The organism is Streptomyces sp. 5-10 (genome assembly GCF_014712245.1).
Classification (GTDB): domain Bacteria; phylum Actinomycetota; class Actinomycetes; order Streptomycetales; family Streptomycetaceae; genus Streptomyces; species Streptomyces violaceusniger.
In genome coordinates, this window is the sequence record NZ_JACVYG010000008.1 from 1 (window position 1) to 57,671 (window position 57,671).

45 protein-coding genes and 1 pseudogene (1 of these 46 running past the window's edge) are annotated in these 57,671 nt (G+C 70.5%); 27 read left to right on the plus strand and 19 right to left on the minus strand.

Annotated features, from left to right (window positions below; translation table 11 throughout):
* Positions 1–52: 52 nt before the first annotated feature.
* Both IEJ02_RS12490 and IEJ02_RS12495 read left to right on the plus strand, forming a co-directional pair.
* Positions 53–637 (plus strand): AMP-binding protein, encoded by a 585-nt coding sequence (locus tag IEJ02_RS12490; RefSeq protein WP_498067032.1) that lies wholly within the window; start codon positions 53–55, stop codon positions 635–637.
* 2 nt (positions 638–639) lie between these two features.
* On the plus strand, positions 640–10,974 hold the full coding sequence (locus tag IEJ02_RS12495) for a non-ribosomal peptide synthetase (RefSeq protein ID WP_369075647.1): 10,335 nt from the start codon (positions 640–642) through the stop codon (positions 10,972–10,974).
* Between the two features lie 5 nt (positions 10,975–10,979).
* Here the strand turns inward: IEJ02_RS12495 and IEJ02_RS12500 are convergent, their stop codons facing one another.
* Together IEJ02_RS12500 and IEJ02_RS12505 are read right to left on the minus strand one after the other, a co-directional pair.
* Entirely contained in the window at positions 10,980–11,969 is a 990-nt protein-coding gene (locus tag IEJ02_RS12500; protein ID WP_191064904.1) for a S66 peptidase family protein, read from the minus strand.
* Between the two features lie 63 nt (positions 11,970–12,032).
* A complete protein-coding gene (locus tag IEJ02_RS12505) occupies positions 12,033–12,479 on the minus strand; it encodes an anthrone oxygenase family protein (protein ID WP_191065069.1) in 447 nt (148 codons plus the stop codon).
* Between the two features lie 93 nt (positions 12,480–12,572).
* Between IEJ02_RS12505 and IEJ02_RS12510 the strand changes: the two genes are divergently transcribed.
* Positions 12,573–13,151, plus strand: coding sequence for a TetR/AcrR family transcriptional regulator (locus tag IEJ02_RS12510; RefSeq protein WP_191064905.1), 579 nt, complete (start codon positions 12,573–12,575; stop codon positions 13,149–13,151).
* A gap of 210 nt (positions 13,152–13,361) precedes the next feature.
* On the opposite strand, the pseudogene IEJ02_RS50755 reads toward IEJ02_RS12510, so the two are convergent.
* The 3 genes and pseudogenes from IEJ02_RS50755 to IEJ02_RS12525 form a co-directional block, all read right to left on the minus strand.
* Positions 13,362–13,550, minus strand: a pseudogene (locus tag IEJ02_RS50755) (beta-ketoacyl synthase N-terminal-like domain-containing protein); the annotation flags it as partial.
* A 326-nt stretch (positions 13,551–13,876) separates the two neighbouring features.
* A complete protein-coding gene (locus IEJ02_RS12520) occupies positions 13,877–16,693 on the minus strand; it encodes a helix-turn-helix transcriptional regulator (protein WP_191064906.1) in 2,817 nt (938 codons plus the stop codon).
* 1,057 nt (positions 16,694–17,750) lie between these two features.
* Positions 17,751–18,296 (minus strand): TetR/AcrR family transcriptional regulator, encoded by a 546-nt coding sequence (locus IEJ02_RS12525; RefSeq protein WP_137976943.1) that lies wholly within the window; start codon positions 18,294–18,296, stop codon positions 17,751–17,753.
* Positions 18,297–18,396: 100 nt separating this feature from the next.
* Between IEJ02_RS12525 and IEJ02_RS12530 the strand changes: the two genes are divergently transcribed.
* Positions 18,397–19,302 (plus strand): NmrA family NAD(P)-binding protein, encoded by a 906-nt coding sequence (locus IEJ02_RS12530; RefSeq protein ID WP_191064907.1) that lies wholly within the window; start codon positions 18,397–18,399, stop codon positions 19,300–19,302.
* A gap of 79 nt (positions 19,303–19,381) precedes the next feature.
* Here IEJ02_RS12530 and IEJ02_RS12535 read toward each other — a convergent pair whose 3' ends face one another.
* Entirely contained in the window at positions 19,382–19,738 is a 357-nt protein-coding gene (locus IEJ02_RS12535; RefSeq protein WP_191064908.1) for a putative quinol monooxygenase, read from the minus strand.
* Positions 19,739–19,969: 231 nt separating this feature from the next.
* Between IEJ02_RS12535 and IEJ02_RS12540 the strand changes: the two genes are divergently transcribed.
* The 10 genes from IEJ02_RS12540 (at position 19,970) to IEJ02_RS12585 (ending at position 28,446) form a co-directional block, all read left to right on the plus strand.
* Positions 19,970–20,713, plus strand: coding sequence for an SDR family oxidoreductase (locus IEJ02_RS12540; RefSeq protein ID WP_191064909.1), 744 nt, complete (start codon positions 19,970–19,972; stop codon positions 20,711–20,713).
* 45 nt (positions 20,714–20,758) lie between these two features.
* Complete coding sequence (locus tag IEJ02_RS12545) at positions 20,759–21,205, plus strand: GlcG/HbpS family heme-binding protein (protein ID WP_191064910.1); 447 nt, start codon at positions 20,759–20,761, stop codon at positions 21,203–21,205.
* A gap of 28 nt (positions 21,206–21,233) precedes the next feature.
* Positions 21,234–21,986, plus strand: a complete 753-nt coding sequence (locus IEJ02_RS12550; RefSeq protein ID WP_191064911.1) for an SDR family NAD(P)-dependent oxidoreductase — start codon at positions 21,234–21,236, stop codon at positions 21,984–21,986.
* 120 nt (positions 21,987–22,106) lie between these two features.
* A complete protein-coding gene (locus tag IEJ02_RS12555) occupies positions 22,107–22,793 on the plus strand; it encodes a GntR family transcriptional regulator (protein ID WP_223863724.1) in 687 nt (228 codons plus the stop codon).
* Between the two features lie 319 nt (positions 22,794–23,112).
* Positions 23,113–23,829, plus strand: coding sequence for a GntR family transcriptional regulator (locus tag IEJ02_RS12560; RefSeq protein WP_191064912.1), 717 nt, complete (start codon positions 23,113–23,115; stop codon positions 23,827–23,829).
* Positions 23,830–23,930: 101 nt separating this feature from the next.
* Entirely contained in the window at positions 23,931–25,265 is a 1,335-nt protein-coding gene (locus IEJ02_RS12565; protein ID WP_191064913.1) for an MFS transporter, read from the plus strand.
* 53 nt (positions 25,266–25,318) lie between these two features.
* A complete protein-coding gene (locus tag IEJ02_RS12570; RefSeq protein WP_223863725.1) occupies positions 25,319–26,698 on the plus strand; it encodes an acyclic terpene utilization AtuA family protein in 1,380 nt (459 codons plus the stop codon).
* Between the two features lie 4 nt (positions 26,699–26,702).
* Positions 26,703–27,017, plus strand: a complete 315-nt coding sequence (locus tag IEJ02_RS12575) for a DUF4387 domain-containing protein (RefSeq protein ID WP_191064914.1) — start codon at positions 26,703–26,705, stop codon at positions 27,015–27,017.
* A 67-nt stretch (positions 27,018–27,084) separates the two neighbouring features.
* Positions 27,085–27,732, plus strand: a complete 648-nt coding sequence (locus tag IEJ02_RS12580) for a hypothetical protein (RefSeq protein ID WP_191064915.1) — start codon at positions 27,085–27,087, stop codon at positions 27,730–27,732.
* 96 nt (positions 27,733–27,828) lie between these two features.
* Positions 27,829–28,446: a TetR/AcrR family transcriptional regulator gene (locus IEJ02_RS12585; RefSeq protein ID WP_191064916.1), complete on the plus strand. Its 618-nt coding sequence runs from the start codon at positions 27,829–27,831 to the stop codon at positions 28,444–28,446.
* A 15-nt stretch (positions 28,447–28,461) separates the two neighbouring features.
* Here the strand turns inward: IEJ02_RS12585 and IEJ02_RS12590 are convergent, their stop codons facing one another.
* Positions 28,462–29,571, minus strand: coding sequence for a methyltransferase (locus IEJ02_RS12590; protein WP_191064917.1), 1,110 nt, complete (start codon positions 29,569–29,571; stop codon positions 28,462–28,464).
* 240 nt (positions 29,572–29,811) lie between these two features.
* On the opposite strand from IEJ02_RS12590, the gene IEJ02_RS12595 reads away from it, so the two are divergent.
* Complete coding sequence (locus IEJ02_RS12595; protein WP_275558956.1) at positions 29,812–30,597, plus strand: ABC transporter permease; 786 nt, start codon at positions 29,812–29,814, stop codon at positions 30,595–30,597.
* 190 nt (positions 30,598–30,787) lie between these two features.
* Here IEJ02_RS12595 and IEJ02_RS12600 read toward each other — a convergent pair whose 3' ends face one another.
* Both IEJ02_RS12600 and IEJ02_RS12605 read right to left on the minus strand, forming a co-directional pair.
* Positions 30,788–32,239: a sensor histidine kinase gene (locus IEJ02_RS12600; RefSeq protein WP_191064919.1), complete on the minus strand. Its 1,452-nt coding sequence runs from the start codon at positions 32,237–32,239 to the stop codon at positions 30,788–30,790.
* Positions 32,240–32,917 (minus strand): response regulator transcription factor, encoded by a 678-nt coding sequence (locus tag IEJ02_RS12605; protein WP_191064920.1) that lies wholly within the window; start codon positions 32,915–32,917, stop codon positions 32,240–32,242.
* 237 nt (positions 32,918–33,154) lie between these two features.
* Between IEJ02_RS12605 and IEJ02_RS12610 the strand changes: the two genes are divergently transcribed.
* Genes IEJ02_RS12610 through IEJ02_RS12620 form a run of 3 tightly spaced genes read left to right on the plus strand, consistent with a single transcriptional unit; the run spans position 33,155 to position 36,498 of the window.
* Positions 33,155–34,429 (plus strand): AbrB family transcriptional regulator, encoded by a 1,275-nt coding sequence (locus IEJ02_RS12610; RefSeq protein ID WP_191064921.1) that lies wholly within the window; start codon positions 33,155–33,157, stop codon positions 34,427–34,429.
* Positions 34,430–34,447: 18 nt separating this feature from the next.
* Positions 34,448–35,110 carry a response regulator transcription factor gene (locus tag IEJ02_RS12615; RefSeq protein WP_191064922.1) on the plus strand — a complete coding sequence of 221 codons (663 nt, stop codon included), beginning with the start codon at positions 34,448–34,450 and terminating at the stop codon, positions 35,108–35,110.
* Positions 35,107–36,498 carry a sensor histidine kinase gene (locus tag IEJ02_RS12620; protein WP_191064923.1) on the plus strand — a complete coding sequence of 464 codons (1,392 nt, stop codon included), beginning with the start codon at positions 35,107–35,109 and terminating at the stop codon, positions 36,496–36,498. The genes IEJ02_RS12615 and IEJ02_RS12620 overlap by 4 nt, the downstream gene beginning before the upstream one ends.
* Before the next feature lie 177 nt (positions 36,499–36,675).
* Here IEJ02_RS12620 and IEJ02_RS12625 read toward each other — a convergent pair whose 3' ends face one another.
* From IEJ02_RS12625 to IEJ02_RS12645, 5 genes are all read right to left on the minus strand, one after another.
* Entirely contained in the window at positions 36,676–37,536 is an 861-nt protein-coding gene (locus tag IEJ02_RS12625; protein WP_191064924.1) for a COG4705 family protein, read from the minus strand.
* A gap of 68 nt (positions 37,537–37,604) precedes the next feature.
* Positions 37,605–41,576 carry a Pls/PosA family non-ribosomal peptide synthetase gene (locus tag IEJ02_RS12630; protein WP_223863726.1) on the minus strand — a complete coding sequence of 1,324 codons (3,972 nt, stop codon included), beginning with the start codon at positions 41,574–41,576 and terminating at the stop codon, positions 37,605–37,607.
* A gap of 228 nt (positions 41,577–41,804) precedes the next feature.
* The gene (locus tag IEJ02_RS12635; RefSeq protein WP_191064925.1) at positions 41,805–42,851 is read right to left on the minus strand and encodes an aspartate kinase; all 1,047 of its coding nucleotides are present in this window, start codon (positions 42,849–42,851) and stop codon (positions 41,805–41,807) included.
* A 43-nt stretch (positions 42,852–42,894) separates the two neighbouring features.
* Positions 42,895–44,259, minus strand: a complete 1,365-nt coding sequence (locus IEJ02_RS12640) for an aspartate aminotransferase family protein (RefSeq protein WP_191064926.1) — start codon at positions 44,257–44,259, stop codon at positions 42,895–42,897.
* Between the two features lie 211 nt (positions 44,260–44,470).
* Complete coding sequence (locus IEJ02_RS12645) at positions 44,471–45,775, minus strand: sensor histidine kinase (protein ID WP_223863727.1); 1,305 nt, start codon at positions 45,773–45,775, stop codon at positions 44,471–44,473.
* A 160-nt stretch (positions 45,776–45,935) separates the two neighbouring features.
* Here IEJ02_RS12645 and IEJ02_RS12650 point away from each other — a divergent pair, with 160 nt between their 5' ends.
* Positions 45,936–46,685, plus strand: a complete 750-nt coding sequence (locus IEJ02_RS12650; protein WP_191064927.1) for a response regulator transcription factor — start codon at positions 45,936–45,938, stop codon at positions 46,683–46,685.
* 123 nt (positions 46,686–46,808) lie between these two features.
* Here the strand turns inward: IEJ02_RS12650 and IEJ02_RS12655 are convergent, their stop codons facing one another.
* The gene (locus IEJ02_RS12655; protein WP_191064928.1) at positions 46,809–47,702 is read right to left on the minus strand and encodes an NAD-dependent protein deacetylase; all 894 of its coding nucleotides are present in this window, start codon (positions 47,700–47,702) and stop codon (positions 46,809–46,811) included.
* Positions 47,703–47,901: 199 nt separating this feature from the next.
* Between IEJ02_RS12655 and nthB the strand changes: the two genes are divergently transcribed.
* The 4 genes from nthB to IEJ02_RS12675 all read left to right on the plus strand — a co-directional run bounded on the left by nthB (position 47,902) and on the right by IEJ02_RS12675 (position 50,860).
* A complete protein-coding gene (nthB, locus tag IEJ02_RS12660; RefSeq protein ID WP_191064929.1) occupies positions 47,902–48,573 on the plus strand; it encodes a nitrile hydratase subunit beta in 672 nt (223 codons plus the stop codon).
* Complete coding sequence (gene nthA / locus IEJ02_RS12665) at positions 48,570–49,172, plus strand: nitrile hydratase subunit alpha (protein ID WP_191064930.1); 603 nt, start codon at positions 48,570–48,572, stop codon at positions 49,170–49,172. Before nthB ends, nthA begins: the two co-directional genes overlap by 4 nt.
* A complete protein-coding gene (locus IEJ02_RS12670) occupies positions 49,169–49,525 on the plus strand; it encodes a nitrile hydratase accessory protein (protein WP_191064931.1) in 357 nt (118 codons plus the stop codon). Before nthA ends, IEJ02_RS12670 begins: the two co-directional genes overlap by 4 nt.
* Before the next feature lie 219 nt (positions 49,526–49,744).
* The gene (locus IEJ02_RS12675; protein WP_191064932.1) at positions 49,745–50,860 is read left to right on the plus strand and encodes a M24 family metallopeptidase; all 1,116 of its coding nucleotides are present in this window, start codon (positions 49,745–49,747) and stop codon (positions 50,858–50,860) included.
* 173 nt (positions 50,861–51,033) lie between these two features.
* On the opposite strand, the gene IEJ02_RS12680 is transcribed toward IEJ02_RS12675, so the two are convergent.
* Complete coding sequence (locus IEJ02_RS12680; protein ID WP_191064933.1) at positions 51,034–52,113, minus strand: NAD/NADP octopine/nopaline dehydrogenase family protein; 1,080 nt, start codon at positions 52,111–52,113, stop codon at positions 51,034–51,036.
* Between the two features lie 85 nt (positions 52,114–52,198).
* The gene (locus tag IEJ02_RS12685; protein ID WP_263407938.1) at positions 52,199–53,734 is read right to left on the minus strand and encodes an AbgT family transporter; all 1,536 of its coding nucleotides are present in this window, start codon (positions 53,732–53,734) and stop codon (positions 52,199–52,201) included.
* 310 nt (positions 53,735–54,044) lie between these two features.
* Here IEJ02_RS12685 and IEJ02_RS12690 point away from each other — a divergent pair, with 310 nt between their 5' ends.
* From IEJ02_RS12690 to IEJ02_RS12705, 4 genes are all read left to right on the plus strand, one after another.
* Entirely contained in the window at positions 54,045–54,698 is a 654-nt protein-coding gene (locus IEJ02_RS12690) for a GntR family transcriptional regulator (protein ID WP_191064935.1), read from the plus strand.
* A 129-nt stretch (positions 54,699–54,827) separates the two neighbouring features.
* Positions 54,828–55,007, plus strand: coding sequence for a ribbon-helix-helix domain-containing protein (locus IEJ02_RS12695; RefSeq protein WP_191064936.1), 180 nt, complete (start codon positions 54,828–54,830; stop codon positions 55,005–55,007).
* Between the two features lies 1 nt (position 55,008).
* Entirely contained in the window at positions 55,009–55,353 is a 345-nt protein-coding gene (locus IEJ02_RS12700) for a VOC family protein (RefSeq protein ID WP_191064937.1), read from the plus strand.
* 21 nt (positions 55,354–55,374) lie between these two features.
* Entirely contained in the window at positions 55,375–56,232 is an 858-nt protein-coding gene (locus IEJ02_RS12705) for a class I SAM-dependent methyltransferase (protein ID WP_191064938.1), read from the plus strand.
* 271 nt (positions 56,233–56,503) lie between these two features.
* Here IEJ02_RS12705 and IEJ02_RS12710 read toward each other — a convergent pair whose 3' ends face one another.
* Together IEJ02_RS12710 and IEJ02_RS12715 are read right to left on the minus strand one after the other, a co-directional pair.
* A complete protein-coding gene (locus IEJ02_RS12710) occupies positions 56,504–57,106 on the minus strand; it encodes a TetR family transcriptional regulator C-terminal domain-containing protein (RefSeq protein ID WP_191064939.1) in 603 nt (200 codons plus the stop codon).
* A 100-nt stretch (positions 57,107–57,206) separates the two neighbouring features.
* Positions 57,207–57,671, minus strand: partial view of a helix-turn-helix domain-containing protein gene (locus tag IEJ02_RS12715; RefSeq protein ID WP_191064940.1) — the 3' portion only. The gene runs 255 nt beyond the window's last position; 465 of the gene's 720 nt are visible here — the last part of the coding sequence; the start codon falls outside the window, past its right edge; the stop codon is at positions 57,207–57,209.

Genomic DNA, 57,671 nt, shown 5'->3' on the forward strand with positions numbered 1-57,671 from the left:
TTTGGCGTATGTGTTGTATACGTCGGGGTCGACGGGTGTTCCTAAGGGTGTGATGGTGGAGCATCGGAATGTGGTGCGGTTGTTCTGGGCGACTGATCGGTGGTTTGGTTTTGGGTCGGATGATGTGTGGTCGTTGTGTCATTCGTATGCGTTTGATTTTTCGGTGTGGGAGATGTGGGGGGCGTTGTTTTATGGTGGGCGGTTGGTTGTTGTGCCGGGTGATGTGGTGCGGTCGCCGGGGGATCTTTATGCGTTGGTGTGTCGGGAGGGTGTGACGGTGTTGAGTCAGACGCCGGGGGCTTTTCGGCGGCTGGTGGAGGTGCAGGGGGGTAGTGGTGAGGGGCATTGTCTGCGGTATGTCGTCTTTGGTGGGGAGGCGTTGGAGGTTGGGGGGTTGCGGTCGTGGTATGAGCGGGAGGTGAATGCGGGCACGTTGTTGGTGAATATGTATGGGATCACTGAGACGACGGTTCATGCGACGTATTACCCGTTGAGTGGGGCGGATGTGGAGTCGGGTGCGGGGTGGGGTGGGGGGAGTCCGATTGGGCGGCGGCTTCCTGATCTGCGGACTTATATTNGGTGCGGTGGTTGGGGGATGGGTCGATTGAGTTTGTGGGGCGTAATGATTTTCAGGTGAAGGTGCGGGGTTTCCGTATTGAGTTGGGTGAGGTTGAGGCGCGGTTGTTGGAGGTGCCGGGGGTGCGTGAGGCGGTGGTGCTGGCCCGTGAGGATGTCGCGGGGGATAAGCGGCTGGTGGCGTATCTGACGGGTGAGTCCGTTGCGGTGGAGGAGGTGCGGGCGTTTGTGGGGGTGCGGTTGCCGGAGTACATGGTGCCGGCGGCGTTTGTGTGGCTGGATGTGTTGCCGTTGACGGCGAATGGGAAGGTGGACCGGCGTGCGCTGCCGGAGCCGGAGGGTGGGGCTTACGCGTCTCGGATGTATGAGCCCCCGGTGGGGGAGAGGGAGACGTTGCTGGCCGAGGTGTGGGCGCGGGTCCTTGGGGTGGAGCGGGTTGGCCGTCGTGACAATTTCTTTGAGTTGGGTGGGCATTCGCTGCTGGCGGTGACGCTGGTGGAGCAGATCCGTCTCCTGGGCGTGGAAACGGATGTGCGTACGTTGTTCGAGGCGCCGGTGCTGGCGGATTTCGCGGTGGCGATGGGTGCTGGTTCTGGGGCGGTGGTGGTTCCGCCGAATGTGATTCGTGACGACAGTGCGGTGATTACGCCGGATATGGTGCCGCTGGTTGCGCTGTCTCAGGATGAGATTGATCAGGTGGTGGCCGCGGTTCCTGGTGGTGTGGGGAATGTGCAGGANGCGCTGTCTCAGGATGAGATTGATCGGGTGGTGGCGGCGGTTCCGGGCGGCGTGGCGAATGTGCAGGATATTTATCCGTTGGGGCCGTTGCAGGAAGGTATTTTCTTTCATCACCTGATGTCGCGGGAGGGTGATGCGTATTTGCTGTCGAGTCTGTTGGGTGTGGACAGTCGTGAGCGGGTTGATGGTTTGGTGGCGGCGTTGCAGGTGGTGGTGGATCGGCATGATGTTTTGCGTACGTCAGTGGTGTGGGAGGGTTTGTCGCGGCCGGTGCAGGTGGTGTGGCGGGATGCGCCGCTGACGGTGGAGGAAATCACCGTCAGCAGTGTTGAGGAGTTGTTGGAGCGTTTTGATCCGCGGCGGTATCGGCTGGATTTGCGGCAGGCGCCGTTGCTGCGGTTGTGCGTGGCCTTCGATGCGGTGGCTGAGCGTTGGCTGGTGTTGATCCTTTTGCATCATCTGGTGGGTGATCACACGGCGTTGGAGGTGGTGGGCGAGGAGGTTCAGGCGGTGATGGCCGGCGAGGCTGGGCGGTTGCCGGAGCCGGTGCCGTACCGCAATGTGGTGGCGCAGGCGGTGCTGGGTGTCAGCGCTGATGAGCATGAGGCGTTCTTCCGCGAGATGCTCGCGGGCGTGGATGAGCCCACCGCTCCGTTCGGGTTGATGGACGTCCAAGGTGACGGCTCCGAGATCACCGATGCCCGTATCGAGCTCAGCCCCGACCTGGCTGGGCAGATGCGTTTTGTGGCGCGGCGGCTCGGGGTGAGCGTGGCGAGTCTGTGCCACCAGGCGTGGGCGCAGGTCTTGGCGCGGTTGACCGACCGGGATGATGTGGTGTTCGGCACCGTTCTGTTCGGCCGGATGCACGGCGGTGCCGGTGCGGACCGAGGCATGGGCTTGTTCATCAATACGCTGCCGATGCGTGTGGGTATCGGTGACGACGCGGTACAAGCTGGGGTGCTCCACATCCATGAGGCGTTGACCCGGCTGATGCGCCACGAGCATGCGCCGCTGGCGCTGGCGCAGCGATGCAGCGCTGTCCACCCGTCGATGCCGCTCTTCACCAGTGTGCTCAATTACCGCCACACCTCCGCTCCCACCCCTGCGGACGCCCAGCCTCCTGCGGACACCCAGCCTCCTGCGGACACCCAGCCTCCTGCGGACGCCCCGCCCCTCGCGGACACCCCGTCCCCCGCGGCCGCGGCCGGGGCGGTCATGGGCGGATTCGAGCCGCTCAATGACGTCGAGCGCACCAACTACCCCGTGATGCTGTCGGTGGATGACCTGGCCGAGGGCTTCGTGCTCACCGCGCACGTCGATGCGTCGGTCGACGGGCAGGCGGTGTGTGCGTTGATGCGGACCGCGTTGCAGGAGTTGGTGGCGGCTTTGCGGTCGGCGCCGATGACACCGTCGCGTGAGCTTGACGTCCTGCCCGATGCCCAGCGCGAGCTGGTGCTTCGCACGTGGAACGCCACAGAAGCGCCCTTCGACGCTGAGGCGTGTGTGCATGAACTGTTCGAGCGGCAGGTGGCGCGCACTCCCGACGCTGTCGCTGTGGAGGACGGGGCTCGGTCCCGGTCACTCACCTATGTCGAGCTGAACGTGCGCGCCAACCGGATCGCGCACCGGTTACGGGCGCTGGGCGTGGGGCCGGGCAGCCGCGTGGCGGTGTGTGCCGAGCGGACCGTGGAGATGGTCGCCGGACTGCTCGGGATCCTCAAGGCCGGCGCCGCGTACATACCGCTGGATCCGGCGTACCCCGAGCGTCTGGGCTTCGTGCTGGACGACAGCGAGCCGGCCGTCGTGCTGACCCATGGGCCGAAGACCGTCCGCCTGATGCGTGACCTTATGCGTGATCTGATCGGGAACGCGCCCGGGCGGCCCATAGTGGTGGATCTGGGCGAGGACTTCGGTGATCAGCTGGACATCGACCTCGACCGGGCGAAGACCGGTCTGAAGTCCTCCGATCTGGCGTACCTGGTCTACACCTCGGGCTCCACGGGCACGCCGAAGGGGGTGATGATCGCCCATCGGAGTGCGGTCAACTGCATCGACTGGGCGGCATCGGCCTACAGCCGAGAAGAGTTGGACCGGACGCTGTTCTCAACGTCGATCAACTTCGATCCCGCGGTGTTCCAGGTGTTCGTTCCCTTGGCCGTCGGCGCGACGGTGGTTCTGGCGGACGATGTCCTGAGCCTGGCGTCCCGGCCGGTCGACGTGTCGCTGATCGACACGGTGCCGTCCGCGCTGAGCATGCTGGCCGAGGGTGGCCACCTTCCGTCGACGGTCACAACGATCAATGTTGGTGGTGAGGCGCTCAAGCAGGACGTCGTGGACCGCGTTTTCGCGGACACCGGTGTGCAGAGGATCTGCAACCTGTACGGGCCGTCGGAGACCACGATCAACTCGACGGGCGCGATGATGCGGCGCGAGGAAGGATTCGTGTCGCACATCGGCAGGCCCTTGGCGAACACGCGGGTCTACATCCTGGATCGGTACGGTCGACCGGTTCCGATAGGTGTGGTGGGAGAAATCTTCATCGGTGGGGCAGGCGTCGCGTGCGGCTACCTCAACCGCCCCGAGCTGACTGATGAACGCTTCGTCCCCGATCCGTTCGGCACGGACCCTGAAGCGCGGATATATCGGACGGGGGATCTCGGCCGGTGGCTGGCGGATGGGTCGATTGAGTTTGTGGGGCGTAATGACTTCCAGGTGAAGGTGCGGGGTTTCCGTATCGAACTCGGCGAGGTCGAGGCCCGGCTGTTGGAGGTGCCGGGGGTGCGTGAGGCGGTGGTGCTGGCCCGCGAGGATGTCCCGGGGGACAAGCGGCTGGTGGCGTATCTGACCGGGGAGCCCATTGCGGTGGAGGAGGTGCGGGCGTGTGTGGGGGCGCGGTTGCCGGAGTACATGGTGCCGGCGGCGTTTGTGTGGCTGGATGTGTTGCCGCTGACGGCGAACGGGAAGGTGGACCGGCGGGCGCTCCCGGAGCCCGAGGGCGCGGCCTACGCGTCCCGCGCCTACGAACCCCCGGTCGGGGAGACGGAGACGCTGCTGGCCGAGGTCTGGGCGCGGGTCCTTGGCGTTGAGCGGGTCGGCCGCCATGACAATTTCTTCGAGCTGGGCGGGCATTCGCTGCTGGCGGTCACGCTCGTGGAGCGGTTGCGGACGCTCGGGTTCGAGACCGATGTGCGCACACTGTTCGAGGCGCCGACGCTGGCGGAATTCGCGGTGGCGATCAGCGTGCCAGTCGAATCCGTCGCGGTACCGCCCAATGTGATTCGCCCCGACAGTGCGGCGATCACACCGGATATGGTGCCGCTGGTCGCGCTGACCCAGCAGGAGATCGACCGGGTTGTCGCCGGCGTGCCGGGCGGCGTGGCGAACGTCCAGGACATCTACCCGCTCACGCCGCTCCAGGAAGGCATTCTCTTCCACCACCTGATGGCGCGGGAGGGCGACACGTACCTGCTGTCGGCCCTGCTGGGGATGGAAGACCGGGACCGCGTCGATCGTTTCGTCGCCGCCCTCCAGGTAGTGGTCGACCGGCACGACATCCTCCGGACCTCGACGGCGTGGGACGGGCTGCCGCGCCCGGTGCAGATCGTCTGGCGCCGCGCGCCGCTCGTGGTGGAGGAAGTGGCCGTCGACGGGGCCGACCAGTTGGTGGAGCGTTTCGATCCGCGGCGCTATCGGCTGGATCTGCGGCAGGCACCGTTGCTGCGGCTGTGCGTGGCCTTCGACGCGGCGCACGGCCGGTGGTTGGTGCTCGTCCTGTTCCACCACTTCGTCGACGACAACACCTCCCTGCGCCATCTCATCGACGAGGTCCAAGCCGTGATGGCCGGCCACGAGGATCAGCTACCCGAGCCGGTGCCGTACCGCAACGTGGTGGCGCAGGCGGCTCTGGGCGTCAGCGAGGAGGAGCACGAGGCGTTCTTCCGCGAGCTGCTCGGTGACGTGGACGAGCCCACCGCGCCGTTCGGGCTGATGGATGTCCAGGGCGACGGTTCCGGCATCGCGGAAGCCCGGGTCGAGTTGCCCGCCGGCCTGGCGCGCGAGGTGCGTGGTGCGGCGCGGCGGCTGGGGATGAGCGCGGCCAGTCTGTTCCACCACGCGTGGGCCCAGGTTCTGGCCCGGGTCACCGGTCGGGACGACGTGGTGTTCGGCACGGTTCTCTTCGGCCGGATGCACGGCGGCGCGGGTGCGGACCGGGGAATGGGCCTGTTCATCAACACGCTGCCGGTGCGCGTCGGCGTCGGTGACGACGGCGTCGAGGCGGGGATTCGGCGTACTCACGACACGCTGACCCGGCTGATGCGGCACGAGCACGCCTCGCTTGTGCTGGCGCAGCGGTGCAGTGGTGTGCATGCGTCGATGCCGTTGTTCACCAGTCTGCTCAACTACCGTCACCCCACCACCGGTTCCGCCGAGCCTGCCCAGGCGCGGGCGGCGTGGGACGGCATCGAGTCCTTGGAGGTCAAGACCGAGCGCACCAACTATCCGGTGACGTTGTCGGTGGACGACCTGGACGAGCTGGGCGGTTCGGGCGACCCGGATGAGCTGGGCGGTTCGGGCGACCTGGACGACGGCTTCGTGCTCACCGCACAGGTCCACGAGTCGGTGGACCCGCGGTTGGTGTGCGAGCTGATGGAGACCGCGTTGCACGGGCTGGTGACGGCCCTGCGGACGGCGCCGCTCACCCCGGCACGAGGGATCGACGTGCTGCCCGCGTCCCAGCGGGACCTGGTGGTGAACATATGGAACGCCACCCAGCGCCCCTACGACGTCGAGGCGTGTGTCCATGAGTTGTTCGAGCGGCAGGTGGCGCGTACCCCCGACGCCGTCGCCGTGGAGCACGGGCCACGGTCGCTCACCTACGCGGAGCTGAATCGGCGGGCCAACCAGGTCGCACACCGGTTGCGGGCGTCGGGTGTGCGCCCGGGCAGCCTGGTGGCGGTCTGCGCCGAGCGGACCGTGGAGATGGTCGCCGGGCTGCTCGGCGTCCTGAAGGCCGGTGCGGCGTATGTGCCGCTGGACCCGGCCTACCCCGCCGAGCGGTTGCGCATGATCCTGGACGACAGCGGGTCCGCCGTCGTGCTGACTCACGGTCCGCGGGCCGCCGAGCTGATGCGCGACCTGACCACGGACGCCGCCGGACAGGACACCGGCGGTCGGCGAGTGACTGTGGTGGACCTGGACGAGGACCTCGGCGGACAGCCGGAGACCGATCTCGACCGGGCCCGGACGGGCCTCACCTCCGCCCACCTGGCCTACGTCCTCTACACGTCGGGATCCACCGGCAGGCCCAAGGGCGTGATGATCGCACACCGGAACACCGTCAACTTCATCGAGTGGTCGAAGGCGGTCTACAGCGCGGATGTCCTGGAACGGACGCTGTTCTCGACATCGATCAACTTCGACCTGTCGGTGTTCGAGATGTTCGTCCCGCTCGCCGTGGGAGCGACGGTGGTGCTGGTCAAGGACACGCTGAGCCTGGCGTCCGAGCCGGTGGAGGTGTCACTGATCAACACGGTGCCGTCCGCGCTGAACACGTTGACCGAGGCGGGCCACGTGCCGGCGACGGTCAGGACGATCAACGTCGCCGGTGAGCCGCTCAAACGGGACGTCGTGGACCGCGTCTTCGCGGCGACCGGCGTTGGCGAGGTCATCAATCTGTACGGTCCTTCCGAGGCGACGACCTACTCGACCTGGGCGCGCATGCCGCGTGCGGAGGGTTTCGTGCCGCACATCGGCCGGCCCCTGGCCAACACGCGGATCTACATCCTCGACGAGCGAGGCCGTCCCGCGCCGACGGGTGTGGTGGGCGAGGTGTACATCGGCGGGGCGGGTGTCGCGAAGGGTTACCTCAACCGCCCGGAGCTGACCGCGGAGCGATTCGCGGCCGACCCGTTCAGCGCCGACCCCGATGCGCGGGTGTACCGGACGGGGGACCTCGGCCGGTGGCGTGCCGACGGGACGATCGAGCTCCTGGGCCGCAACGACTTCCAGGTGAAGGTGCGCGGCTTCCGCATCGAACTGGGGGAGATCGAGGCCCGGCTGCTGGAGTTCCCCGGGATCCGGGAAGCGGTGGTGATGGCCCGGGAGGACTCGCCGGGTGATCAGCGCCTGGTCGCGTATCTCGGACTGCCGTCGCTCGCCGACGCGGACCCGGACCCGGCGGAGTCGGCCGAGCAGCTGGAGCAGTGGCGGCGGGTCTGGGACGCGGCGTACGACACCTCGCTGATACCCGGCCACGGCGACGGCACCGTGGCCGGCGACACCGGTCCCGGCGACGGCATGGTGGATCCGACGTTCGACATCCGGGGCTGGAACAGCAGCTACACCCGCAAGCCGATCCCCGCCGAGGAGATGCGCGAATGGGTCGACCGCACCAGGGATCTGGTGCTCGCCTCGGAACCTGAGTCGGTGTTGGACATCGGCTGCGGTACGGGCCTGATCCTGTTCTCCGTGGCTCCTCATGTGCGGCGCTACTGGGGCACCGACGTCTCCGCCGTAGCGGTGCGGAACCTGCGGCGGACCGTCGGCGCGCCCGATCGGGCGCTGGACCACATCGAGCTGTTCGAGTGCGCCGCCGACCGCCTCGACCAGGTGCCCGATCAGCTCTTCGACGTGGTCCTGCTCAACTCCGTGGTGCAGTACTTCCCCGACGAGCGGTATCTGCTCTCGGTGATCGAGGGCGCGGTGCGCCGCGTCGCCCCCGGCGGTTCGCTCATCATCGGCGATGTGCGCAGCCTGCCGCTGCTGAGGACCTTCCACGCCACGGTCCAGGCGGCCTGGGCTCCGCCGGAACTGGCCGCGGACCAGCTGCGCGAGCGCGTCGACCGGGCCATCGCCGATGACGAGGAACTCGTCATCGACCCGCGGCTGTTCACCGCGCTGCCCACCCGCATACCGGAGATCACCGGGGTGCGTGTCCTGCCCAAGCTCGGCGGCCACGACAACGAGATGACGAACTTCCGGTACGACGTCCGGCTGACGGTGGCCGGCGGGACGACTCCCCCCGACGAGCCCGTCCAAACCGCGGCCGATGGGGACGTCCAAGCCTCGGCCGATGAGCCGGTCCGAGCCCCGGCCGACGAGCCCGTCCAAGCCCCGGCCGATGGGGACGTCACCTGGCTGGACTGGTCCGAACAGCGACTGACCGTGGACGCCCTGCGGACCACGTTGACGGTCGAGCGCCCGGACATCCTCGCCGTGCACGGGGTTCCCAGCGCGCGGCTGCGCCCGCACGCCGAGCTCGTCCGGCGCCTGGACACGCGGTCCGCGACCATCGGGGAACGCGCTGGGTCCCCTTCCGCTCCCGCGGACGACGCCACCGACCCGGAGCAGCTGAGCCGCATCGGAGCCGACAGCGGCTACCGCATCGACGTGGACTTCTCCCGGCACGGCCGGGACGGCGCGTTCGGTTTCGTCGCGCGCCGCCTCGACGCCACCGGCCGGCCCGTGGTCGGCATGCCGCGGTTGATCGAGCCCTCGACCGCGGAGCCCGACTGGTCGACGCTGGTGAGCGGCGCGCGCCGCAGCCGGACCCGTCGGCTCCTTCCCGCGCTGCGTGCCGAACTCGGCACCCGGCTGCCCGACTACATGGTGCCGTCGGCGTTCGTGTTCCTGGACGCGCTGCCGTTGACGCCGAACGGGAAGGTGGACCGTCGTGCGCTGCCGGCGCCCGAGTCCGAGGCGAACGCGGGCCGGGGGTACGAGCCGCCGGTCGGCGAGGTGGAGACGGCGCTCGCGGCGGTCTGGGCCGACCTCCTCGGGATGAGCCAAGTCGGCCGCCACGACAACTTCTTCGAGCTGGGCGGCCACTCGCTGCTCGCGGTGCAGGTGACATCGTGGTCCCAGCGGGCGGGCGTGGACATCACCATCGGCGACCTGTTCGCCCACCCGACCATCGCCGAACTCGCGCACGCCCTCGGAGAGAGGCGGGAGGCCGAACCGCGGGACGGCGCCGTCCTGGTGCGCCCCGGCGCATCGGAACGCCCCCTGTTCCTGATGCCCGAGGCCGCCGGTTACGTGCTCTACGCCCACGTCCTGGCGCCGCTCCTGGACGAGGGCATCCCGGTGTACGGCATCCCGGCCGACCGGGCGCCGGCGGGACACCGGCGTACCGTCGACGAGATGGCATCGCGGGCCGTCCGCCTCATGCGCGAGATCCAGCCCGTGGGGCCGTACCGCCTCGGCGGCTATTCGTTCGGCGGGCTCCTGGCCTACGCGGTGGCCACCCAGCTGCGCGGCCAGGACGAGACGGTGGAGTTCCTCGCCCTGTTCGACTCGGAGAGCTGCCTCGACGTGGCCGACCCCACCGACCCCTCGGAGGCGGAACACTTCCTGCAGCTCCTCGAGCTCGCGGCGGCGGGGGACCGGGCGAAGGAGAAGGCCGTCGCCGAGCGGCGCTCGGTGATCGAAGGACAGACCTTCGAGACGCTGCTCGCCTTCGGCCGGGAGCTGTCGCTGCTGCCCGACGTCACCGACGACGACCTGCGCACCACCGTCGGGCATCTGAGGGAGACACGATGGGCGGCGGACCGCTACCGCCCCCAGCCGGTCCACCTGCCGGTGCACCTGTTCGTGGCCCAGGACGATCAGGAGCCGGGGGCCGAGCCCACGTACGGATGGTCACAGGTGGTCTCGCCGGAGTTCCTTCGTGTCATACCCGTTCCCGGCGCCCACCTGACGATCTTCCGGACGCCGAACCTCGAGGTCACGGCCGAGGCGTTCAACGCCGCGCTGCGATCTGCGGGCGGCGGCGAGCACGGCGCGGAGCGCGGCTCCGAGCGGCATGCGCCCCTGGTGACCCTCCAGAAGGGCCGGCCGGAGACCGTCGGCCCCGTCTTCTGCGTGCCCGGGGCCGGAGCCAGCGCGGTGAGCTTCACCGATCTGGCCGCCGCCCTGGGGCGGGACCGGCCGGTGTACGGCTTGCAGCCCCGGGGCCTCGACAACCGTGCGGTGCCCGAAACGGATCCGTATCTCATGGCCGAGACGTACGGCGAGGCGGTACAGCAGGCGTGTCCTTCGGGGCCGATCCACCTGCTCGGCCACTCGTTCGGCGGCTGGATCGCCTTCGAGACGGCCTGCCGGCTCGAGGCGGCGGGGCGACGGGTCGGCTCGGTCACCATCGTCGACAGCGAAGCGCCCGACGCGGTGGCCGTGCCGGTCAAGGGCCTCGGCCACCTCGATGTGCTCTCCCAGTGGATCGAGATCTTCGAGATGACCGTGGAGCGCCCGCTGGGCGTCGACATCGACGATCTCCGGAGCCAGCCGTCCAAGGCCGCTCAGATCGCGCTCATCCACGAGCGCCTCGTCGTGGCCGGAGCGCTGCCGCACCGGTCGGGTCCCGAGGTGCTGTACGGGCCGCTGAACGTCTTCGGGACTGCCTTGCGGACGTCGTACACCCCGCGGAGCACCTACTCCGGGGAGGTCGTCCTGGCGCTGGTGAGTGATCCGGAACGGGACGGGGCCGACGATCGCCGGGCCAAGGAGGCGTGTGCCGACGAGTGGCGCCGATGGGCCCCGGGCCTCCGCGTGTTCGACGCGCCCGGTACCCATATGTCGACACTCAAGCGGCCGCACGTCGACTCACTCGTGCGGTTGCTCGACGGACTCCTTCGGGCGGAGGCCCAGCGGAGCCCCGGGCGGTGAGGCCCTCAGCCTTCCGCGACCGCCGACTCGAGCAGGGACAGCGTCTGGTTGTCCGCGTCCACGTGTGCGCGTATGCCTAGGGGCAGCGGCAGGTTCGGCGAGGTGTGACCGAAGTCGACCTGTGCGAGAACCGGGATGTCACGTCGCCCCAGGACGTCGAGTACCACGTCGCGCAGGCCTGCGCGCTGTCCGCCACCCTCGTAGGGCGTGACCTCGGTCGGGATGCCGACCACCATGCCCGCGATCCGGTCCAGCACACCGGACAGCCGCAAGGTGTGCAGGTCGTTCCAGATCCGCGAGACCGGCCGCTGCAGCTCCTCCCAGAACAACACGGCGCCCTCGAACCGTTCGGCGGCCGGCGCGAACGGTGTCGCCTGCAGCAGGACCAGGCGGTTCAGCAAACCGCCGAACAGTGGTCCCTGCGCGCGGCCCGGCCGCCAGGTTTCCCAGGCCCCCCTCGCCGGCAGTGCGCCTGGCGCCTCGGTCTTGGTGAGCACACGGGTGTAGAGGTCGACGAGCTCGGAGCGACGGGCCTCGTCGCCCAGCGTGTACCAATCGCTGCCGAAACCGTGGGTGACGATGTCGGCGTGGAAGCCGACGAGGCCGGTCCTGGCGTACAACGCCATGTGCAGCAGCGAGATGTCGCTGTAGCCGATGATCGGTTTCGGGTCGGCCCGGATCGCGTCCAGATCGATCAGATCGAGATAGCCGATGGTCGTCTGTCCACCGGTATGCGCGACGATGGCCCGCACCTCCGGGTCCCGGAGCAAGACATTGAGTTCCTCGGCCTGCTCCGCCGGAGTGCCCGACGCCCACCAGCGATTCCGCGTCGGGTTGACCATCGGGCTGACCCGCACGCGGAAACCCATCCGTTCCAGTATCGCCACACCGCGGGCGAGCAGTGGTTCCTCACCCGGCTCGAGTTGGCCCGAGGGCGCGGTGACGACCACGAGGTCGCCGGAACGTAGCGCGCGGGGCCGAAGGATCGCAGGCATGGGGACTCTTCCTCGTTGATCAATAATGCCGAGCAACAAGGCCGGTGCCGCCGATATTCCGCCTCAGGTGAGGGCGGCGACCAGCAGGGCGAAGGCGGCGATGAGGACGGCGACGCGGACGTAGTGGAAGCGGTCCCAGCGGTTCATCTGCTGCTTCCAGTCGGCGGGCCGGTTGTCGGGGGTCCACGTCCTGCCCCGGTTGTTGATCGGGACGAGCAGCAGGATCGACATGATCACGCTGAGGATCAGCAGCGTGGCGGCGGTGACGACGAGGCCGGTGCCGTGGTGGTGCCATCTGGTGATGGCCCAGACCGCGGCCAGGACGAGCGAGGTGATGTACCAGACCGGCATCGCGGCGCCGAGCATCCGGGCCCCGTGGGCGCGGCCGAGTACGCCGCTGTCCTCCGGGAGGCCGTTCAGGATCCGGTTGATGACGAAGGCGACGGAGAACTCCACCCCCACCATCACCCCGACGACCACGGTGGTGACGACCTGGAGTGCGTTGAGCACGATGACCCCTCCTTGATATCTAGCGTTGATAGCCGATGTGGCAACGCTAGTACTGCTGCCGCTCGATTGTCTAGCGGTGCTAGGATTCGGATCATGTCGGTACAGGAACGCAAGGAACGCGAACGGGCGGACCGCGAACGCCTCATCGTGGCGACGGCCCGCGAGCTCGCCGAGCAACAGGGCTGGGACGCGGTCACCACCCGCCGGCTCGCCGAGCGCATCGAGTACAGCCAGCCCGTCCTCTACAGCCACTTCCGCGGCAAGCGCGAGATCATCGGCGCCGTCGCCCTCGAGGGCGCCGCCGAGATGGCCGCGTTGCTGCGGGCCGCGGCCCGGGCCGCGGACGGCCCGCGCGCCCGGGTCACCGCCCTCGCCCGCGCCTACCTCGACTTCGCCCAACGCAACCCGGCGGTCTACGACGCCATGTTCCAGCTCGACGGCGGCCTGGCGTTCGCGCACGAGGACACCCCGGAGCCGCTGAAGGACGCCTTCGCCGCCCTGCTGGAGAGCCTTGGCGAGGTCGCCGGGGACGGCGTCCACCCGGCGCTGTTCACCGAGGTGTTCTGGGCGGCCCTGCACGGGCTGGCGACCCTGACCCGGGCGGGACGGCTGCCGCCGGAGGACACCGAGCGCAGGACGGAGCTGCTGGTGGACCGGCTCGCCATGGTCTGACGCACCGTCCCGGCGGGCACGCGGCCGGGGCCCCTGGGCCCCGCCGCCTGCCTGCGGCATCGCCTCCGGTCCCGCGCGCCCACACGGCCCAGCCGCGGATCGCCGGGCCCGCACCCCGACGGGGCACCCGCTAAGTTCGATCGTGGACGACCGTCGCGTAGTCCCCGCCGATCGCGCCGACGAACACCCCGTCGTGGTGTCCCGGAACCGCTCGGCCGTCATCCCCGCGTCCTCGAACGCCTCCCAGCCCAGTTCGAGCATGAGCCGCTGCTGAGGATCCATCGCCGCCGCTTCACGCGGGGAGACGCCGAAGAAATCGGCGTCGAAGGTGTCCACGGAATCGAGGAAACCACCTAGTAAGCCGGCGGCCGGAAATGTTTCGGGGTCGTGATCCGGCATGGCGCCGAGTCGGTCGGCGGAAATAGGGCAACCTTGTGCCGCGATTGACGGGCAGACAGCAGATCCGTGAAATCACGTGCGCTTTCCCGTGCTCGGACGCAACCGACCCCGAAACCACACAAGCACCCCCTAGGGCCGCTGCGACACCACACCGCTCGATCGCCGGGCACCCTGTATTCCCCGGTGAGGGCTATAGGGGGTTGGCAGGTTCTGTCATGGGTGGCTGGCTTGGGGCCGCTCGGGGGGCGGATCAAACATTGGGCGGATCCGCAGACGGCTGTGATTCAGCCTTCGTGATTCAGCCTTCGTGATGGAGCCTTGGTGATTCAGCCTTGGGCCGCGGCACGGTCGAGCGCCGGGCCGTTCCGCTCCGTGGTCTCCTGCCGGAGGAGGCCGATGAGCTCGGTGCGGCGGCTGATGCCGAGCTTGCGGAAGACCCGCGTGAGGTGCTGCTCGACCGTGCTCACCGACAGGTACAGCTTGCGGCCGATCTCCCGGTTGGTCAGGCCCTCCGCGGCCAGCCCGGCCACCCGGGCCTCCGCGTGGCTCAGCTCCTCGTTCGGGGTCTCGTCCAGGGGGAGCAGGCCCACGAGGTCGAATCGGTCCTCGCTGAGCAGCAGACCACGGGCGACGCCCTGCGCATCGCACATCTGCGCGATCTGCATCGCCCGCCTGCCCACGGTCCGTGACCGTGCCGAGTCACCCTGCGCGTAGTGCTCGTTGCTCAGCTCGGCCAGGGTGACCGTCAGGTCCAGCAGATGGCTGGACCGCGACAGCAGCTTCGCCGACTCCTGCAGGCGGGGCAGCCGGTCCAGGGGTTTGCCGGTCTTCGCGAGCAGGCGCAGCGAGGCCGCCTGGACCGCGGTGGACTTGCCCCGCGCGAGGGTGAGTTGCTCGTCGAACATGGCGTGGGCCTCGTCCACCCGGCCCAGCGCCAGGTGTGCCTCTCCCACGCTGTTGCGCCATGGCACGATGGTCGGCAGATCGAAGTCCCAGTCGCCCATCAGCTGCCCGCAGCGCCGGAAGTCCTCGAGCGCCGCGTACGGACGTCCCGTCACCAGCGCGTGCCGGCCCCTCGCGTGCAGGTACGAGAGGCCGAACGTGGTGTCGAACATCTGCCGCGGCACGGGCCTGTTCAGCAGCGCGGCCGCCTCGTCGAACTTCCGGAGCGTGGTGCTCGCCATCACCAGCGTGCCCAGCGGGTAGCCGATCACCACCCCCCAGCTCCTCTTGCTCATCAGGCTCAGGGCCTCGCTCGCGTGGGTACTGGCGAGCGGCATGTCACCGCGCCGCAGGGCGACCTCGGCGGCCACGCTGGAGAGCACCGCCTTGAGCATCACCATGCCGCGTGCGTCGAAGAGGGCGAGCAGCCGGTCGCACCACCTCCCGGCCTGCTCCAGGCGGTCCGCGTAGATCAGCGCGAGGAGGGCGGACAGCAGGGGTTCCACGGCTGGATCCCCGCTCTCACAGTTCTGGAGCACATCGTCGGCGCGGATCCCCACCTGCTCGGCGTCATCGCCGCCGAGCGCGGCCAGCAGCGTGCTCTGAGCGCGGCGGGACAGGGTCCGACCGCTGTCGGGTCCGCCGTCGCAGCCGGTGAGCGCCCGGGTGACCTCCCGCCCCGTGCCCACGGCCGGGGGACTGACATAGCGGAGCCAGGCCCGCATGGCGTCCACCATGGCGGCTCGTTGCGGGTCCGGCTCGCCCTCCGCGGATTCGAGCTGGCGCAGCGTGTGGAGCACGTCGTCGGACCTGGCCTGCCAGAGCAGTCCGCTGATCAGCGATTCGACGCCGTCGCTGGTCAAGTGGCCCTCCCGCAGGGCCTCCTGGAGCGCCGGCAGATGGCTCGCCGCCGCGGACGGGCTGGTCCACCGCTTCGCGCGGAACAGGATCGACAGGACGGTGGCGTGGTCCTCCGAGGTGGCGGTGGTACGGAGAGCGGATTCGGCGTAGCGGACGGCCAAGTCGGGCCGGTCGTCCCGAAGGGCCTCCTCCGCGGCGTCGGCCATGACGGAGGCCCCCCACCACGGCATCGGCCTCGCGTCCGCCGCGACCAGATGCGTGGCCACCGCGGACGCGTCGGCGCCCTCCCGCTGCAGCAGTGCGGCGACGCGCCAGTGATAGGCCCCCCGGTCCTTGGCGGACATCGTCTCCCGCACGGCCGCCCCGGCCAGGGGGTGCCGGAAGCTGTGGTCCTCCCGGAGCAGCCCCACCGCCATGAGGGCGTCGAGCGCCCGGTCGGCGGTGTCCGCGCTCACACCGAGGGCATCCGGCAGGAGGTGCCGGGAGTCGCTCATCTCGAGGATCGACAGGCACCGGGCGGTCTCCAACGTGGCGGGCTCTCCCCGGTACAGGCAGATCGCGACGGCCGACCTGAACGACGCGCTTCCCGACACCGGGGCGACGTCGGCGTCGCCCGGCTCCCACCCGGTGGCGGCGTCCCTGACCATGGCGTTCAGCAGCATGGGGTTGCCGCCCGAGGCGTCGTGGTACGCGGCCACCTGAGCGGTTCCCGCCCGCTCGCGCAGCAGTTCGGCGACCCCTTCCACGCTCAGCATGCCCAGGGAGAGGGAGTCGCACGGCAGGTTCCGGGACAGTTCCGCGAAGAACGGGCTGGTGGGGACCCAGGCCGAATCGGCGGTGCTCAGCGCGATGAGGACGGCGCGGTGCCGGAGCCGCCGCTGCAGGTAGAGCAGTACGTCCAAGGAGGCCTCGTCGGCGTGGTGAATGTCGTCGACGCATATCAGCGCCGGGCCGTCACCCACCCGGTCCAATAACAGTGAACACGCGTCCTCCACCACCCGTGGGTCCACCCCCTGCCCGAACGTCCCGGGCGTCTCGGCGGACTCCGGGGTCCCGGGCGGCGCTTCCCCCGCGACGCGGCGGTCGAAATCGCCTTTGAGGCCCACGCTGTGAAAGAGCTGCCCCATGATCCCCAACGCCGTCGGGCGCTCGATGGCCGAGCCCGTCGCCGAGAACACCAGCGTCCCGGCGTCCGTGAGCCTGTGGACGAACTCGCGGAGCAGGCTCGTCTTGCCACAGGTGCCAGGACCGCCCACGATCACGGCCCGGCCGCCGCTCTTCGTGCACGCGTCGAACGCCTCGTGCAGTACGGCGATCTGCCTCGCTCGCTCGACCAACATCACGGAAACGTCCTTTCTTGCAACCCGGCCAAGTGGACCCCTGGTCGGGGCGGGAGTGGGGGTGGGTACCGTTTCGGGAGGTTTTGGCCGAACGCGGCGGCACGCTCCCGGCGCGTGGGCGATTACCACGATGCCGGTACGCCGGAACCCGGCGCTTTCCACTCGGAAAGATTTCACGCGGAGCAAGTAGGTGCGACGCAGGGAAGTGGCTGGTATGCGTCAACGGCGCGACTGAAAACCGGCCTCGGTGGCGAATGAATTGTCAAGCGGATATGAAACAGGGCGAACTCCGGTTGCGGGGGAAAACACAAAACCCTCAGGTCGGAGAGGAATCGACCGACGGGGTGGAATGTTTTCCGCGCACTGGATGGAGTGAACGGAATCATGGATGGGCAGGCAGGATGCTCTCCTTGGGGTGATCGCTATCTGTTAGCCAGCCTAACCAGTGCCTCCCGCAGGAGTCAACGAGGTGTCAAACCCGCAGTGAGCCCGTGGGGCCCGTGAGGGAGCCCCGGACGGGTGTGATCGGTTGGAGAAACGCCTTGTACCCGAGACGTGGAGAGATTGTTTTTAAATTGTCAAAGGCGGCTAATGAGACAGGTGATTTCGCGCCATCCGGAGGCCTCGTACCCGTTTACCGCCCTACTCGCCGACGGCCGGGCCCGATCGGGCACGCAAGCTGACCGGAGCGGCATCCTCCGTAAGCGCGCCCGCGCCCGCGCCCGCCCCGCCGTCCCGCGTCGTCACCTTCCGGCGCTTCACGCCCCCGGGCCGTGACGGCCTTCTTGCCCGTTTCTCCCCTCCCTTCGGCCCGCCTCGGCTCTGAGCGTGCCCGATAATGCCCGAGCCCGCGATGGCCGGAACGCCCGAGCCCACAATGGCCGCAACCGCGCGGTCTCGACGGCCCTGCCCGCTTCGTCCCCCGCATGAGGCCTCGGGCTGCGCTCGGCATCGGAGTGGGCGACGTGCGTGAGACATGTCGAAGCCCGCCGCCGGGCGCGTCGCGCGTCCGGGGCGCGGAACGCCTTCCGCGGCGCGCCCGCGGGCTATGTCACCGTCAGGTCCGGGGCGCCACGCCGTTGATGGCCATCCGCAGCAGTCGGGTGGCCAGCTCCGGATCGCCCTCGGCCCGGATGGCGATGCCGTTGGCCAGGGCGAGCAGGTCGTCGACCGTAACCTCGGGGCGCAGCCGGCCGGCCCCGACCGCGGTCGCCGCGAGGTCGGCGGCGACATCCGCCAGTACGCCGTGGCAGCTGCTGTCGGCCTCGGTGGGCCGCAGGGAGACGGCCAGCCCGCGGGTGGTGGCGGTGTAGCGGGTCAGCTCCTCCAGCCAGACCGCCAGCCCGTCGCCGCCCACGGTCTCGTTGAGCTCCCGGCCGCGTACCGCCAGTCGCTCGACGCCCTCGTGGAAGACCTCGGCCAGCAGGGCCTCGCGGGAGCTGAAATGCCGGTGCAGGGTCGCCGAGCCGAGCCCGGCCCGCCGGGCGATCTCCTCGAGCGAGGCGGAGGCGCCGTCCCGCGCCACGATCTCGGCGGCGGCGGCGAGCAGGCGCTCACGATTGCGCCGCCGGTCGGCGCGGTGCGGGATCTGCTGGCTCGTCATCGCGTCGATCCTAACCTCCGTTCGACAAACGGGGGCCCACCCCATATAGTCCCGGCCAGAAACGGGGGGCCACCCCGTTTGTCTGCTGAGAGGGGTACCCATGACAACCGAGCCCGTGTTGGTGACGGGAGCGACCGGCAACCAGGGCGGTGCGGTCGCCCGTGCGCTGCTCGCGGCGGGGCGGCCGGTCCGGGCGCTGGTCCGGGACCCGTCGTCCGCGGCGGCCGGCCGGCTGGCCGCGGCAGGAGCGACCCTGGTGCGCGGCGACCTCGACGACCCCGCCTCCCTCGAGGAACCGGCGGCCGGGGCGACCGCGGTGTTCTCGATGGAGACGGCGGACTACGCGAACTTGATGGCCGACTTCGAGGTCCAACGTGCCCGCAACCTGGTGGCGGCGGCCCGGGAGGCCGGGGTCGAGCAGATCGTGCACTCATCGGTGTCGGGCGCCGGCAACGACGATCCCGGGGCGTTCGACGAGGAACGCTGGGGAGCCTTCCCGGCCCACTACTGGCGCAGCAAGATCGAGGCCGAGCGGGTGGTGCGCGAGGCGGGCTTCCGCACCTGGACCATCCTGCGGCCCGCCGGTTTCATGGAAAACCTGAAGCAGCCGTCGTTGTGGTTCGCGGGTTTCACCTCGAACCGGCTGGGGGTCGTCAACGACCTCGATGTCGCACGCCCGTGGATCGCGGTCCAGGACATCGGGACGGCCACGCTCGCGGCGCTCGCGGATCCGCGACGCTTCCATGGGGTCGTGCTGGAGCTCGCGGGAGACGCGTTGTCCCTGCGCCGCGCGGTCGAGATCCTCAACTCCGTACGGTCGACGCCGATCGAGCTGCCGAGCGACCCGGAGCAGGCTCTCGCCTGGGGGGTCCCGCCGGAACTGGCGCAGTCGCAGCGGCGGATGGACACCTACCCGGCACCGGCCCGCCCGGAGATGGCCCACGCGCTGGGCATCGAGACGACGACCTTCGAGCAGTGGGCTCACGGGGCGGCGCGCTCGGAGTGAGCGGGGCCTGAGTTGGGTTCCGGGCCGGTGGCGGTGTGTGTCGCGGCATCCGCGGTCTTGACGCGGACCCGCCGGTGTCTCAGGCCCGGGGGTCTCTTTCGTTGAGCGCGTCGAACTTGCGCACCTCATTGCGCATATGTGGGCCCCACTTGGCGAAGAGCGCCATGACCTCCGGTGTGGCCAGATGCCGGTCGAGCGCCTCCTGTGACGTCCATTGCTCGAGCACCGTGACGGTTCCGGTCGCCGCGTCCTCCACGGAGAACGAGATCAGCGCGTTTCCCGGGTTCGCCGCGGCGACCGGGTAGGTCGCCCGGGCCTCGGCGATGAACGTTTCGACGTCGCCGGGAGGGACGAAGACGCGGCCGGCCACGATGATGGCCGTCCGGGCGGTCTGCTCCGTGCCTGCGGTGGTGACCTTGCCCTGGAACGAGTTCATTGTCCTTTGCCGCCCTTCGTGTCCTGGTACTGAGGGCCGGAACGGCCCTGGACGCGCACGGTAGATCCTGACGTTGACGTCAGGGGCAAGGGCGGGCGTTCGCGCTCTGCCGCCGGGCTTGCGGCCACCGTCCGGGATGCCCCTCCCGCAAGGCAATCGAGAATCTGCTAAATTATCGATATCTTCGGAGTGTGTCGCCGAAGCCCACCTCAGCCGTGACGGAGGATCGCAATGGATCTGGGACTCAAGGGCAAGACCGCCGTTGTCGGCGGTGCGTCTTCCGGGATGGGCTTGGGCATCGCGGAGGCGTTGGCGGCGGAGGGGGCCAACGTCGTCATGGTCGCCAGGCGCAAGGAGCTGTTGGAGGACCACGCGGCGCGGATCGGTGCCCGCGCGGTCGCAGCGGACATGACGTCACCGGACGAGCCGGCGCGAGTCGTCGGCGAAGCGGTGGAGTTGTTCGGCGGACTCGACATCGTCCTGTGGAACAGCGGCGGCCCGCGTCCGAGCCCCGCTCGCGATCTGACGGCGCGGCACGTGACCGAAACGGTCGATCTCGTGCTGCTGCCGCTCATCCGTCTCGTCGAAGCCAGTGTGCCGCACCTGCGCCAGAGTTCGAGCGGCCGGATCCTGGCGATAACGACGCATGGGGTCAAGGAGCCCACACCGGGCATGGCGGCGTCGAACGCGATCCGCCCTGGAATCCACGGATACCTGAAGACGCTCGCGACCGAGCTGGGCCCGGACGGCATCACGGTCAACATCCTGGCGCCTGGACGGATCGCCACCCCTCGCCGGGACGAGGTGTTCCCGGGCGGTGTGCCGCGGCACCTGACGGACGAGATCCCCATGGGCCGGTGGGGAACCGTCCAGGAGTTCGCCGATGTCGCGGTGTTCCTCGCCTCTCCCCGTGCCTCCTACGTGACGGGGACGACGACCTGCGTCGACGGCGGTCTGACCAAGGCCGCGTTCTGACGGCCCCGGCACCCCGGGTTCCAGCTCAAGTGAAGGAGTAGTGCAATGAACCTCGATCTCGGTACCGCTCTCGTGAGCGCGGCTCGCGCGGAGGCGATGTCGCTGGGCGTCCCCATGGCGATCGCCGTGGTGGACACCGGCGGCGCGCTCGTCGCCTTCGCCCGGATGGACGGAACTCCGTTCCCGCTCGCCGAGGTGGCGATCGGCAAGGCGTACACGGCCGCGGCGTTCGCACGTCCGTCGGCTGAGGTCGCGGAGGTGTTCGCGGGCCGGGTGCAGTTCACCACGTCGATCAGCGTGGCCACCGACGGCCGAGTGATGTTCAGCAAGGGCGGGGTTCCGGTCTTCGCCGGCGGAGCGCTCATCGGCGGAATCGGTGCCAGCGGCGGCACGGGACAACAGGATCTCACCGTGGTCGAGGCGGCCGTGGCATCGGTTCTCCCCACCGAGGCGACCTCTCTCCCGGCCGACGTGGCCTCCTCCGCACACTGACCCGGCTCACCAGCGATGGGGCAACCACATGGGACAACTGGACAACAAGATCGCCCTCGTGACCGGTGCCTCCGCCGGCATCGGCCTGGCCGTCGCCCGCCTGTTCGCCACCGAGGGAGCGACCGTCTACCTCACCGGCCGCCGCAAGGCCGAACTGGACGCCGCCGTGGCACACCTCGGTGGCCGTGGCATCGGTATCCAGGGTGATGTGTCCGAACTCGCCGATCTCGACCGGCTCTTCGCCGAGATCGGTGAGCGCGGCGGCCGCCTCGACATCGTCGTGGCCAATGCCGGTGTCGCGGACTACGGCCTGCTCGGCGAGATCACCGAGGAGGAGTACGAGCGCGCCACCTCCGTCAATCTCAAGGGCACGATCTTCACCGTCCAGAAGGCGCTGCCGTTGCTCTCGGCGGGCTCCTCGGTGACGCTGCTCTCCTCGAGCGCGGTCCGGCGCGCCACCCCGGGACTCAGTGTTTACGCCGCCACCAAGGCCGCGATCCGGAGTCTGGCCCGCACCTGGGCCGCCGAGCTGGGCCACCGCGGAATCCGGGTCAACGCCCTCACTCCCGGCCCGGTCGAGACGCCCGGCGGGGCAGAGTTGCGAGCCGCGTTCCCGCGGGGCGGTCGGTCCGCGACGGCGAAGCCCACCGCATCGAACGCGCTCGGCCGCGTCGGCCGTGTCGAGGAGGTCGCCGCCACCGCCCTCTACCTGGCGGGAGAGCAAAGTTCCTTCACCACCGGTGCGGAACTGCTGGTCGACGGCGGTGCCACCCAGCTGTAGACACGGGATCGGTGGCGGGGCCGTTACGTCACCGTCTCGTCGGAGGCGGTGGTCTGCGGATCCGGACCCAGCCCCGAATTAACGATATTTTTTGGGCGTAGCGCTTTCCTGGTAGGGTTCATGGCTGTGGCGGCAGAGAAGGCGACGCGGGCGGGCGCGGTGTACGCGCAGATCCGCGAGGACATCTTTCAGGGGGCGCTGGAGCCCGGACAGCGGTTGCGTCTCGTCGAACTCGCACAGCGCTTCTCGGTCAGCCAGTCCGTCATCCGCGAGGCACTGACGCGGCTCTCCGGTCAGGGCCTCGTCGTGGCCACGCCACAACAGGGATTCAGCGTGGTCACGCTGTCGTTGAAGGACCTCGACGAACTCACCGAGGCACGCCGGGACATCGAGTCCCTGGTGCTGCGCCAGGCGGTCGAGCGCGGGGACATCACCTGGGAGTCGGCGGTCGTCGCCGCCCACCACCACCTGGCAGGCACCCCCATGACACTGCCCGGCGGTGAGGTCAACCACGACTGGCTCGCGGTGCACGAGAGCTTCCACCAGACCCTGCTCGAAGGGTGCGGCAACGACCGCCTGCTGAGCGTCGCCCTCTCCCTGAGGGACGCCGCGACGGTCTACCGCCGCTGGTCGTTCCCCATCGGCCATGACTACGACCGTGACATCGCCGGTGAGCACCAGGCTCTGGTGGACGCGGTCGTCGCACGGGACGCCGACGCCGCGTCTCGCCTGCTGGCCCAGCACATCGACCGAACGTCCGCTTCCCTGCGCGCCGTGGCCCAAAGCGAGGCCGTACGCGCCGGATGAGGGCGAAGGCCCTCCTGGCGACACCGCGAACGGTCGCCGAGGTACCCCCATGCGTACTGGCGTGGAGACAGAGTGCGTTTCTCCCTCGTTTGCCCGGCGGGCCCGGAGCGCCGCCATCGCCGAGCGCGGACAGATGTGGCGTAGCGACCAGTGGATGTTCCTTCTGGTGGCGGCTGTCAGGCCTGGTACGTACCGGGACCCGGAGCGGCCCGGGTTACTCCGGGCCCCGGCGCAGAGCGATGAGTGCAGATGAGCGGGTGTGTGGGCGAGGGCACTTGGGCCATTGCATGTTTGCTATAGCGTCAGTACTCTTGCCGGCATGAGCGTAGACGCCCTGGGTCCCGTGGAGACCACGTCGCTGGCCGACCAGGCGTACCGGCGGCTTCGGGACGCGATCCGCGAGGGCGTCCTGCGGCCGGGCGAGAAGATCACCGAACGCGATCTGGCCGCCCGCCTCGGCGTGAGTCCCACCCCCGTCCGTGAGGCGCTGCGGCAGCTGGTGCACGAGAAGGTCGTGGAAAGGGTGGGCCCGCGCGCCTTGCGGGTCGCCGACCACTCCTCGGCGGCCCGCTCCGAGATCGTCGAGGCCGAGGTCCGCCTGTCCGCCCTCATGGCGCGCCTCGCCGCCCGTAACGCCACCGCGCAGCAGCTCACCGACCTGGTCTCGCTGCTCGCCCAGACCGACCAGATCGTGGCCGGCATCGAGGAGGCCGTCGCCGAGCAGGGCATGGAGGCCGATGTGTCCGACCGGCTCGCGGCCGTCTTCCACAAGCTGCGCCTCTTTCACCGCCGGGTCGAGGCGTGCGTGGGCAACCCCGTCCTGGAGGGCCTGCTGGACCAAACCCGGGCTTTCAGTGAAGAGGAACGGCTCGACCTCACCATGAGGCTCGCACCCGAGCGCGCCGAGGCGTTCCGCGCCCGCTACCACGAACACCGCGAGTTGCTGGACGCTCTCCTCGAACGGGACGGGGACCGCGCCGAGGAACTCGCGGCGCGACACCACCGCGCCGCCCTCGTCCAGCTGTCCGGCGGCTGAACCTCGATCCCCCCTGCCCGCTCCGCCGCAGGAGATGCGTCGGGCGGGCAGCTCTTCCCCTCCCCACTTGCTATAGCATGTAGCACAGGAGTCGCCACCTCATGACGCTCGATTCCCCGCCCGCCTCCGACACGGCCACGACGCCGCCCCGCCCGGCAGTGGGCGAGCGCATGAATCGCGGCGCGGTGCTCTGGGTGACCCTCGCCGTGTTCGCTCAGGAAGCGGTCTGGAACTTCTACGACGCGCAGGTCCCCGAGCAGTTGCGGCACTACTTCGGCTCCGCGGGTGTGATCGGGCTGATCATGGGCCTGGACCACTCCTGGGGCATCTTCACCCAGCCGTCCGTCGGGTTCCTCTCCGACAAGCTCGCCCGCCGCCGCACCGGCCGGTGGCCGATCGTCCTGGTCGGCGCCGTACTCGCCACCGCGCCGTTCATCCTCATTCCCTGGGCGACGAACCTGCCGGCGCTGATGGTGTGCGTGGTCGGCTTCGCCGCGATCGCCAACGCCTTCAAGGGCGTCACCGAGACTCTTGTGTCGGACTACGTCGCCCCGTCCGCCCGGAGCAAGGCCCAGGGCTTCATCAAGGCCGGCGTCAGTCTGACCATCGTCGTCTCTTCCCTGATCAGCCTCCTCGTCGTCGACCGGTCCCTCCGTCTCGCCTTCGCGATCCCCCCGCTGCTGATGCTGGTCGTGCTCGGTCTGTCCTGGGCCTTCCTCGGCCGCCGCCACGCCGACGCCGTCATGCCCGTCGAGGAGACGGCCGTCGAGGAGACGGCCGACGGGGAGGCGGCCGTCGGGGAGGCGGTCGACGGGGCGCGGGAGTTCGGCTCTCCATGGGCGGTGCTGAGGGACGCGCTGCGTTCCCCGTCCAGCCCGACGCCGCTGCTGATGATCGGCATCTTCTGCTTCGCCGGCATGTGGTCGGCGCTGCGCTCGCTGATGACCCCGTACGGCACACAGGTCCTCGGCCTGACCCGCGGTGAGGCAGGCGGCCTCACCCTCCCGGGCGCGGTCGCGTTCCTGATGGCCGTGGTGCCGATCGCCTACGCCTCGAACCGGTTCGGGCAGCTGCGCGCGGTGCGGTACGGCGTCGTCCTGTTCATCGTCGGAGTCCTCGTCGGCTTCGCCGTCCCCACCGCCCCGGGCACCGTCACGGCGATGGTGCTCTCCTCCCTCGGGTACGCGGCGTTCGCGGTCAACGCGCTGGTCGCGCTGTGGAACCTCGCGCCGACGCAGAAGGTGCTGGGCACCTACACCGCTCTCTACACCATCGCCTCGGCGTCCGGCATGGCGTTGGGCCCGGCCATCCTCGGCACCACGGTCGACCTGACCAGTTGGCGCTGCATGTTCCTGAACGCCGCCGTCGCCGCCGGCGTCACCTTCCTCGTCTTCACCCGCCTGGCCCGACGCGCCCCAGACGGCGCCACCGCCTGACGCCTCACGCGTCCGCCCACGGTCATGTTTTCCGCCCCGGCACGATGAGCACGATGAAAGGCACCACCCTCATGGAACTCCGCATCCTGGCCCCCACCGGCGCGCTCGGTGCCGGATTCGACGCCGACGCGCTCGCGCGCGGGCTCGCCGCCCGCCCGGACGTGATCGCCTGCGACGCCGGCTCCACCGACTCCGGCCCCGCCGCCCTCGGCTCGGGCACCCCGAAGCTGTCCGCCCAGGCGGTCACCCGCGACCTGCGGCTGCTCATGAGGGCCCGGGACGAGCTCGGCGTGCCGCTGATCATCGGCTCCTGCGGCACCTCAGGCCGCGACGCGGGAGTCGACTGGGTCGCCTCCCTCGCCCGCACCATCGCCGCGGAAGAAGACCTGCACGCCAAGCTCGGCCTGATCTACTCCGACCAGCCCGTCCAGCGCCTTCAGGACCTCTACGACGCGGGCCGGATCCAGCCCCTCGCGAACGCGCCGGAGATCGACCGGGAGTTGTTCCAGCGCGGTCACACCGTCGCGATGATGGGCGTCGAGCCCCTTCAGGAAGCCCTCCGGGACGGCTGTGACATCGTCCTCGCCGGCCGCGCCAGCGACACCGCCCTGTTCGCCGCTCTGCCCCATATGCGCGGTGCCGACCCGGGCCTGACCTGGCACATGGCCAAGACCATCGAGTGCGGCGCCGCCTGCGCCATCCCGCCGTCCGCCAACGGCCTGCTCGCCACGTTGCGGGACGACCACTTCGACGTCACCACGCTGGCCACCGGTACCCGGCTGACCCCCCGGTCGGTCGCCGCGCACACCCTGTACGAGAACGCCGACCCGTATCACATCGCCGAACCCTCAGGTGTGCTGGACACCAGCGGGGCGAGCTACGAGGCGGTCGACGAGCGAACCGTCCGCGTCCGCGGCGCCCGCTACATCCCGGCCGACGGCTACACCAACAAGCTCGAGGGCGCCGAACTCGTCGGCTACCAGACCGTCATCATCGGCGGCGTGCGCGACCGCGTCGTCATCGACGCCCTCCCCAAGCTCCTGCCGGTGGCCGAGCGGTACTTCCACGACAAGATCGTCGACGTCTTCAACGGCCGGGTCGACCCCGCCGACATCGACATCGACTATCGCCTCTACGGCGCCGGAGCCGTCCTCACCGGCAGTGAACCCGATCCGCTCACCCCCCGCGAACTCGGCGTCCTGATCACCGTCACCGCACCCGACCAGGAGACCGCCCACGCCATCGCCACGTTCGTCGCCCACGCCAGCAGCCACCTGCCCATCGCCGAGTACGACGGCCTGGTCTCCACCCTCGCCTATCCCTACTCCCCGCCCGAGATGGACCGCGGAGCCCTGTACCGCTTCACCCTCAACCACGTCGCCACCGGCGTCACCCCCACCGAGCTGTTCCGCACCGTCACCGAGGAGCTGTAACCCCATGACCACCCTTCTCGACTACTGCTCCCTGGTCCGTTCGAAGAACGCCGGCCCCTTCACCCTCACCTTCGACTTCATGTGTCACGACCAGGCCGCCTACGACGCCCTCGTGGCCACCGGCTTCCTCGACAAGCACCTCTTCGCCACCCTCTACGGCGCCGACCCCGACCGGATCCTCGTCGTCAACCACCCCTCCGCCCTCGCCGTCAAGGTCTCCCTGCCACGCCCGACCGTCCAGGGCGGTCCGCACGACACCGACTGTTACGCCGGCCAGCAGTACGCCCCGCTCATGGACATGGAAATCGCCCAGACATAACGCGGAACGACCACTCCCTCGGCGGGAGTACCGGCAGGGTTGGACCATGAGGAACTACCGAGGAAGCGTGAGCGAAGTGGGAATGACCAGGTCGAAGAAGAATGCTGTCGGCTGGATCGTCGGCATATGTGTGATGGCCGCGGTGCCGTTCCTCGCGGGGTGTTCGGCGGACTCGACGAAGACCAAGGACCCGAAGGCCACGCAGGACGCGAAGGGCTCGAAGGACGAGAAGGGTTCGACCCCGGCCGCCGGAACCACCCCGTCCCCGAAGGGGCGGTCGGGTGATCAGTCGACGGCGCGGGGGGTGGTGGCCACGTGGGTGACCGCGGTCGTCCAGGACCGTCCCAAGGATGCCTGCTCGGTCATGGCGACACCGGCCACCGACGGGTCTCCCGCGAAGCACGGCACCGAAGCGATGTGCGCGGGCAAGGGGCCGGAAGCACAACAGATCAAGGAACAAATCCATCGCCTGCACACCTCGTTCACGCCCGACCAGCCGAAGAATCCCCCGGTGGTCAAGGTCGCCGAGGTCCCGGTCGCGGACAAGAAGGCGACGGTCGACGGTGAGCAGATCACCGTGGACGGTCAGACATTGAAGGCCATCGTCCTGTCGCACTCCACCGGAGTGGAGGAGGACCAGGTCGGTGTCAGGATCGAGGCCGGTGTCGTGGAAGGCCGCTGGTACGTGACCAATCTGGGTCTCTCCGTCGGCTGACGTCACGGTATCGGCGGTTGACCCGCCGCCGGGCAGCGGCTGGGATCCCGCCCGCGACCTTGCTACGGTCGCCTGCGCACTTGCTACGGTCGGCACATGCCAGGTCGCCGCTACCACTCGCCCCGCCGCGCGGAGGCCGCTGCCGCGACCCGGCAGTCGATTCTCGATGCCGCCAGGGAGCTCTTCGCCACCCACGGCTACGTGGCCACCACGGTCACCCGGATCGCCGCCGCGGCCCGGGTCGGCACCAACACCGTCTACACCAGCACCGGCGGCAAGCCGCAGATTCTGCGCGACCTGGTCACCGTGGGCGTCGAGGACCCCATCGCCGAACAGACCCTGGCGCGGATCGCGGAGGCCGACAATGCCCTCGACGTCGTGGTGTACGCCGTCGAGGGCATCCGCCGCGACAGCGAGAAGCACGCGGAGGTCGTTGAGATCCTCCTCGACGCGGCCTCGGTCGACGCGTACGCCGCCGAGCTGCTGCGCTTCGCCCAGGAGCGATTCCGTGACGCGCTGCGGACCACCGCCGACCGGATCGCCGCGCTGGGCGCCCTGCGGGAGGGGCTCGACGTGGCGGGCGCGACGGATGTGCTCTGGTACTACCTCGGTCTGTCGTCCTGGCGCGTGCTGGTGCGGGAGAACGGCTGGGACTGGGACACCGCCGAGCGGTGGCTGCGGGACCGGACCGCGGCCGCCCTGCTCACCGGGTGAGCGCGGCCGCCCCGCTCACCGCGTGAGCGTGGCCTCCAAGATGGCGAACGGGCTGTCCACGGGCCCCGGGACGCGCCGGTCGAGGGTGAATCCGGCACCGGCGAACAGCGCCGCGAACTCCGTCTCCCGGCGCTCGTGGCCCGACACCATGCCGAGCATGGTCAAGTCGAGCAGCTTGCTCGGATGCGGCTCATCGCCCTCCGAGAGCACCGTCTCGACCACCACCAGCCGGGCGCCGTGGGGCGCCGCCTCCGCGATCCGGCCCAGGATGCGCCCACACGACACGTCGTCCCAGTCGTGCAGCACGGTGGACAGCAGGTAGACGTCGGCGGCCGGTACGCCCTCGAAGAAGTCACCGGCCCGTACCTCGATGCGGTCGGCCAACCCCTGGCCGGCCAGCCGCGCGTGTGCGGTGGAGACCACGTGCTCCATGTCGAAGACGATGCCGCGTCGACCGGGTTCGTCGGCCAGCAGCCGGGCCAGCACGGAGCCGTCGGCGCCGCCGATGTCGGCGACCACCTCGCCGGGCGGGAGCCGGTAGCCGGCCAGTGCCGCGTCCTTGGGGCCGTACGTCAGGTTGGCCATCGCCGACGCCATCACGGGCAGGTGCTCCGGGTGGGTGCCCAGCCACTCCGCGAAGGACTGCCCGAAGTGCGCCGTGGCCGCCGGGGTGCCCGTACGGACGGTGGTGACCAGCTCGGAGAAGGGCGCGTAGTGCGTCTCCATCCACATGATCGCCATATCGCGCACCGAACCGGGCACATCCGCCACCAGTGTGGAGCCGAGCGGGGTGAGCGCGAAGCCGTGCTCACCGCGATGGGTCACCACCCCGATACCGGAGAGGATGTGCAGCAGCCGCCCCAGCGCGTCGGCGTCCGTCTCCGTGGCCTTCGCCAACTCCCCGACGGTCATCGGGCCGTCGTGCAGCGCCGTGGCCACACCGAGCTTGGCCAGCGCGTACAGCGCCTGGGACTGCTGGAAACCGGACAGCAGGCGCAGCATCTCCATGGACTGCCCGGACGTGAACGCCTCCGATGCGGACACCTTGGACGCGGACGCCTCGGGTGCCGTCGTGGCGGGGGCCGTTGCCGCGTCGGCCTGCGGGGGAGTGGGCGCGGGGGGCATGGGCCTCTCCAGGGGTTGGGAATTCACGGTAATACGACTACCGCTAAACCGTATCGCACCATCGCTTCCGCGACCGCCCCGCACATGGATGCTCCCGGGGGTCGATCTGCTGACGGGGCTCGCGGCGGAGGGGCGGACGGTGTTCGCCTCCTCGCATCCGATGAGCGAGAGGGCGAGATCCTGGTCGCCATCAGTCCGGGTGACATAATTCCCGTACTGGTGGCAATGACGGTGAGGCACGTGACGCTGAGCGCGAGATCCCTACTGCCGGTCAACCTCACCCTCGGCGTGCTGCTGGTGCTGCTGCTCGCCGTGGCCGCGGGCGTCGCCTACGTGTTCCGTCTGTCTCCCGGCCACTCCGTCAACCGACCCCGGGAGATCGTGGTCGCGGGCGTGCGCGCGGCGGCGCAGCTCGCCGCCGTGTCCTTGTGTCTCACCTGGGCCGTCACCAACGTGGCGGGGCTGGCCGCGTTCCTGGTCGTGATGTTCGGCGTCGCCACGCGCACGGCGGGCCGCCGGCTGACGAGCAACCACACCTGGTGGCTGACCGCCGCACCGATCGCCGCCGGCGTCGTCCCCACGGTGGCCGCTCTGCTGCTGACGGGACTCGTTCCCGCGAAGGGCCTCGTCCTCATCCCCATCAGTGGCATCCTCATCGGCGGCGCCCTGACGGTGACGGTGCTCGCGGGCCGACGCGCCCTCGATGAGCTGGAACTTCGGCGTGGCGAGGTCGAAGCGGCGATGGCTCTGGGTCTGCTCGACCGGGACGCGCGCATGGAGATCGCACGGCCGGCCGCGTCCGACGCGTTGCTGCCGGGGCTGGACCAGACACGCACGGTCGGGCTGGTGACGCTTCCCGGGGCGTTCGTGGGCATGCTCCTGGGCGGGGCGAGCCCGCTGATGGCCGGGGCCGTTCAGCTGTTCGTCCTGATCGCCCTGATGGCGGTCCAGGCCATTGCCGTCGCGGTGACCGTCGAGCTCATCGCTCGGCACCGCCTGTTCCGTCCTGGAGCGCATGCCGACTAAGCGCTCCGCTGGAAGTGCCGCGATGCGTCGTCGGCCGTCTGCGGCGCCGTCGTGGCTGGTCGCGCCCGCGCGGCGGAGCCGCACCTCGACACAGCTCCGCGCCCCTTCGGGGCGCTGCCGAACCGTAGCGGACTTCGCCCGACGCGCTGAGACCACGGACCCGTAGTCGGAGGCGCGTGGGCTCGGCGGATCAGCCGGAGGACGGTACGGCCGGCAGACGGACCACCAGGCGCGCCCCGCCGAGGCCGCCGGCCTCCGGCGCGGGGTCCTTCTCGGCGTGGACGGTGCCGCCGTGCGCGGTGACGACCTTGCCGACGATGGCGAGGCCGAGGCCCGAGCCGCCGGCCTCGCGGGACCGTGCCTCGTCGAGCCGGGTGAAGCGCTCGAAGACGCGTAGCCGGTCCGCGTCCGGGATGCCCGATCCGTCGTCGCTGACGGTGAGCTCGACGGTGCCTCCGCGTTCGCTCAGGGCCACCCGTACCTGGTGTCCGGCGTGGCGGCGGGCGTTGTCCAGCAGGTTGCGTATGACGCAGCGCAGTGCCTCGGCGTCGCCCCGCACCCGCCCGCCGGAGACCCGCCGGGCGTCGATGTCCGCCCTGGCCAGGGAGTGCTGCCTGCGGACCTCGGCCAGGACCACCTCGTCCAGGTCGATGACGCGCGCGGCCTGCGATCGCGGCCGGGCGGGGTCTTCACTGCGGGCCAGTGCCAGCAGCCCCTCGACCAGATCGTGCAGCCGTACCGTGTCCTCCAGCAGGGTGGCGGCCATCTGCGGGTCCCGGTCGGGGTCGGGGTAGCTGGACATGACCTCGAGCTGGGCCCGCAGGGCCGTCAGCGGGCTGCGCAGTTCGTGCGCGGCGTCGGCGACGAAACGGCGCTGCGCGACGGAGGCGTCGTCGAGGCGGGTGAGCATGTCGTTGAGGGTGACGCCGAGCGCGTGGACCTCGTCCTGGCAGGCGGGCAGGTCCAGGCGGCGGTGCAGATCGGTCGCGGTGATCTCGGCGGCCTGGCGGCGCAGCGTTTCCACCGGGCGCAGGGTGCGGCCGGCGGTGAGCGAGATCGTCCACGCCACCAGCGCGGTCAGCGCGGGCACTCCGATCGCCAGGCCGGTGGTCAGGCTGGACAGGGTGTGCTCGGCCTGGGCCAGGGAGACCCCCACGACGATGGTGGCGGGCCGGCCGTCGACGCGGATCGGCCGGGCCAGTACGCGGAAGTCGCCCCCGTCGCCGACGCCGAGGTCATGGAGGGTGGTGGGATGCCCGGCGAGCACCCGCGGGGGGAGGGGGTTCGGGAAGCCGCTGGGGCTGCCCGGGCGCGTGTCGAAGTCGGAGCTGGCCCGCACCTTCCCGTGGTGGTCGAGCACCTCGACGACATCGTCGTCCCCGCCGCTGGAGGGGATGAGGGAACCCAGCCGGTCGTGCCGGACGAGGGACGTGACGTCGGACAGCCGCTGGCGGCCGGTGCTGTCCCGGTCGCGCCACATGGAGTGCTGGAGACCGAACAGCAGGCCGAGGCCGGCCGCGACCATCGCGATCGCGACGACCGTCGTGGCCCACAGGGTGACCCGGGTTCGCAGGCTCGTCTTCCGGGTCAGTCGCCGCACCCGGCGGAAGGCCGGACGCCCGAGGGGGAGGCGTCGGGACATTCAGCCGCCCTTGGGGTCCAGCCGGTAGCCGATGCCGCGCACGGTCTCGATGGCGGACCGGCCGAAGGGGATGTCGATCTTGCGTCGGAGGTAGCCGACGTAGACCTCGACGATGTTGGGGTCGCCCTCGAACCAGGCGTCCCAGACCTGCGCGAGCAGATCCGTCTTGCTCACCACCGTGTCGGGGTGGCGCAGCATGAACTCCAGCAGTCCGAACTCGCGCGGCGTCAGGTCCAGACGCTCGTCGCCGCGACCGCACCGGTGGGCGGCCGGATCCAGCCAGAGATCACCCGCACGGAGTACCGGTGACCGCTGTGGGGCGCTGCGGCGCAGCAGTGCGCGGATCCGGGCCAGGAGCACCACGAACGAGAACGGCTTCGTCAGGTAGTCGTCCGCGCCGAGGTCGAGGGCGTCCGCTTCGTCGTACTCCCCGTCCTTGGCCGTGAGAATCAGAACGGGGGTGGTGATGCCCGCCGCGCGCAGGGTCCGGCAGACGTCATAGCCGTTGCGGCCCGGCAGCATCAGGTCGAGCACGATCACGGCGTAGTCGTTGCACCTGATCAGACCGAGGGCCTTCGTGCCGTCCCCGGCGATGTCCACGTCGAACCCCTCGGCGCGCAGTCCGCGCTCCACGGCGGCGGCGATGTTCTGCTCGTCCTCGACAACCAGCACGCGCACGCGGCCTCACCTCATGACGGTACCGACGGTCGACCGGAAGACTGATCCTCGGTTGCGAGTCTAGAGGCCGGATCGCAGGTCGGCCGCGCGTCTCTCAGCGGGCTCTCAGGATCCCCTCAGCGCTCACTCAGCGCTCTCAGCGTCCGCACAGGCCGTACCGGACACAGTTGGAGAGTGCCTGGTTCACCCAGGCGTCAGGTCCCCAGGACGCGCACCATCCGACGAAAGGCGCCCATCGTGGCCTTGACTTCCGCGCCGCGGCGCGGGGACGAACGTCCGTCCTCCAGCGCCGGTTCCGCGCCGAAGCCCGCCCCGCGCACCTCCGCACCCCGCTTCTCCCGCCCAGCTCCCACCGGACGCTGGGCTCTGATCATCGCCGGGGGTTACGCCGCGGGCCTCGCGGCGGACGCCTCCGGCGTTCCCGCCCCCTACCTGCTGTCCTCGCTGCTGGTCGGCGCCCTCCTGGCGTTGTGCGGAGTGGTCCGCGACCGGCTCCCGGCGCCGGCCAACCGGGTCTCGCAGGCGGTGGTCGGCGCCCTCATGGGCAGCTATCTCACCCCGTCCGCCCTCGTCTCCGCCGCGCCGGTCGCGCTGCCGCTGACCGTGGTCACCGCGGCCACCATCGCGCTGAGCCTCCTGGTCGCCTGGTTTCTGGCCCGCGGTGGCCGCATCAGCCGGCCCAGCGCCGTCCTCGGCATGGTGCCCGGCGGTTCGGCCGCGATCGTCACCTGCGCCGATGAGCTGAAGGCCGATGTACGGCTCGTCGCCTTCACCCAGTACCTACGGGTCGGTCTCGTCGCCACCACCGCCCCACTCGCGGCCCACTGGATGATCTCCGCGTCCTCGGCGGCGGGCGGTCACCCGGCCGCGGGCGGCGGCGCCGGATCCGGTCTCCTCCACGTTGTCGCCGGGTCGGACCAGCTCACGGGGTTGTTCACGCTCGCCACCATCGCCGTCGCGGGCTCCTGGGCCGGTCGGCGACTGCGGGTGCCCACGCCACTGCTGATCGGGCCGATGCTGGTCGCCCTGGTCGCGACGCTCAGCGGCGTCGTGCCCGGCTTCGCGCCCGTCGGGGTGGGCCAGAACGCCGTCTTCGTCCTCGTCGGCCTCGACGTGGGCCTACGGTTCACCCGACAGACGCTTCGCAGCATGCGGCGCCTGCTGCCCTCGATCCTGGTCTGCATGGTGGTCGTCTGCCTCGGCTGCGCCGGGCTGGCGTGGGTCTTCGCCGGGGTGACGGGCACTCCGGTCACTGACGCCTACCTCGCCACGACGCCCGGGGGAATCAACGCGGTCCTCGCCACCGCGGTCTCCTCCCACGCGGACGTCGCGCTGGTGTCGACCGTGCAGAGCCTGCGGCTCCTGGTGGTCATCCTGGTCACGCCCATGATCACCCGCATGCTGGCGTCGCGGTGGTCGAAGCCCGTCGGCGTATCGGAGACCACCGCGGCGCTCGGAACGATCCCCGCCCCGTGGTCGTCTACAGTGAGTCGACCTCCTACACGCGTGTAGTCGGACCTTCGGAGGACCATGCGCCGCAAGATCCTGATCGTCGAGGATGATCACGCCCTGCGTGATGTGCTCCGGCGCGGTCTGTACGACGAAGGCTTCGATTCCGTCCCGGCCACCGACGGCGCCACCGCCCTGCGCCTGGTCACCCCCGACATCGCCGCGGTCGTCCTGGACATCGGGCTGCCCGACGCGGACGGACGGGACGTATGCCAGGCCATGCGCGCGGGCGGGTTCCACGCGCCGGTCGTCTTCCTGACCGCACGGCACCACCTCACCGACCGGCTGTCCGGCTTCTCGGCCGGGGGCGACGACTACCTGCCGAAGCCGTTCCACCTCGCCGAGCTCGCCGCCCGGCTGCGGGCGGCGCTCAAGCGGGCCACGCCCCCGCCGGCCGCCTCGGTCGGGGGCCTGGTCCTGGACGCGGTCCGGCACAGCGCGACGGTGCACGGCACCCGGGTCGCCCTGTCCCCGACGGAGTTCCGGCTGTTGGCCACGCTCGTCGCCGCGGACGGGGACCTGGTGCGCCGCCGTGATCTGGTCAGGGCGGGCTGGCCCGAGGGCGGACAGGTCAGTGACAACACCTTGGACCAGTATCTGACCAGGCTGCGCCGCAAGCTCCGGGAGACGGGCAGCGGCCTGACCATCGCCACCGCGCGCGGGATCGGGCACCGCCTGTCATGAGATCGGCCCGGCACCGACCGGTGCTTCGCGCGCCGGCTCCCCGTACCCTGCGCGGACGGCTCTCGCTCGTCGCGCTGACCACCGCCGCGCTGCTGGTCACGGTGTTGACGGTGGTGTTCAACACCGCGGTGGAACGACACCTGCGGCACCAGGCGGACGACGAGCTGCGGGCCCGGGCGACCGCCGTCGCCGCGACCGTCGACACCAGCGGTCCACGGGTGCGCGTCCTGGAGACCGCCAACGACCAGCTGCTGGACACGAACGTGTGGATCTACGCCGGGAAGCGCCTGCTGGAAAAGCCGCCCGCCACCTCGGAGAGCGGCCCTCTCACCCGGACCGCCGACCGGCTCGCCGCACGGGGTGCCCCCGACTGCGCGACCGTCCCCGCCGAGGGCCATCGGTCCGTCCGCCTGTGCGCCCGGCCCGTGAACGGTGGCGATGCCGCGGCCACCGTCGTCACGGCCCTCGACCTCGCCCCGTACCGGAGTTCGGCCGACACCCTGCTGTGGGGGTCGCTGATCCTGGACGCGGTGATGCTCGTCTGCGCCTACGTGCTGACACGTCTCGCGGTCGGCCGGGCCCTGCGCCCGGTGCGGACGATGACCGACCAGGCCACCCAGTGGAGTGCCGTGACCTCCGAGACACGCTTCAACACCGGGTCAGGCCCGGTCGAACTGGCCCGTCTGGGCACCTCGCTGGACGCGTTGCTGGACCGCATACGTGCCGTGCTGCGCCATGAGCAGCAGCTGACGGGGGAGCTGTCCCACGAGCTGCGGACGCCACTCACCCGGATCATCGCCGAACTCGACTGGTGGCGGTCCCGGCCCCGCTCGGCCGCGGAGACCCGCGCCACTCACGAGGTGATCGACGAGGCCGCCCAGTCCATGCGCACCATCTGCGACACGCTCCTGCTCGACGCCCGCGACAACGCGGTGGACACCTCGACGGCCCCCGGCACGGCCGATGTCATACCCGTGCTGCGCCGCATGGCCCGGCGCCTGGACACACCGGCCCAGGTGAACGCCGTGGTGGAGGCCGGGAACGGGCAACTCGAGGCAGGAGTGGCACCCGCCTTCCTGGAACGCATCGTCAGCCCGCTGCTCGCCAACGCCGTCCGCTACGCACGTTCCACCGTCACCGTGTCCGGGCGGCGCACACCCGGCACCGTGGTCATCGACATCACCGACGACGGGCCGGGCGTACCGGAGGCGTTCGTCGGCCAGCTCTTCCAGCCGGGGCGGCGCGCCGACCCCGGCGACGGTCACCACGGCGCGGGCCTCGGCCTGCCCCTCGCGCGCCGCCTGGCCCGCTCCGCGGGCGGCGAGGTGTCCTACGACGCCGGGCACGCGCCCGGGGCGCGCTTCACCGTCACCCTGCCCGCTGGGTGACCGGCTCCCGCTCCGCGCTCGGCGGACCGGCGGTCCGGCGCTCCCGCACATGATCGGGGGAGACTTCGCCCGCGCCGAAGGGGCCGGGCGCCCTTGTGCGATGGACCGACCGCGCGGGGCGGTGGTGTACGAGCCTGTCAGCCGCGGCCTGAACGCATCCTGAACGCCTGCCGGGGCTCAGGCCGTCTGCCGGGCGACTCGCTCCGGTTCGGTGACGTCCTTGCGCGTCACCGCAAGGAACACGACCAGGCCGAGAATGACCGCCAGGAAAAGGACACTGGTCACGACCGTGCCCAGGCCGAGGCCCCCGTCGCCGGTCGGCTGGGAGAGATAGTCGCCGATCGAGGCGCCGAGCGGGCGGGTGAGGATGTAGGCGATCCAGAAGCTCCACACCGCGTCGAGACCGAGGGCGAAGTGAGCGACCGCGACGGCGGCGATGGCCAGGGCGAACAGCGCCGCGGACAGCCAGTACCCGAGGTTCATCCGCTCGGAGACCAGATCACCGGCCGCGGTTCCCAAGGCGAAGGTGAACAGCACCGCCAGCCAGTAGAAGGATTCACGGCTCGTGGAGTCGATGGTGTGGATGGACAGTGTCCGCTCCCGCCGGTACCAGACGACGAACACGACCGCCAGGACGATCGCGAACACCGCCGTACTCGCCTCCAGCGGTACGCCCATGTTGTCGGTCAGGTTGTCGCTGATCAGCGTGCCGACGACGCTGATCAGGGCGACGACCGGCCAGTACACGCCCGCGCGGTAGCCGCTGGTGCGGAACTGCGCCACCAGCACCGCCGCCAGTACCGCGGTCATCAGGGCCGATACACCCGTCAGGCCGAGCCCGGCCTTCTCGTTCAGCAGGTCGGCCGCGGTTTCGCCGACCGTCGTGCACAGCACCTTGATGACCCAGAAGTAGAGGGTTACTTCGGGAACCTTGTTCCAGTGCCGTCGGTGACGCGACCGGGTGGGCGGCGCGTCGGCCGGGGCGGGCGGCGCGTCGGCCGTTGGGGTCGGCAGGGGCTCAGATGTCTCGTAGGTCATGGCGCCTGACCCTGGCACCGGATACCTGAACGCGTCCTGACCAGCGCGCCACACCCGGTCACGCTCGACTACGGCGTCCCGCGGCAGGCGGCGTCCGTGGTCAGTGCCACCGCCGGATTGCCGCGCCACCGGGCGTGTGCCGGTACGTGTTCGCCCTTCATGAGGAAGGAGTCGGCGTCGATGTCGGCGTGGTCGCCGATGACGACGCCGTAGTGCACGAAGGCGCTGGTGCCGATCGTGCAGCCATTGCCGATGGCGATGCGATCCGATTTGAAGGCGCCCTCTTCGAGGGAGTGTGCCTGCAAGATGGAGCCGGCGTTGAGGGCGCAGTCGTCGCCGACCTGGGTGAGGGTCCGTTCCAGGATCCGGCAGCCGTCGTCGAAGACCCGGTGTCCCATGCGGACGCCGAGCAGCCGCCAGACGGCGGGTTTGACGGGGGTGCCGTTGAAGAGGGCGAGGTAGAGGATGGACGGCACCTTCCAGTAGCGCTCGTGCCGCCAGAAGGGCCGCTCGTAGAGCGAGCAGAACCGTGGCCGCAGGGTACGGAAGCCCAGTACGGCCCGTTCGGCCAGCACGAAGAAGCCGACCGTGAAGGCGAGTTCGAGGAGGGCGGTGCCGACCGTCTCCAGCCAGTACAGCCCGCCGTTGCCGGACAGGGGGAACATCGCGATCAGGAGGAGGCCGTAGACGTACAGACAGCGCACGGTCAGGAACAGGGCCATGGTCCCGGCGTTGTGGCGGTTCTTGGCCGCGAGGCGGCGCCGGAGCCCGGACCCGGCGGTGAGGTGGTCGAAGCGGTGGTCGCGCTCGACCGACCGTGGGATTTCGATGGGGGGTGAGCCGAGCAGCCCGGTGTTCTCCCTGACCGGGCCGCTGACGGGGATCATGGCCTTGGTGGCCAGCAGGCAGTTGTCGCCGGTCCTGCCGCCGGCCGGGTAGAGGATGTTGTTGCCCAGGTAGTTGTGGTTTCCGATGGCGGCCAGGGCGGTGCGGAACGAGGTGCTGGAGTACTCCGCGTTCGCCATCGACAGCCCGTCGGAGACCATGGTCCCGGTGCCGACGCGGCTGAGGGCGGGCACCTCGTGTTTGAGCATCGTGCCGAAGTTGGATCCGGTCTGCTCGATCGGCGCCAGACGGTATCCGAGGGCCTTCAGGTAGTGCACGATCGCCGAGCTGTCGCCGAACAGGGCGATGGTGAAGCGGGTGCCGGCCAGGCGGGCGACGGCGCGCTGGAGTGTGAACCGGACCCCGTACAGCGGGTACACCGTGTTCGCCCTGACGGGCCGGGACAGCACGCGCGACAGGGCCGGCACGAGGGTCGCCCCCAGGAGGGCGAGGCCGAACACCGTGGCCGCCGCGATCTCCAGGCCGTCGGCGTAGTACGTCCAACTGCCGGGGCCGCCCGCTCCGGTGAGGGTGTGGACCAGCGCGGGCCGGGCCTCCAGCAGTGCCGCGACGGCCACCTCGGCCACTCCTACGGTGGCCGTCAGCGTCAGCAGCATGACGAGGGTGTAGGACACTCGCCGCAGGCGGCCGCAGCGGGTCGGCGGAACCGTGAGGTACTCACACCCCGCCGGTGCGGGCCGGGCCGGCGAGCCGTGCCACCGCTGCCCGGCGGGTATCGACTGACCTTCGTGCAGCGCCGAGGCATGGCCGAGCTGGGCGGCGTCGCCGAGGCGCACGCCGATGTCGAGAGTGCTGTGCTCGCCGACGAAGGCGCCGGCCCCGATGGTGACCGGGCCGGTCTCGATGGCCCCGTCGCGTGCTCGGAAACCGTTGAGATAGGTCTCCTTGCGGATCACGGTGTCCGCCCCGACGGTCAGCAGGTCGGTACAGATGGGGACCCACCGGGTGCAGATCAGCGTGCGCGGTCCGATCCTGGCGCCGAGCGCCCGCAGATACAGGGTGTACATCGGCGTTCCGACCGTCAGCCGGGCCAGCGGGTTGGCGACGATGAGGGTTCTGACACACCAGAAGCGGACATAGGCCACGCTCCACAACGGGATGCGCCGCGGTTTCCACCGCCCGATGAGCACCCATTTGGCGGCGATGGGGAACAGGCTCGCGCCGATCAGCGCCACGGCGCCGAGCGCGACCGCGCGTTCGTACCCACCGAGCCATCCCTGCCCCCGCGCCATCCAGGACGTTCCGGCGTCCAGCGCCACCGAAGCGACGCAGACGTACACGAGGAACGCCAGGAACTGGAGCGCCGCGCACAGGGCGTACCGGAGCCTGCCCACCGCCGGAGCGGCCGGGGCGGACGGTTGCCGCGGTACGCGGTCGGGCGTGGCCCGGGCAGGGGCGGGCGCCTCGGCCAGGGCCGTGGCGAGCCGGCGCACCGTGGGGTGCAGGTAGACGTCCCTCATCGACACGTCGGGCAGGTCCGGACGTTCGCGCACGGCCGCGTTGAACCGCGCCATGAGCAGGGAATTGGCGCCGAGGTCGGCGAAGAAGTGGCTGTCCACGGAGACCCGCTCGACCTGGAGGACCGCGGCCAGCAGGTCGGCCAGCGCCCGCTCGGTACGGGTGTGCGGAGCCGTGCCGTCGCCCTGTGCGAGGCGGCGTGGCCCGGTCGGTGGCGGCAGATGCCGGCGGTCGGCCTTCCCGCTGGGCAGCGTCGGAATCGACGTGAGGTGTTCGAGATAGGCGGGGACCATGTAGCCGGGCAGCCGTTCCCGCAGGTGTGCCACGGCCCGCTCGGGATCCACGGTCCTGCCCGCGCAGGTGGTGTAGTAGGCGCACAGTTCCACCGTCCCCGGGGTGATCTCCCGGTCGCTGACCACCGCTTGGGCGATTCCGGGCAGGTGCAGCAGCACCGACTCGATCTCGGTCAGTTCCACGCGGTAGCCGCGGATCTTGACCTGGGTGTCGATGCGGCCGTGATGCTCGACCTCGCCGTGGGCGTTGATCCTGCCCAGGTCCCCGGTCCGGTAGAGCCTGCCGGACGGATTCCCGGGGACGCCGAGGAAGTCCGGAATGAAGGCGCCTTCGGTCACCTCGGGCCGGTTGAGGTAACCGTCGGCGAGCCCGATCCCGCCGATCGCGATCTCTCCCATCGCGCCCGGTGGCAGAGGTGCGTCCCGTCCCGGATCGAGGACGGCGACCGAGTACGTCGGCAGCGGGACACCGATCGTCACCGGACGGTCGGGGGCCAGGGGGCTCCAGGTCGCCGTGACGGTCGCCTCGGTCGGGCCGTAGACGTTGAGGAACCGGCGGCCGGGCCGGTGCCAGCGGGTGACCAGGTCCTGCGGACACGGTTCCCCGGACACCAGCAGGAACCGCAGCTCGGACACGTTCTCGTCCAGGGTGGCCAGCAGGGTGGGAACGCAGCACAGGGCCGAGACCCGGCGCTCCCGCAGGAACGCGTCCAGTTCGGCACCGAGCAGGCTCGGCCCCTCGGGCCTGGGCACCACCGTTGCACCGGCCATCCAGGGCACCCATATCTCCTCGACGGAGAAGTCGAACGCGATGGTCATCCCCTGGTAGACCCGGTCGTCGCAGGTGATGCCGTAGACCTCCGAGGCCACTCGGACGAAGTTGCACACCGCGGGATGTCCGACGGCCACCCCCTTCGGGCGGCCCGTGGATCCCGAGGTGTAGATGACGTAACACAGGTCGTCGGGCGGCTCCCCGACGGCCAGGGCATCGGGGCGCTCGGGAGACTGCTCCGCGACCCTGGACCGCACCCGATCCAGATACAGCGGCTCGGCGCCGGCCGCGAGGTCTCGTGTCCGCTCGGAGAGCCGGGACAGTGACAGGACCATGCGCACGGAAGCATCGGACACGATGTAGCTCAAACGATCCGACGGGAATCCGGCATCCAACGGCACATACGCGGCGTGTGCCTTGAGCACGGCCAGCATCCCGACATAGGCGTCCACCGCCTCGTCGAGCAGCAACCCGATCCGGTCGCCGGGCCGTACCCCCTCGGCCATCAGGAAACGCGCGAGCTGGTTGGCCCTCGCGTCCAGCTGCGGGTACGTGAGGGCGACGTCGGCGGCGTCCACCGCGAGCCGGTCCCCGGTTCCCCGTGCACGCATCCGGTCGCAGCACTCCTCGAACAGTCGCTCGAGCCGTTCGCCGTCCCGCCACCGAACCGAACCGTCCCAGCCCGCACAGCCGAGCAGGCCATCCGCACGACTCTGCGACCTCGGCAGCCACGCCTGCGACGGCCCTTCCCGCACCGCCCCGTTCCGGTCACTTCCCCACATCGTGCTCTCCTCCATGCGCACCACGGCCACGGCCTCTGCCCCGCCGGATCCGTTCGGTCAGAGGGGCTGGGCGGGCCCCCTCTCCAGGAACGCCTTGTGCAGGGCGCGTACGGCGTCCGGCAGCAGGGAGGCGCGGCACGGTACGCAAACGCGGGTGTCCGACGCCGACACCGGCTCGAACGGCACGTCCATCCTGTCCAGCGTCTCCCTCAGCCGGAGGAGGATCCCGGCGTGCGAGCGGAGTCCGGATCCGACGAGCGACACGGTCCCGACGTCGTCCTCGCGGACCAGGGTGTCGTACCCGATGGGGGACCGGTCATGGGCCAGACCGACCACCCGGGCGGGGGATCCGTACGGCGGGGGCCGCTCGGGCTCGTCCGAGACGACGGTGCCCGGATGGTCGTCGTAGGACGACCGCACCCGGAGGGCCACCGCGTAGCGCTCGGCGTACTCGGCGCCGGACAGCGCCAGCACCCGCGCTCCCCCGGCCGCCAGCTCCCGCATGGCCTCATGGGTGAGGTGGCCGATCGGCCTCGCCTCCGGCACGAGCGTGGGATCCGCGGTGAGCACCCCGTCCACATCGGTGCAGATCTCGCACACGTCGGCCTTGAGGGCCGCCGCCAGGGCGACCGCCGTGGTGTCGGATCCGCCGCGGCCCAGGGTGGTGACCTCGTCGTCCTCCCCGCACACCCCCTGGAACCCGGTGACCACCGGGATCATGCCGCGGTCCAGCGCCTCCCGGACCAGGCGGGGCCGCACCTCCACGATCCGGGCCCCGCCATGGGCCGGGGTGGTGATCACCCCGGCCTGGCGGCCGGAGCAGGAGCACGCCGAGGCACCGAGCGCGTGGATCGCCATCGCGGTCAGCGCGCTCGAGACCTGCTCGCCCACGCTCAGCAGGGTGTCCAGCTCCCGCGGGGCGGGTGCGCTGTCCACCTTCCCGGCCAGCGCGAGGAGTTCATCGGTGGCATCTGCCATGGCGGACACCACCACGACCACGTCGTGGCCCTCGTCATGGCCCTTGACCACCCGTTCGGCCACCCGGCTGATCCGCTCGGTGGTGGGTATCGAGGAGCCTCCGTACTTCTGGACGATGAGAGCCATCCGATGCCCCCTTTCAGCGGGTCTCAGCGGGGCTCAACGGGTCTCAGTGGGCCGAGGAACGATCGGCGCCGGCGGACACGGCATCCACCAGGATCGAGCAGGCCATGTCCACGACCTCGGCGGTGACGTTCAGCGGGGGCAGCAGACGCACCACGGCGTCGTCGCGTCCGCCGCGTTCCACGATGAGGCCGTGGCGCAGCGCGTGGTGCTGGACCGCGGCCGCGACCCCGGTGGCGGGGCGGCCGTCGCGGGGGTCCGCCAGTTCGATCCCCCACATCAGCCCGCGGCCGCGCACCTGGCGGACCCACGGATCGCGGGTCAGCCCGGCCAGCCGGTCCGCGATCCGAGCACCCTGCCGGCGGACGTTCCCCAGGATGTCGTCCCGCCGGATGATCCGGACCGTCTCCACCCCGGCGGCGAAGGCCAGTTGATTGCCGCGGAAGGTCCCGATGTGCGCACCGGGCGCCCAGGTGTCCAGCGCGGTGTCGTACAGGATGAGGGCGACCGGCAGGCCGATGCCGCTCAGCGCCTTGGACGCCACGATGACATCCGGTTCGATGCCGTACTGCTGATGCGCGAACCAGGTGCCGGTGCGTCCGCAGCCGGTCTGGACCTCGTCGACGATCAGGGGGATGCCCAGCGAGCGGGTCACCTCGCGCACTTTGCGGACGAAGTCGGTGCGGGCGACGAAGTTTCCGCCCTCACCCTGCACCAACTCCATGATCACCGCGGCGGGCGGTGGAATGCCGCCGTTGCTGTCCCGCAACGCCTGCTCCAGCAGGTCGGCGCCGTTGACGGAAGGGCCGTCCGGGGCCGGGTCGCCGGCGGTGTACGGGAAGAAGTGCACCCCGGGCATGCCGTCGCGCACGGGCGCCTTCTGGGACACCAGCCCGCTGAGCGCCATCGTGGCGTGGGTGCTGCCGTGGAAGGCGCCCCGGAAGGAGATGATGTCGCCCCGGCCGGTCGCGATCTTGCAGAGCTTGATGGCGGCCTCGACGGCGTTGGCCCCCGTCGGCCCGCAGAAGTGCAGCCGTGTGCGCTTGCGCACCTCCGGCGCCAGCATGGACAGCTGGGCCTGGGTGAAGGCGTCCTTGGCGGGGGTGGGGAAGTCCAAGCCGTGGGTGAGGGAGTCGAGCTGATGCGAGACGGCCCGTACCAGCTCCGGATGGTTGTGGCCGAGCGACAGCACCCCGGCGCCGGCGAGGAAGTCGATGAAGACATTGCCGTCGACGTCGCGGACGAAGCTGCCCGAGCCCTCGGCCAGGGCGATGGGCAGATGGCGCGGATAGGTCCGCGCGCTCGACTCCCACCGCTCCTGCCGGGCCAGCAGGGCGGCGGAGCGGGGGCCGGGCAGATCGCCGCTGACTCGCGGTGCCGTCAGCGGAGCGGGCCGGAGGAGCGTGGTCATCGAAAGGCCTCCCCAAACGTGTGCCGGAGAGCGGCGCGGTCCGCGGGCGAACCGTTCATGTTCTCCACGCTAGGAAGGGGGTGGTTAACCCGCAGCGCGACGGAGGTCAGACGACGGCAAAAAATGCCGATGGGGCCACATCGCCAGTGGTGGGCGCGGCCTGGTGAACCGATCGACGCTCCGTGTTCAGCAGGCGGGTGCGCCGCCCGCCTCACCCGTGGGACGGCGGTGGCTCCGCGACCGGCAGCAGCAGGGTGAAGGTGGTGGGCCTCGACCGGGCCAGGGTGAGCCGGCCCCCGGCCGTCTCGGCCAGCTCCCGGGCCAATGTCAGTCCGATGCCTCGTCCGGCGGGGGACGTCGTCGCCCCCCGCCGGAAGAGGGTCCGCTGGTCGAGTGGTGGCGAGCCCTCGTCGGACACGTCGACGGCGGTCACGTCACCCATCTCGCGCACCGTGATCCGGACGGCGCCGCGGCCGTGTCGCAGGGCGTTGTCCAGCAGGACGTCCAGGATCTGTTCGGCGGTGCGGTCGGGGATCCGAAGACCCTCGCCGTCCGGCTCCGCGTCGAGGTCCAGACGTCGGCCCTCGGCGGCGAACGCACCGTGCCAGCGGCGCTCCACCCCCTCGACCACCTCGGCGGCGGGCCGCGCGGTCGTGGGCACACCGGGGCCCGGCGTCGCCCTGGCCAGCCGGAGCACCTCGTCCACGGTCCGCTGAAGGTGCCGGGCCTGTTCCAGGGCCTCCGTCACCGCCGCTCGCTGGTCCGCGTCGGGGTCGGCGGCGGCTGCCTCCAGACCGAGCTGCAGACCCGCCAGCGGGGTGCGCAGCTGGTGGGAGGCGTTGGAGGTGAAGTGGCGCTCGTGCTCGAGCCACCTGGTCAGATGCTCGACCATGGTGTTCTGGGTGCGCGCCACCTGGTCGATCTCGGCGATCGCGCTGCCTTCGGCGCGCGCGGTCAGATCCCCGCCCGCCACCGCTCCGGCCTTCGCCGACAGCGCCTCCAGTGGCGCGCTGAGCGTGCGCGCCTGGCGGCGTGCCACCACGACGGCCGTGGCCAGCGCCACCAGTGCGAGACCGGCCAGACCCAGCCAGGCCAGGACGATGCGGCGCCATACCCCCGCGGTGCCGGACGACGCGCGGACCGTGCCGATCACCTGTTTCCCGGTGGACAGGGGGACGGCCACCACGAGCTGGTGGTCGCCGCGCCCCCGGACCAGGACCCCCTTCTGGGCCTCCCGGGTGATCGCGTCCGCCTTCCCGGGGCCGCTGCCGTCGCGCAGCCGTCCGGACAGGTCATACGCCCCGACGTCGATGCCCCGCTGATGGGCCGGCAGTTCCACGTGGCCGCCCACCACGAACGGGGGCACATGGACCGCGGCCGCCAGGGCCGCGCGCTCCAGCTCATCCCGCTCGTCCGCGAAGAAGGCCGTCTGGATCCCGAGCGCCAGCGGCGTGGCCAGCAGGATCAGTGCCACCAGCACCGCCATCACGGCCACCCGCATCACGCGCTGTCTCATGCGCCCATCATGAACGCGGGCACGCCCGGTGGGGCCGAGGCGGCGACGCCGCCGTCCGGTTTCACCGCCGTCTGAGCGGCCCGTCCGAGCGGCGGCGCGGGAACTCTGACAGCGGACCGTCCGCGCGCCCCGGGCGGTCACCCGCTCTACGCTTCGGGGCATGTGGACGACAGGGGCCAAGGACCCGGTGTCCGTCCTGTTCATCGAGGACGACGAGGTCATCGGGCGGCATGTGGAAGCTGGTCTGCGATCCCACGGCTACGCCGTGACCTGGGTCCGGACCGGCGGTTCAGGGCTGGCCGAGGCCGACCGGAGCCCCATCGACGTCGTCCTCCTCGACCTCGGCCTCCCCGACATGGACGGCATCGACGTGGCCCGGCAGCTGCGCAACGGGCATCCCGACGTCCTCATCCTCATCCTGACCGCCCGCAGCGACGAGATCGACGTCATCGTGGGCCTGGACGCGGGCGCCGACGACTACCTGGCCAAACCCTTCAGCATGACCGTGCTGCTCGCCCGCCTCCGCGCCCATCTCCGCCGTCGCCCGCCCGCCCCGGCGGGACCGGACGGACTGGTCCGCATCGGCGATCTCACCGTGGACATCGCGGCGCGCCGCTGCCGCCTCGGCGACCGGGAGGTCGAACTGCGCCCCAAGGAGTTCGAACTCCTCGCCGTCCTGGTCCGCCATCCGCAGGAGGCGGTCTCCCGCGAAGCGCTCATGGCGGAGGTGTGGGACGAGAACTGGTTCGGGCCGACCAAGACGTTGGACGTCACCATGTCCTCGCTGCGCCGACGGCTGCGGGCGGCGGCGTCCGACGCGCCCGCGCCCGTCGCCCTCCCCGCCCTCACCACTCTGCGCGGACACGGCTACCGGCTCGACCCACCCGAGCCGCTGGGCGGCCCGGGATGACTGATGGCGTCGGGGGTGGAGATCCCATTGCCCCCATGCCGGTCACCATGACCGCGGCCGCGAGGCGGGACCACGGATCCGGTTGCTGCCCTTGTGCGGTGACGGCTCGCATGGAGCACCGCGTCACGCCTGTGCCGACACCGGGATGCCCAGTCGGTCGGCCACGGTGGTGAGGGCCGTTCCCAGCGGGAGTGCGACCCGGGTGACGGCGTGCCGGTCGCCCCGGGTCGGGTCCAGGTTGACGATCAGCACCGGCTTCCCGGCCCGGGCCGCCTGGCGGACGAACCTGAGCCCGGACATCACCGTCAGTGAGGATCCCAGGACCAGCAGCGAGGACGCCTCACGGACCAGCTCGCGGCAGTGCTCGACCCGCCGTGGCGGAACGGCTTCGCCGAAGAACACCACGTCCGGCTTGAGGATGCCGCCGCAGACCGTACAGGGCACCACGCGGAAGTCCCCGACCTGCTCGTCGGTGAGGTCGGCGTCACCGTCCGGGTTGATTCCGGCGGCCACCGGCTCGAAGCCCGCGTTGGCCTCCTCCAGCCGCCGGGCGAGTTCGCGGCGCGGGCTGAAGGTGCCGCAGGAGAGGCAGACGACCCGGTCCAGGCTTCCGTGGAGTTCCACGACGCCCTCGCTGCCGGCCGCCTGGTGCAGGCCGTCGACGTTCTGGGTGATCACGCCCGAGAGCAGGCCGTGCCGCGCGAACGCGGCCACGGCCCGGTGCCCGGCGTTCGGACGGGCGCGGCCGAAGGTGCGCCAGCCGAGATGGCTGCGGGCCCAGTACCGGCGCCGGGCCCGGGCGTCGGCCGTGAAGTCCTGGTAGGTCATCGGGGTGTGCCGGCTCAGGCTCCCGCCCACGCCCCGGTAGTCGGGGATGCCCGACTCCGTGGAGATGCCCGCCCCGCTGAGCACCAGCACACCGCCGGTGCTCAGCGCGTCGGCGACCGGTTCCGGATCCGTACTTCCCGGCGGCAGGTCCTCGGCGGGGGTCCAGCTCAAAGTGGGGCGCATGCGCATGCCGCCAGAGTACGGAACCGGCCGCCTCCTGCTTCCGCCGTCGATGGCGCCAGTGGACGGGTTGGAGACAGAAGGCCGCCCCGGGGCGCCGGTGCGCGGCTCCGGCGCACTCGGGGCGCCGTGATCGATCCGCGGATGACATCTGGCGTATACGATTCGGGCGTCTGGTGCGTTATGTGGTCATTTGGGGAGTGGTGTCATGGAGGGGATCGCCGATATGGGCGGTACCCCAGGATGGGGTCCCGTCCATCCGCCGAGGCGTGATGAGCCGGTCTTCGAGGAGCCCTGGCAGGGCCGGGCCTTCGCGCTGGCGAGTCTCTCCGGCCGCATCGCGTACGGCGGCGTCAACCTGGACGCCTTCCGGCACGCGCTCGAGCGTCTGGACCGAGCCGCGTACCTGGACGACGGCTACTACGGGCGATGGCTCAACGGCGCGGAGCTGATGCTCACCAACAGCGCCATCCTGGCGCCGGGCGCCATCGACGCCCGCGCCCGCAACCTGCGGGGCGAACACGTGGCGGAGCCGCCGATCCCCGAGCCCGCGGTACCCGACTACACGCCGACCGCCGAGGGCTCGCTGCGTTCCGTGGCCACCGCGCCCGCCTTCGCCGTCGGCGAGCGGGTACGGGCCAGGGCCGTGCCGGTGCCCGGGCACACCCGACTGCCGGGCTATGTACGGGGACACACCGGGATCGTCGAGATCGTCCAGCCCGCCTTCGTGCTGCCGGACACCAACGCCCACTTCCAGGGCGAGCATCCGCAACACGTCTACTCGGTGCGATTCGCCTCACGCGAGCTGTGGGGCGCCGACGCCGAACCCTTCGCGCTCACCGTTGAGCTGTTCGAGAGCTACCTGGAGACCACCTCATGACCGCCACACATGGCGGGGCGGGCGAGACCCTTCCCGTGGCCCTGCGTACCGAGGCGCTCGAGCAACTGCTCACCGAACGGGGCCTGATCGACCCGGAGGCGATGGACGGGTTGATCGCCACCTACGAGACCGGCGTGGGCCCGCTCAACGGCGCCAAGGTCGTCGCCAGGGCCTGGACCGACCCGGAGTACCGGCGGCGGCTGCTCGACGATGGCACGGCGGCCATCAAGGAGCTCGGCTTCTCGGGACCGCAGGGCGAGCACATCGTCGTGGTGGAGAACACCGCGACCACCCACAACGTGGTGGTGTGCACCCTGTGCTCGTGCTACCCGTGGCCGGTGCTCGGCTTGCCGCCGAGCTGGTACAAGGACCCCGCCTACCGCGCACGCGTGGTGAAGGAGCCCCGCACGGTGCTGTCCGAGATGGGGCTCGAACTCGGCGACGACGTGCGGATCACCGTCCACGACTCCACCAGTGAGGTGCGCTGGTTCGTGCTGCCCGAGCGTCCGGCCGGCACCGAGCACCTGTCCGAAGAGCAACTCGTGCCACTGGTGACCCGGGACGCGATGGTCGGCGTGGCCAAGGTGGCGGCGCCATGACCGCGCCGCTGGACATCGAGGGCCCGGCCGCACCGCCGCGCCGCAACGGCGAGTTGGTGTTCGCCGAGCCCTGGGAGGGCCGCGCCTTCGCCATGGCCGTCAGCCTGTACGAGGCAGGCGCGTTCCCCTGGCCGCGATTCCAGGCCGCGCTGATCGCCCGGATCGAGGCCTGGGAGACCGCTCTCGCGCAGGACGAGCCGTATCACTACTACCGGCTCTGGCTGGCCGCGCTGGAGGACGTGCTCGTCGGCCTGTGCGTCGTGTCCACGGACGAAGTGAGCGCGCGCACCTACGCCCTGGCGCAACGTCCCCTGGGCCACGACCACCGTCATGAGCACCACCACGCGCACTGACCCCGGACACCCCGGCGTCACGCCCGTGAGCACGGTACGGGTGCCCTCAATCCGCGCCCTCCGGGAGGCCCGTATGGCCGGTGCCCGGTAGGGCGCGCTGCCGGAGCGGTCAACGGCTTGGGCGCCGAGAGACCGGACGACGCTGAAGGAGCCCGGCCGGTGGAGGATGGACCGGGCTGCTGCCTCAGCCCGGTCCGACATCAGGATGGAGAACTCCCCGTGATCCCCACCGATCTCTACCCCGCCGACCGTCTGGAGCGCGCCCGGGAGGCCGCTGCCGACGCGGGCCTGGGCGCGCTGCTGATCAGCCCCGGCGCCGATCTGCGCTACCTGACGGGTTATCAGGCCCTTCCCCTGGAGCGGCTCACCTGTCTCGTGCTCCCCGTGGACGGCGAACCCTTCCTCCTGGTCCCGGAGTTGGAGCGGCCCGCCGCGCTCGCGTCCCCGGCCGGGAACCTCGGCATCGAGATCACCGGATGGGCCGAGACCGAGGACCCGTACACCCTCGTCGCGGCCAGGCTGCCCGCCGGTATGGCCCGGGTCGGCGTCGACAACCACATGTGGGCCGAGAAGGTCGTCGCCTTCCGCGAGGCGCTGCCCCACGCCGACCAGGCACTCGCCGGAGAGGTGCTCGGCCGGCTGCGGATCCGCAAGACCGAGGCCGAGGTCGAGGCGCTGCGCCGGGCGGGGGCGGCCATCGACCGGGTGCACGCCCGCATGGGCGAGTGGCTGCGCGCCGGGCGCACCGAACGCGAGGTCGGCCGGGACATCGCGGACGCCATGGTGGCCGAAGGCCATGTGCGGGCCGACTTCGTCATCGTCGGCTCCGGACCCCATGGCGCCAGTCCCCACCATGAGCTGTCCGACCGGGTGATCCGGCCCGGTGACCCCGTGGTGGTCGACATCGGGGGGACCACCGAAGACGGCTACTGCTCCGACTCCACCCGCGATTACGTCGTCGGCGAGCCGCCGGCGGAGTACCGACGGCTGTATGAGGTGCTGTTGACCGCCCAGCGTGCCCAGACCGACGCGGTGCGGCCCGGTATCACCGCCGAGCAGTTGGACGCGATCGGCCGGGACGTCATCACGGACGCGGGCTTCGGACCGCACTTCATCCACCGGACCGGCCATGGCATCGGGCTGGAAACCCACGAGGAGCCCTACATCGTGGCGGGCTCCGCCCTGCCGCTGGAGCCCGGCATGGCCTTCTCCGTCGAGCCGGGCATCTACCTTCCCGACCGGTTCGGGGCCCGGATCGAGGACATCGTCGTCTGCACCGACGACGGCGGTGAACGGCTCAACCGCACCAGCCGTGAACTGGTCGTCCTGCCGTGACCGTCCCGTACCGCCTTTAGCCGCCTCCCACCCGGCCCCAGAAGGCATCGCGCCTTCTGGGGCAGCGGGCCGGACGGCTCGCCCGGCGGGCGATTCCGGCGTGCGGCGGCGGATCCCCGCTTGTGGCGGCGGATTCCCGCTTGTGGCGGCGGGTTACGGCTTGTGGCGCGCGGCTACACCGCCCCGTCGACGAACGCGGCGCGGATGCCGTCGACGTCGGAGCCGAGCAAACCCAGCGTCCGCGCTGTGCGGCCGCCGGCCACGAAGTCCTGTCCGCACAGGGCCGTGCCCAGGGCGACGAACGAGTCGGTCAGGGGCAGGGAGAGCCCGATCTGCGCGGCCAGCGAACTCCAGGTGACCAGCCCGAAGGGGATGTCCTCGGTGAAGTACCGGTGCTTGACCGAGTCCGGTTCGGGGAATCCCTGACGGCCGTAGCCCTGCACGATGCGCTCGACGAAGCTGCCCTCGGTCACCTCGTAGGCGGTGTTGAGGAAGTCCCAGAAGCTGGCCGCCTTCACTCCGAGGGCGTCCGCCAGGGCGAGGCGTTCGCGGTCGAGGGCGTCGATGACCTCGGCGATGCGGGGTGTCACCAGGCTGTGCAGCGGGTGGCGGTCGGCGTCCTCGACCGTCTTGAAGTTCAGCACCGCCGGCGGAACGTGGTAGATGGGGTTGCAGTTGTTGAGCCCGACGGTCAGCGTGTCCTCGCCCGGCACGTACCGGTCACCGAAGTACGTCCGCAGGATGTCGAGGGCCCGGGGCGTGTCCGCGCTGGGTACGGCGGCCAGCGGGACGGCGTGCTTGATCGCCCCGATGTAGACGTGCGCGGGGCGGCGCAGCCGGCATGTGTAGAGACTGGTCGGCGTCTCCGCGATGAGGCAGGGCCGCCGGCCGGCGAGCGCGAACATGCGCGCGAGCTCGACGCCGCTGCCGAGCACGCCCGGCTGGAACAGGACGAGTTGGTCCGGCGCGAGGACGGACGCGAGTTCCTGGGACAGATAGGCGTGCGCGAAGGCGGGCGCGGCGACGATGACCACCTCGGCGCCGCTGACGGCTTGCCCGAGGTCGGTCGTCAGCACCGAGGGTGTGCCGCGGCCCTCCACGTCTCCGGTCATGTCGATGCCGTCGTTGGCCTTGATCGGTTCAAGATCGCGGCCCCACCTGTCGAAGATCCGCACGTCGTGTCCCTTGAAGGACATGTGGCCGGCGATGGCCTGGCCGACGTTGCCTGCGCCGATGATGGCGATGCTGCCCATGGTGAATGACTCTTCCGTATCCGAAGTGGTGGGGGAGTGGGCTCGGCGGTGCCGAGCCGTGTGAGGCGCTGATGTGGTGGTGGCGTCATCTGACGGGCACCCCTGGGCCGAGCGGAATTCCCAGGGCGTACCAGAGGGCGAAGAAGGACGACCACGAGACGAGTACGGCGAGGGCCACGGGAACCGTGAAGGACAGCATGGTTCCGATGCCCGCGCCCTTCCGGAACTGCTGGAGGAATCCCAGGGCCAGGACGAAGTACGCGTTCATGGGCGTGGTGTTGGTGACCGAGTCCCCGATCATGAAGGAGACCATCGCCGCCTGGGGGGAGAGCCCGATGTACATCGCCAGGGGGACCACGACGGGGGCGAGGATGGACCACATCGCCGAACCGCTGCTGATGATGATGTTCAGTCCGCTGATGGCCAGGATGATCACGAGCAGGATGATGAGGTGGGGCGCGTCCAGGGACTTCAGGAGCCGGGCGCCCTCGACGGTGATCACATTGCTGATACCGGTCCAGGTGAAGTACGCGAGGAACTGCGCGACCACGAAGAACAGCACGATCACGGGGACGAAGGACCTCACCCCGTCGGCCATGGCGGAGGGGACGGCCGACAGCGAGGGGATCGTGCCCACCTGCCTGCCGTAGACGATGCCGAGGATCGCGAACAGCAGCGAGATGAACACGGCGATGTTCACCACGACCACGGACTGGACGATGCTGCCGCCCTGGCCGCGGAACGGGGATCCCGGCAGCAGGAGCGCTGACACCGCCAGCACGTAGAGCACGAGCACCGCGCCGGTCAGCCTCATGGCGCGTTTCTCGACGGCGCTCAACGTGAAGGAGGAGGGGACCTCGCCGGCCGGGCCGCCGTGCCGGGGCGCCTCGCCGTGGGCGGTGGTGTTGAAGAGCCTGTCGGCGGCCGCGTCGTCCTCGGGTGTGGTGACGAACTCGGGCCGTCGGGCCAGGACGCGGTCGACCGTGAGGGCGATGACGGCGGCGAGGAACACCGAGGAGACCGCGGTGAAGAAGTAGGTGGCCACCGGAGTGATGACATAGTCCGGATCGACGGTGTGTGCGGCCTCGGCCGCCAGGGACGACCTGACCGCGTCGGCCGGCGTCACCAGCGGGCTGGCGTTGAAGCCGATGGCCGTCGACGCGTAGGCGACCATCAGGCCGAGCACCGGGCTGCGGCCCACGGTCCGGAAGGCCAGCGCTCCCAGCGGGATCATCACGATGTAGGCCGAGTCGCTCATGACGTGCGCGATCATGGAGCCGAACGCGATGGAGAAGGTCAGCCACCGCACGGGCAGACGGCCGATCGTGACGCGAAGCAGCGCGGTGAGAAGGCCGCTCTTCTCGGTGACGCTGACGCCGAGAAGAACCACGACCACGACCGACAGCGGCGCGAACCCGGCGAAGTTCTCCAGCGCGGACTCCGCGGCGAACTTGGCTCCCTGAAGCGAGAGCAGGCTCTTGACCGCGACGGAGTCACCTGTTGAGGGCAGTGTGACGGACACGCCCGCGCCGGCCAGCACGGCACTGAGCACACCGAGCAGTGCCGCGAAGATCCAGAACAGCCAGAACGGATGGGGAAGCCTGTTTCCCGCGCGTTCCAAGGCGCTGAGAGCCCGGAACAACCGGTTCATGGAGCCAGCCACGGTTGGACTGCTGCTGCGAAGTTGCGTCATCTGGGGCCTTATCGGGTCGGCGGTGAACGCGGCTCTGGGTGACCGCGGGGAGGGTTCCGCTTCCGTTCGGCACGAGTCGGTCTTCCCACCGGGCTCGTGCAATCCCTGTGATATTTCACAGGGATGATACGCTCGGGAAGGTAGTTGTCAACAGGTCTTCGCGCAGGTGGGCGCCGGATGGCGAGGGCCGCCACGCGGGTGCTTGAAGGGGAGCCGTGCTGTGAGTTCGGGATCGTCGATGGCGCAGCAGGCGTACGCGTCCCTCAAGCGCGACATCATCCGATGCCGCCTCCGCCCCGGCGACGTCATCGTCGAGGCGTGGCTCGCCGAGCGCTACGGAATGAGCAAGACCCCGGTACGCGAGGCCATCAACGCGCTGCGCAGGGAGGGCCTTGTCGTCGTCGTCCCGCGGCGCGGCACCTTCGTCAAGCCGACGGACCTCGGCGACCTCCAGGACACCTATCGCCTGCGACGGCTCCTCGAGCCGGAAGCGGCCGTGCTCGCCTCACAGCGAGCCGGCGCCGAGGATTTGGATCGCCTGGACGCACTCAGCGCGGCGACCGTGGCGCCGAACGCCTCACGTCCCGACCTGAACGAGGCGAACCGGCTGCTGCATGTGGCGATCGCCGAAGTCGCGCGCGTGTCGCTGATGATCCCAATGATCAACACGCTGCACGAGGAGATTGAACGCTTCCTCAACCTCCGGGGTGAACTCGGCCGACCCCCTTACACAAGCGTCAACCACGGGCGGTTGGTCGAGACGATCAGGAGCGGTTCGGAGGAGGAGATCAGGCGGGTCGTCCTCGAAGGCATCGAACGCTCACGCCAGTACATGCTGGACACCCTGCTGTCCGGAGGGAACGAGGCGAACGGCGCGGGGAAGCCGGTGTAAGGCCCCTGCTCTCGTCCGGGAGGCGGGCTGGGGGCGGCACGCGGTGCTCACCAAGCGGGTCGGCTCCGGACGGTTCGCCACGGCCGCGCCCCTCGTCTCCTAGCTTGCTAGGATGCTAGCATCGCACTCGTGGGTGACAGGGAAGTCAAGCAGTTCAACGTGTACCTGCCGATCGAGCTGATCAAGCAGGTCAAGTACCACGCCATCGAGTCGGGCATGTCGCTGTCGGCGCTGGTCGCCGACGCACTGCGCGCCTACCTCGACGACGCCCATGGGCACGAACAGCCATCGATCGAGAAGGAGAGCTGACATGGCGACCGAAGGTATCGAGGCCGTGTTCCTGACGACCCACAACTGGGGCAAGTCGGCGAGGTTCTTCCAGGAGCTGGGCTACGAGCTGGAGTTCGCGACCGACCACAACTCCGGCCAACTCCGCAACGGTGACGGGCCGTACGTCTTCATCGCCGAGGTCCCCGAGGATCGCGAGCCCCAGACGCGGATCGTGCTGAAGGTGGCGGACGCGGACGGGTTCCGTCCCGGCCCCGCCGTCGAGGTGGTCACGCCGTTCGAGGACACCCATTACGGGACCAGGGAGATGACCGTCCGCGACCCCGACGGGCGCCTGTGGAGCCTCCAGGCTCCCGCCAAGAGCTGACCGCGACGAAAGGGGAACCCCGTGGTGGACGAGCAGACCGGGGCGCCGGACAGCACCGCCGTGCGGACCGCCCTCTGGCGGGCCATGCATGTCCAGGTCGACCCGCCGCCGCATGTGTTCGAGGACGAGATCGGCCTGCGGCTGGCGGACCCCGGCGCTGACTGGCGCCGCCGCCCCGACATGGACCCGGATGCCACCAGAGGGTTCCGGGCGGCCATGGTGGCCCGCGCTCGTTTCATCGAGGACCTGATCGATGAGCGGGCCGGCCACGGCGTCACCCAGTACGTCATCCTGGGAGCCGGGCTGGACACCTTCGCCCAGCGCAGGCCGGAGGCCGCCTCCCGGGTACGGGTCTTCGAGGTCGACCAGTCCGGCCCGCAGGCCTGGAAACGCCACCGCCTGGACGAACTCGGCTACGGCGTCCCCGACTGGCTGCACCTGGTGCCGGTCGACTTCGAGGCGAGCGAAGACTGGCTGAAGCAGCTGGCCGCCGCCGGCTTCGATGCCCGCCGACCCGCGGTCATCGTCTCCACCGGCGTCACCATGTACCTCACCAAGGACGCCACCACGGCCACCCTGCGCCAGATCGCCGGGCTCGCGCCCGGCTCGACGCTCGCCATGACCTTCCTGCTGCCGCTCGAACTCCTCGCCGCCGCCGACCGCCCCGGCCTCCGGGCGAGCAAGGAGGGCGCGCAAGCGTCCGGAACGCCGTTCATCAGCTTCTACGAACCGCACGAGATGCTGGAACTGGCCCGCGAAGCCGGTTTCCGCGACGTCCGGCATGTGTCGGGAGGCTCGCTCGCCGAGCGCTACTTCGCCGATCGCACCGACGGCCTCCGCCCCTCGAGCGGAGAAGATCTGCTGCTGGCCACCACCTGACGCGCACGGCCGGATGGCGTCCCTGATCGCCTACGGCGCCGCCACCGTCGTCGGCCGCTTCGCCGACCGCCACACCGTCCCTGTCCTCGCCGTCGGCCTGATCCTCAACACCGTGTTCCTGGCCGGCTTCGCCCCGCGGTCATGGCGCTGGTCGGCCTGGCCACCCTCCTGCCCGACCTCGCCCGCCGTTTCACCCCCGCACCGAGCCTCGCCTCCCCCTGCCCTGCCGAACGGGCGGAACGAGTGTGAGCGGGCGCGTCATTCGGGCGTCTTACCGGACACGCAACGCCTGGCGCCAGTAGTCGGTGACGGTGTGGCGCAGCCGTGCGGTGTCGACGGTGTGGGGGTCGAGGAGGCACTGCAGACCGATCCCGCGCAGCTGTCCGAGAATCGCGATGGCGACGTCGTCGGGATCGACGTCCGGGCGCACGTCGCCGTCGGCGATGCCGGCGGCGACGTCGGCGCGCAGGTCGGAGCGGAATGCCTCGTCGCGCTCGCGGAAGATCGGGGCCAGTTCGGACGCGGTGGCCGCTTCGGCCCACAGCAGCAGGAAGGCCCGGTTCATGGTTCCGGCGCCTTGGGAGGCGCCGATGTAGCCGTCGACGAGTCGCAGGAGCCGGTCCAGTCCCGGCGGGAGGTCCGCGAGCCCGGGGACGAATCCGGCTTGCGTGGTGCGGGCCAGTCGCTCGATCAGGGTCTGCTTGGACCCGAAGTGGTGGGTGACGATCCCGCGGCTGTAACCGGCTCGTTCGCCGACCCGTGCCAGCGTCAGGGACCGCACACCGTGCTCGACGACCAGTTCGGCGGCGGCGTTGAGCAGCGCGGCTTCGGCCTGGGCGCGGCGCTCCTGCTGGGTACGGCGAGTGGTGACCATGCGGATACCCTAACAAGTAACTTGTGTGTTGACCGACAAGTGTGTGGTGATCGCGAGCTGGTCCACGGTCGGCTCGGCGCCCGAGGCCGGACACCACGTCTCAGGTCGGCCCGGGTTTGGTGTGGAGGACTTCGCGGGCCTGTTCGGCGGCGCGGGTGATGCTTTCGCTGATGAAGTCGAGGAAGCGGGCGATGTTCTCCAGGCGGGCGGCGGCGGGGGTGTGGGGCCCGAGGACGGCGACGCCTTGGCGTGCGGTTGCGACGAGTTGGTCGTTGGCTCGGGCGCCGGCGATCGTCGCCTGGTAGAAGAGTTCGTCGTCGACGACGTAGCGGTCGCGGCGGCGCTCGTCGCGCTCTCGGCGGACGAGGCTCTGGCTCTCCAGGAAGGCGATCGCCTTGGAGATGGACGCCGGGCTGACCTGGAGGCGCTGGGCGAGTTGGGACGCGGTGAGGCTGCCCGCGTCGGTGGTGAACAGGCAGGTCAGCACCCGGGCCGTCATCTTGGGCAGGCCCGAGGCCATGAGGACGGTGGTGAGCGTCTCCTCGTACTCGGCCACCGCGTCGGC

What these genes read in the sequence shown, in the direction of transcription:
- IEJ02_RS12500 (WP_191064904.1), bottom strand. Translation starts at nt 11,969, where the DNA reads ATGCCTGCGATCCTTCGGCCCCGCGCGCTACGTTCCGGCGACCTCGTG.
- IEJ02_RS12510 (WP_191064905.1), top strand. Translation starts at nt 12,573, where the DNA reads ATGTCGGTACAGGAACGCAAGGAACGCGAACGGGCGGACCGCGAACGC.
- IEJ02_RS12520 (WP_191064906.1), bottom strand. Translation starts at nt 16,693, where the DNA reads ATGTTGGTCGAGCGAGCGAGGCAGATCGCCGTACTGCACGAGGCGTTC.
- IEJ02_RS12525 (WP_137976943.1), bottom strand. Translation starts at nt 18,296, where the DNA reads ATGACGAGCCAGCAGATCCCGCACCGCGCCGACCGGCGGCGCAATCGT.
- IEJ02_RS12530 (WP_191064907.1), top strand. Translation starts at nt 18,397, where the DNA reads ATGACAACCGAGCCCGTGTTGGTGACGGGAGCGACCGGCAACCAGGGC.
- IEJ02_RS12535 (WP_191064908.1), bottom strand. Translation starts at nt 19,738, where the DNA reads ATGAACTCGTTCCAGGGCAAGGTCACCACCGCAGGCACGGAGCAGACC.
- IEJ02_RS12540 (WP_191064909.1), top strand. Translation starts at nt 19,970, where the DNA reads ATGGATCTGGGACTCAAGGGCAAGACCGCCGTTGTCGGCGGTGCGTCT.
- IEJ02_RS12545 (WP_191064910.1), top strand. Translation starts at nt 20,759, where the DNA reads ATGAACCTCGATCTCGGTACCGCTCTCGTGAGCGCGGCTCGCGCGGAG.
- IEJ02_RS12550 (WP_191064911.1), top strand. Translation starts at nt 21,234, where the DNA reads ATGGGACAACTGGACAACAAGATCGCCCTCGTGACCGGTGCCTCCGCC.
- IEJ02_RS12555 (WP_223863724.1), top strand. Translation starts at nt 22,107, where the DNA reads ATGGCTGTGGCGGCAGAGAAGGCGACGCGGGCGGGCGCGGTGTACGCG.
- IEJ02_RS12560 (WP_191064912.1), top strand. Translation starts at nt 23,113, where the DNA reads ATGAGCGTAGACGCCCTGGGTCCCGTGGAGACCACGTCGCTGGCCGAC.
- IEJ02_RS12565 (WP_191064913.1), top strand. Translation starts at nt 23,931, where the DNA reads ATGACGCTCGATTCCCCGCCCGCCTCCGACACGGCCACGACGCCGCCC.
- IEJ02_RS12570 (WP_223863725.1), top strand. Translation starts at nt 25,319, where the DNA reads ATGAAAGGCACCACCCTCATGGAACTCCGCATCCTGGCCCCCACCGGC.
- IEJ02_RS12575 (WP_191064914.1), top strand. Translation starts at nt 26,703, where the DNA reads ATGACCACCCTTCTCGACTACTGCTCCCTGGTCCGTTCGAAGAACGCC.
- IEJ02_RS12585 (WP_191064916.1), top strand. Translation starts at nt 27,829, where the DNA reads ATGCCAGGTCGCCGCTACCACTCGCCCCGCCGCGCGGAGGCCGCTGCC.
- IEJ02_RS12590 (WP_191064917.1), bottom strand. Translation starts at nt 29,571, where the DNA reads ATGCCCCCCGCGCCCACTCCCCCGCAGGCCGACGCGGCAACGGCCCCC.
- IEJ02_RS12600 (WP_191064919.1), bottom strand. Translation starts at nt 32,239, where the DNA reads ATGTCCCGACGCCTCCCCCTCGGGCGTCCGGCCTTCCGCCGGGTGCGG.
- IEJ02_RS12615 (WP_191064922.1), top strand. Translation starts at nt 34,448, where the DNA reads ATGCGCCGCAAGATCCTGATCGTCGAGGATGATCACGCCCTGCGTGAT.
- IEJ02_RS12620 (WP_191064923.1), top strand. Translation starts at nt 35,107, where the DNA reads ATGAGATCGGCCCGGCACCGACCGGTGCTTCGCGCGCCGGCTCCCCGT.
- IEJ02_RS12625 (WP_191064924.1), bottom strand. Translation starts at nt 37,536, where the DNA reads ATGACCTACGAGACATCTGAGCCCCTGCCGACCCCAACGGCCGACGCG.
- IEJ02_RS12630 (WP_223863726.1), bottom strand. Translation starts at nt 41,576, where the DNA reads ATGCGTGCACGGGGAACCGGGGACCGGCTCGCGGTGGACGCCGCCGAC.
- IEJ02_RS12635 (WP_191064925.1), bottom strand. Translation starts at nt 42,851, where the DNA reads ATGGCTCTCATCGTCCAGAAGTACGGAGGCTCCTCGATACCCACCACC.
- IEJ02_RS12640 (WP_191064926.1), bottom strand. Translation starts at nt 44,259, where the DNA reads ATGACCACGCTCCTCCGGCCCGCTCCGCTGACGGCACCGCGAGTCAGC.
- IEJ02_RS12645 (WP_223863727.1), bottom strand. Translation starts at nt 45,775, where the DNA reads ATGAGACAGCGCGTGATGCGGGTGGCCGTGATGGCGGTGCTGGTGGCA.
- IEJ02_RS12650 (WP_191064927.1), top strand. Translation starts at nt 45,936, where the DNA reads ATGTGGACGACAGGGGCCAAGGACCCGGTGTCCGTCCTGTTCATCGAG.
- IEJ02_RS12655 (WP_191064928.1), bottom strand. Translation starts at nt 47,702, where the DNA reads ATGCGCATGCGCCCCACTTTGAGCTGGACCCCCGCCGAGGACCTGCCG.
- nthB (WP_191064929.1), top strand. Translation starts at nt 47,902, where the DNA reads ATGGAGGGGATCGCCGATATGGGCGGTACCCCAGGATGGGGTCCCGTC.
- nthA (WP_191064930.1), top strand. Translation starts at nt 48,570, where the DNA reads ATGACCGCCACACATGGCGGGGCGGGCGAGACCCTTCCCGTGGCCCTG.
- IEJ02_RS12670 (WP_191064931.1), top strand. Translation starts at nt 49,169, where the DNA reads ATGACCGCGCCGCTGGACATCGAGGGCCCGGCCGCACCGCCGCGCCGC.
- IEJ02_RS12680 (WP_191064933.1), bottom strand. Translation starts at nt 52,113, where the DNA reads ATGGGCAGCATCGCCATCATCGGCGCAGGCAACGTCGGCCAGGCCATC.
- IEJ02_RS12690 (WP_191064935.1), top strand. Translation starts at nt 54,045, where the DNA reads ATGGCGCAGCAGGCGTACGCGTCCCTCAAGCGCGACATCATCCGATGC.
- IEJ02_RS12700 (WP_191064937.1), top strand. Translation starts at nt 55,009, where the DNA reads ATGGCGACCGAAGGTATCGAGGCCGTGTTCCTGACGACCCACAACTGG.
- IEJ02_RS12710 (WP_191064939.1), bottom strand. Translation starts at nt 57,106, where the DNA reads ATGGTCACCACTCGCCGTACCCAGCAGGAGCGCCGCGCCCAGGCCGAA.